This is a genomic window from Streptomyces sp. NPDC002825 (genome assembly GCF_040295385.1).
GTDB lineage: Bacteria > Actinomycetota > Actinomycetes > Streptomycetales > Streptomycetaceae > Streptomyces.
On record NZ_JBEOVH010000002.1, the window covers coordinates 389,518 to 447,188 of the forward strand.

47 protein-coding genes and 4 pseudogenes (1 of these 51 running past the window's edge) are annotated in these 57,671 nt (G+C 72.0%); 38 read left to right on the top strand and 13 right to left on the bottom strand.

The features are described from left to right. Nucleotides 1-233: 233 nt before the first annotated feature. Together ABT041_RS04220 and ABT041_RS04225 are read left to right on the top strand one after the other, a co-directional pair. A complete protein-coding gene (locus tag ABT041_RS04220) occupies nucleotides 234-503 on the top strand; it encodes a hypothetical protein (protein WP_351178649.1) in 270 nt (89 codons plus the stop codon). Between the two features lie 162 nt (nucleotides 504-665). Continuing rightward, entirely contained in the window at nucleotides 666-1,853 is a 1,188-nt protein-coding gene (locus ABT041_RS04225; protein WP_351178652.1) for a thiolase family protein, read from the top strand. A 67-nt stretch (nucleotides 1,854-1,920) separates the two neighbouring features. Here ABT041_RS04225 and trxA read toward each other — a convergent pair whose 3' ends face one another. After that, nucleotides 1,921-2,286, bottom strand: a complete 366-nt coding sequence (trxA, locus tag ABT041_RS04230) for a thioredoxin (RefSeq protein WP_041132548.1) — start codon at nucleotides 2,284-2,286, stop codon at nucleotides 1,921-1,923. A gap of 114 nt (nucleotides 2,287-2,400) precedes the next feature. Here trxA and ABT041_RS04235 point away from each other — a divergent pair, with 114 nt between their 5' ends. Beyond that, nucleotides 2,401-3,843: a dihydrolipoyl dehydrogenase family protein gene (locus tag ABT041_RS04235; protein WP_351178655.1), complete on the top strand. Its 1,443-nt coding sequence runs from the start codon at nucleotides 2,401-2,403 to the stop codon at nucleotides 3,841-3,843. 189 nt (nucleotides 3,844-4,032) lie between these two features. On the opposite strand, the gene ABT041_RS04240 is transcribed toward ABT041_RS04235, so the two are convergent. Then, a complete protein-coding gene (locus tag ABT041_RS04240; RefSeq protein ID WP_351178658.1) occupies nucleotides 4,033-4,659 on the bottom strand; it encodes a TetR/AcrR family transcriptional regulator in 627 nt (208 codons plus the stop codon). A gap of 390 nt (nucleotides 4,660-5,049) precedes the next feature. On the opposite strand from ABT041_RS04240, the gene ABT041_RS04245 reads away from it, so the two are divergent. From ABT041_RS04245 to ABT041_RS04260, 4 genes are all read left to right on the top strand, one after another. After that, a complete protein-coding gene (locus ABT041_RS04245) occupies nucleotides 5,050-6,255 on the top strand; it encodes a M4 family metallopeptidase (protein ID WP_351178661.1) in 1,206 nt (401 codons plus the stop codon). Next, nucleotides 6,252-6,563, top strand: a complete 312-nt coding sequence (locus tag ABT041_RS04250; RefSeq protein ID WP_351178664.1) for a protealysin inhibitor emfourin — start codon at nucleotides 6,252-6,254, stop codon at nucleotides 6,561-6,563. Before ABT041_RS04245 ends, ABT041_RS04250 begins: the two co-directional genes overlap by 4 nt. A gap of 210 nt (nucleotides 6,564-6,773) precedes the next feature. Then, complete coding sequence (locus tag ABT041_RS04255) at nucleotides 6,774-8,177, top strand: purine-cytosine permease family protein (protein ID WP_351178667.1); 1,404 nt, start codon at nucleotides 6,774-6,776, stop codon at nucleotides 8,175-8,177. 30 nt (nucleotides 8,178-8,207) lie between these two features. Continuing rightward, a complete protein-coding gene (locus ABT041_RS04260; protein ID WP_351178670.1) occupies nucleotides 8,208-9,884 on the top strand; it encodes an amidohydrolase in 1,677 nt (558 codons plus the stop codon). Nucleotides 9,885-9,935: 51 nt separating this feature from the next. Here the strand turns inward: ABT041_RS04260 and ABT041_RS04265 are convergent, their stop codons facing one another. The 5 genes from ABT041_RS04265 to ABT041_RS04285 all read right to left on the bottom strand — a co-directional run bounded on the left by ABT041_RS04265 (nucleotide 9,936) and on the right by ABT041_RS04285 (nucleotide 13,560). After that, on the bottom strand, nucleotides 9,936-10,634 hold the full coding sequence (locus ABT041_RS04265; RefSeq protein ID WP_351178673.1) for an HAD family hydrolase: 699 nt from the start codon (nucleotides 10,632-10,634) through the stop codon (nucleotides 9,936-9,938). A 23-nt stretch (nucleotides 10,635-10,657) separates the two neighbouring features. Continuing rightward, nucleotides 10,658-11,545 (bottom strand): F510_1955 family glycosylhydrolase, encoded by an 888-nt coding sequence (locus ABT041_RS04270; RefSeq protein WP_351178676.1) that lies wholly within the window; start codon nucleotides 11,543-11,545, stop codon nucleotides 10,658-10,660. Between the two features lie 253 nt (nucleotides 11,546-11,798). After that, nucleotides 11,799-12,455 (bottom strand): DUF305 domain-containing protein, encoded by a 657-nt coding sequence (locus ABT041_RS04275; RefSeq protein ID WP_351178679.1) that lies wholly within the window; start codon nucleotides 12,453-12,455, stop codon nucleotides 11,799-11,801. A gap of 102 nt (nucleotides 12,456-12,557) precedes the next feature. Beyond that, nucleotides 12,558-13,163, bottom strand: coding sequence for a hypothetical protein (locus tag ABT041_RS04280; protein ID WP_351178682.1), 606 nt, complete (start codon nucleotides 13,161-13,163; stop codon nucleotides 12,558-12,560). Nucleotides 13,164-13,215: 52 nt separating this feature from the next. Further along, complete coding sequence (locus ABT041_RS04285; protein ID WP_351178685.1) at nucleotides 13,216-13,560, bottom strand: tetratricopeptide repeat protein; 345 nt, start codon at nucleotides 13,558-13,560, stop codon at nucleotides 13,216-13,218. 104 nt (nucleotides 13,561-13,664) lie between these two features. On the opposite strand from ABT041_RS04285, the gene ABT041_RS04290 reads away from it, so the two are divergent. Continuing rightward, nucleotides 13,665-14,630: a pirin family protein gene (locus tag ABT041_RS04290; protein WP_351178688.1), complete on the top strand. Its 966-nt coding sequence runs from the start codon at nucleotides 13,665-13,667 to the stop codon at nucleotides 14,628-14,630. 407 nt (nucleotides 14,631-15,037) lie between these two features. On the opposite strand, the gene ABT041_RS04300 is transcribed toward ABT041_RS04290, so the two are convergent. Then, nucleotides 15,038-15,409, bottom strand: coding sequence for a hypothetical protein (locus tag ABT041_RS04300; protein ID WP_351178691.1), 372 nt, complete (start codon nucleotides 15,407-15,409; stop codon nucleotides 15,038-15,040). 112 nt (nucleotides 15,410-15,521) lie between these two features. Here ABT041_RS04300 and ABT041_RS04305 point away from each other — a divergent pair. After that, nucleotides 15,522-16,481 (top strand): annotated as a pseudogene (locus ABT041_RS04305) (IS630 family transposase); the annotation flags it as partial. Between the two features lie 128 nt (nucleotides 16,482-16,609). Here the strand turns inward: ABT041_RS04305 and ABT041_RS04310 are convergent. The 4 genes and pseudogenes from ABT041_RS04310 to ABT041_RS38990 form a co-directional block, all read right to left on the bottom strand. Then, complete coding sequence (locus tag ABT041_RS04310; RefSeq protein ID WP_351178694.1) at nucleotides 16,610-17,182, bottom strand: S1 RNA-binding domain-containing protein; 573 nt, start codon at nucleotides 17,180-17,182, stop codon at nucleotides 16,610-16,612. A gap of 46 nt (nucleotides 17,183-17,228) precedes the next feature. Continuing rightward, a pseudogene (locus ABT041_RS04315) lies at nucleotides 17,229-18,348 on the bottom strand (IS630 family transposase). A gap of 152 nt (nucleotides 18,349-18,500) precedes the next feature. Continuing rightward, nucleotides 18,501-18,773 (bottom strand): annotated as a pseudogene (locus tag ABT041_RS04320) (GNAT family N-acetyltransferase); the annotation flags it as partial. Between the two features lie 442 nt (nucleotides 18,774-19,215). After that, nucleotides 19,216-19,834: pseudogene (locus ABT041_RS38990) on the bottom strand (IS5 family transposase); the annotation flags it as partial. Between the two features lie 1,368 nt (nucleotides 19,835-21,202). Here ABT041_RS38990 and ABT041_RS04330 point away from each other — a divergent pair. The 3 genes from ABT041_RS04330 (at nucleotide 21,203) to ABT041_RS04340 (ending at nucleotide 25,497) form a co-directional block, all read left to right on the top strand. Continuing rightward, entirely contained in the window at nucleotides 21,203-22,621 is a 1,419-nt protein-coding gene (locus ABT041_RS04330) for a non-reducing end alpha-L-arabinofuranosidase family hydrolase (protein WP_351178697.1), read from the top strand. Nucleotides 22,622-22,717: 96 nt separating this feature from the next. Next, a complete protein-coding gene (locus tag ABT041_RS04335; RefSeq protein WP_351178700.1) occupies nucleotides 22,718-24,364 on the top strand; it encodes a glycoside hydrolase family 27 protein in 1,647 nt (548 codons plus the stop codon). Nucleotides 24,365-24,390: 26 nt separating this feature from the next. Beyond that, nucleotides 24,391-25,497, top strand: coding sequence for a ricin-type beta-trefoil lectin domain protein (locus ABT041_RS04340; protein WP_351178702.1), 1,107 nt, complete (start codon nucleotides 24,391-24,393; stop codon nucleotides 25,495-25,497). A gap of 151 nt (nucleotides 25,498-25,648) precedes the next feature. On the opposite strand, the gene ABT041_RS04345 is transcribed toward ABT041_RS04340, so the two are convergent. Then, entirely contained in the window at nucleotides 25,649-26,530 is an 882-nt protein-coding gene (locus tag ABT041_RS04345) for a winged helix-turn-helix transcriptional regulator (RefSeq protein WP_351178704.1), read from the bottom strand. Between the two features lie 139 nt (nucleotides 26,531-26,669). Between ABT041_RS04345 and ABT041_RS04350 the strand changes: the two genes are divergently transcribed. The 26 genes from ABT041_RS04350 to ABT041_RS04475 all read left to right on the top strand — a co-directional run. After that, nucleotides 26,670-27,926, top strand: a complete 1,257-nt coding sequence (locus ABT041_RS04350) for an MFS transporter (RefSeq protein ID WP_351178707.1) — start codon at nucleotides 26,670-26,672, stop codon at nucleotides 27,924-27,926. A 276-nt stretch (nucleotides 27,927-28,202) separates the two neighbouring features. Next, nucleotides 28,203-29,732: a Re/Si-specific NAD(P)(+) transhydrogenase subunit alpha gene (locus tag ABT041_RS04355; RefSeq protein ID WP_351178710.1), complete on the top strand. Its 1,530-nt coding sequence runs from the start codon at nucleotides 28,203-28,205 to the stop codon at nucleotides 29,730-29,732. A gap of 1 nt (nucleotide 29,733) precedes the next feature. Beyond that, on the top strand, nucleotides 29,734-31,152 hold the full coding sequence (gene pntB, locus ABT041_RS04360; RefSeq protein WP_351178713.1) for a Re/Si-specific NAD(P)(+) transhydrogenase subunit beta: 1,419 nt from the start codon (nucleotides 29,734-29,736) through the stop codon (nucleotides 31,150-31,152). Between the two features lie 130 nt (nucleotides 31,153-31,282). After that, nucleotides 31,283-31,945, top strand: coding sequence for a hydrolase (locus tag ABT041_RS04365; protein ID WP_351178716.1), 663 nt, complete (start codon nucleotides 31,283-31,285; stop codon nucleotides 31,943-31,945). 5 nt (nucleotides 31,946-31,950) lie between these two features. After that, nucleotides 31,951-32,457, top strand: coding sequence for a DoxX family membrane protein (locus ABT041_RS04370; protein WP_351178719.1), 507 nt, complete (start codon nucleotides 31,951-31,953; stop codon nucleotides 32,455-32,457). Between the two features lie 139 nt (nucleotides 32,458-32,596). Continuing rightward, nucleotides 32,597-33,175 carry a Dps family protein gene (locus tag ABT041_RS04375; protein WP_351178722.1) on the top strand — a complete coding sequence of 193 codons (579 nt, stop codon included), beginning with the start codon at nucleotides 32,597-32,599 and terminating at the stop codon, nucleotides 33,173-33,175. After that, nucleotides 33,175-34,599 carry a dihydrolipoyl dehydrogenase family protein gene (locus tag ABT041_RS04380; RefSeq protein ID WP_351178725.1) on the top strand — a complete coding sequence of 475 codons (1,425 nt, stop codon included), beginning with the start codon at nucleotides 33,175-33,177 and terminating at the stop codon, nucleotides 34,597-34,599. Before ABT041_RS04375 ends, ABT041_RS04380 begins: the two co-directional genes overlap by 1 nt. A gap of 250 nt (nucleotides 34,600-34,849) precedes the next feature. Beyond that, nucleotides 34,850-35,680: an alpha/beta fold hydrolase gene (locus tag ABT041_RS04385; protein ID WP_351178728.1), complete on the top strand. Its 831-nt coding sequence runs from the start codon at nucleotides 34,850-34,852 to the stop codon at nucleotides 35,678-35,680. 41 nt (nucleotides 35,681-35,721) lie between these two features. Next, nucleotides 35,722-36,675, top strand: a complete 954-nt coding sequence (locus tag ABT041_RS04390) for an alpha/beta hydrolase (RefSeq protein ID WP_351178731.1) — start codon at nucleotides 35,722-35,724, stop codon at nucleotides 36,673-36,675. Then, complete coding sequence (locus ABT041_RS04395) at nucleotides 36,672-38,570, top strand: amidohydrolase (RefSeq protein ID WP_351178734.1); 1,899 nt, start codon at nucleotides 36,672-36,674, stop codon at nucleotides 38,568-38,570. The genes ABT041_RS04390 and ABT041_RS04395 overlap by 4 nt, the downstream gene beginning before the upstream one ends. Before the next feature lie 14 nt (nucleotides 38,571-38,584). After that, on the top strand, nucleotides 38,585-39,313 hold the full coding sequence (locus tag ABT041_RS04400) for a GPR1/FUN34/YaaH family transporter (RefSeq protein WP_351178737.1): 729 nt from the start codon (nucleotides 38,585-38,587) through the stop codon (nucleotides 39,311-39,313). Between the two features lie 46 nt (nucleotides 39,314-39,359). Continuing rightward, entirely contained in the window at nucleotides 39,360-39,716 is a 357-nt protein-coding gene (locus ABT041_RS04405) for a GNAT family N-acetyltransferase (RefSeq protein ID WP_351178740.1), read from the top strand. A 46-nt stretch (nucleotides 39,717-39,762) separates the two neighbouring features. Further along, a complete protein-coding gene (locus ABT041_RS04410) occupies nucleotides 39,763-40,488 on the top strand; it encodes an alpha/beta fold hydrolase (protein WP_351178743.1) in 726 nt (241 codons plus the stop codon). A 104-nt stretch (nucleotides 40,489-40,592) separates the two neighbouring features. After that, a complete protein-coding gene (locus ABT041_RS04415; RefSeq protein ID WP_351178746.1) occupies nucleotides 40,593-41,924 on the top strand; it encodes an ABC transporter substrate-binding protein in 1,332 nt (443 codons plus the stop codon). Then, nucleotides 41,924-42,889 carry a carbohydrate ABC transporter permease gene (locus ABT041_RS04420; protein ID WP_351178749.1) on the top strand — a complete coding sequence of 322 codons (966 nt, stop codon included), beginning with the start codon at nucleotides 41,924-41,926 and terminating at the stop codon, nucleotides 42,887-42,889. Before ABT041_RS04415 ends, ABT041_RS04420 begins: the two co-directional genes overlap by 1 nt. Continuing rightward, nucleotides 42,886-43,773 carry a carbohydrate ABC transporter permease gene (locus ABT041_RS04425; protein ID WP_351178752.1) on the top strand — a complete coding sequence of 296 codons (888 nt, stop codon included), beginning with the start codon at nucleotides 42,886-42,888 and terminating at the stop codon, nucleotides 43,771-43,773. The genes ABT041_RS04420 and ABT041_RS04425 overlap by 4 nt, the downstream gene beginning before the upstream one ends. Then, nucleotides 43,770-46,526, top strand: a complete 2,757-nt coding sequence (locus ABT041_RS04430) for a helix-turn-helix transcriptional regulator (protein WP_351178755.1) — start codon at nucleotides 43,770-43,772, stop codon at nucleotides 46,524-46,526. Before ABT041_RS04425 ends, ABT041_RS04430 begins: the two co-directional genes overlap by 4 nt. Nucleotides 46,527-46,658: 132 nt before the next feature. Then, entirely contained in the window at nucleotides 46,659-47,495 is an 837-nt protein-coding gene (locus ABT041_RS04435; protein ID WP_351178758.1) for an alpha/beta fold hydrolase, read from the top strand. A 107-nt stretch (nucleotides 47,496-47,602) separates the two neighbouring features. Continuing rightward, nucleotides 47,603-48,688 carry an LLM class flavin-dependent oxidoreductase gene (locus ABT041_RS04440; protein ID WP_351178761.1) on the top strand — a complete coding sequence of 362 codons (1,086 nt, stop codon included), beginning with the start codon at nucleotides 47,603-47,605 and terminating at the stop codon, nucleotides 48,686-48,688. Then, nucleotides 48,685-49,299: an FMN reductase gene (locus tag ABT041_RS04445; protein ID WP_351178764.1), complete on the top strand. Its 615-nt coding sequence runs from the start codon at nucleotides 48,685-48,687 to the stop codon at nucleotides 49,297-49,299. The genes ABT041_RS04440 and ABT041_RS04445 overlap by 4 nt, the downstream gene beginning before the upstream one ends. A 105-nt stretch (nucleotides 49,300-49,404) precedes the next feature. Further along, nucleotides 49,405-52,236: an ATP-binding protein gene (locus ABT041_RS04450; protein ID WP_351178767.1), complete on the top strand. Its 2,832-nt coding sequence runs from the start codon at nucleotides 49,405-49,407 to the stop codon at nucleotides 52,234-52,236. A 135-nt stretch (nucleotides 52,237-52,371) separates the two neighbouring features. Continuing rightward, the gene (locus ABT041_RS04455) at nucleotides 52,372-53,619 is read left to right on the top strand and encodes a PucR family transcriptional regulator (protein ID WP_351178770.1); all 1,248 of its coding nucleotides are present in this window, start codon (nucleotides 52,372-52,374) and stop codon (nucleotides 53,617-53,619) included. Between the two features lie 150 nt (nucleotides 53,620-53,769). Continuing rightward, nucleotides 53,770-54,621: an alpha/beta fold hydrolase gene (locus tag ABT041_RS04460; RefSeq protein ID WP_351178773.1), complete on the top strand. Its 852-nt coding sequence runs from the start codon at nucleotides 53,770-53,772 to the stop codon at nucleotides 54,619-54,621. 40 nt (nucleotides 54,622-54,661) lie between these two features. Beyond that, entirely contained in the window at nucleotides 54,662-55,567 is a 906-nt protein-coding gene (locus tag ABT041_RS04465; protein ID WP_351178776.1) for a helix-turn-helix domain-containing protein, read from the top strand. A 44-nt stretch (nucleotides 55,568-55,611) separates the two neighbouring features. Continuing rightward, nucleotides 55,612-56,325 carry an alpha/beta fold hydrolase gene (locus tag ABT041_RS04470; RefSeq protein ID WP_351178779.1) on the top strand — a complete coding sequence of 238 codons (714 nt, stop codon included), beginning with the start codon at nucleotides 55,612-55,614 and terminating at the stop codon, nucleotides 56,323-56,325. A 29-nt stretch (nucleotides 56,326-56,354) separates the two neighbouring features. Further along, nucleotides 56,355-57,671 carry the 5' portion of an ATP-binding protein gene (locus ABT041_RS04475; protein ID WP_351178782.1) on the top strand. The gene runs 942 nt beyond the window's last position, so the window shows 1,317 of its 2,259 coding nt (coding positions 1-1,317); it begins with the start codon at nucleotides 56,355-56,357; its stop codon lies beyond the right edge, outside the window.

Sequence of the window (57,671 nt, forward strand, 5' to 3'; positions counted from 1 at the left end):
CTGAGGCGGCGGGGCGCCTGGGGTCCGGCGGGAGTCGAGCTGAGGCGGCGGGGCGCCTGGGGTCCGGCGGGAGTCGAGCTGAGGCGGCGGGGCGCCTGGGGTCCGGCGGGAGTCCAGTGGAGACGCAGTGCCCCGGCTCCGGCGTGGGTGCGGCCGAACGCCTGGCCGCCCGCCCCGGCCCGAGGGCCCGGCCCGGGCGGGCGAGCCTCCGGTCGAGCGCTTAGCTTCGGTGCATGAGCAACGTTCCGAAGCGGTTCGAGATCCTGCTGGTGCCCGAGCACGTCGAGGACCGCGGCGGTGCCACCGTCGCGGACAGCGCCGTCCGCTCGGCCGTCGTCGAGGCCTCCGGACGCCATGGTGAGACGGGCTATCCGATCTACGAGGGACACGGCATCCGCGCCGACATCGACCCCGAGACGCTGACGGTCGAGGCGCTGCTCGTCGACGGCCGCGAGCTCGACTACGGCCTCACGGCCCTGGTCCGCCCCACGGCGACCCGCTGACCCTCCCGTCCCTCCTCCCGTCCCCCCCGGTGTCCCGAAGGGGCCCGTTGACACAGCGGGCCGTCGGACAGAGACTCTGCGCGCGCAATGCGGCGAAGATTGTTTCACCAGGCGAACAGCGTCGTCGTTCCGAAGGTACGAAGGTCACGTGGGAGAGAACCGATGAGCATCCGCGACGTCTACATCGTCGACGCCGTCCGCACCCCGATCGGGAAGTTCGGGGGCGCCCTCGCCCCCGTCCGACCCGACGACCTCGCGGCCCACGTGGTCCGCGCGCTCGTCGACCGCTCGCCCGCGCTCGACCCCGCGCGCGTGGACGACGTCTACTTCGGCGACGCCAACGGCGCCGGCGAGGACAACCGCGACGTCGCGCGCATGGCCGTCCTCCTCGCCGGACTGCCCGTCACCGTCCCCGGCGTCACCGTCAACCGCCTCTGCGGCTCCGGCCTCGAAGCCGTCATCCAGGCCGCCCGCGCGATCGCCATCGGTGACGCCTCCGTCGCGATCGCGGGCGGCGTCGAGTCGATGTCCCGCGCCCCCTGGGTGCTGCAGAAGCCCGAGCGGGCCTTCCCCGCCGGCCACCAGCAGCTCCACTCCACGACCCTCGGCTGGCGCATGACGAACCCGAGGATGCCCGCCGAGTGGGCCGTCGCCCTGGGCGAGGGCGCCGAGCTCATCGCCGACAAGCACGGCATCACCCGCGAGCAGCAGGACGCCTTCGCCCTCGCCAGCCACCGCAAGGCTGCCGAGGCCTGGGCGAAGGGCCTCTACGACGACGAGGTCGTCCCGTACCCCGGAGTGGACCTCACCCGCGACGAGTGCATCCGCGACAACACGTCCATGGAGGCCCTCGCCAAGCTCAAGCCCGCCTTCCGCCCCGAGGGCGGCACCGTCACCCCGGGCAACTCCTCGCCGCTCAACGACGGCGCCGCCGCCCTGCTCCTCGTCGACGAGGACGGGCTGCGCGAGACCGGCCGCGAACCCCTCGCCCGGATCCGTACCTCCGCCGTCACCGGCATCGAGCCCCAGCTCTTCGGCCTCGGCCCCGTCGCGGCGGTCCGGCGCGCCCTGGAGAAGGCCGGACGCTCCTTCGCCGACCTCACGACCTTCGAGCTCAACGAGGCCTTCGCGGCGCAGTCGCTCGGCTGCCTCGCGGAATGGCCGGAACTCGACCCCGAAATCGTGAATCCTCGCGGTGGAGCGGTCGCGATCGGCCACCCGCTGGGCGCGTCCGGCGCACGCCTGGCCGGCTCGGTGGCCCACCAGCTCGCGGCGGCCGGCTCCGGCACGGGCCTCGCGGCCCTCTGCATCGGCGTCGGGCAGGGCCTCGCTCTGGTCCTGGAGCGCTGACGGCCCGCGGTCAGCGACAGCACGCGAGAGGGGTACGGAGAGCTTCCCGTACCCCTCTCGCGGTGCGTCACTTCGCCTGCGCGTCCTCGATGGACTTGCGGACCTCGTCCATGTCCAGCTTGCGGGCCTGCCCGATCACGTCCTCCAGGGCGTTCTCCGGCAGCGCGCCCGGCTGCGCGAACACGGCCACGTTGTCACGGACGATCATCAGCGTCGGGATCGAGCGGATCTCGAACGCCGCGGCCAGCTCCTGCTGCGCCTCGGTGTCGACCTTCGCGAAGACGAGATCCTGGTGCCGCTCGGACGCCGCCTCGAAGACCGGGCCGAACTGACGGCAGGGACCGCACCACGAAGCCCAGAAATCGATGAGCACGAACTCGTTCCCGCTCACGATCTCGTCGAAGTTGTCCTTGGTGAGCTCTACGGTGCTCATGCTGCCTACCTTTCGGGTCCTCTGGCGTGGTCCTCACGGTCCCCTGGGGACTCGCCCGGCACAACGGCGTATCGAGCCGCGCTATTCCGCACCGCTGCCACCAGACTGGGACCCATGACACGAACGGTGGAAGACGAGCACAGCTACGACGTCGTCGTGATCGGCGCGGGCCCGGTCGGGGAGAACGTCGTCGACCGGGTGCGGGCCGGCGGGCTCACCGCGGCGATCGTCGAGAGCGAGCTGATCGGCGGCGAGTGCTCGTACTGGGCGTGCATGCCCAGCAAGGCCCTGCTCCGCCCCGCGATCGCCCGCTCGGACGCCCGGAAGGTCGCGGGACTGCGCGAGTCGGTCTACGGTCCACTGGACGCGATGGAGGTCTTCGCCCACCGGGACAAGGTCGTCGGCCACTGGAAGGACGAGGGCCAGATCGACTGGCTCGACTCGATCGGCGTACGGGTCTTCCGCGGCCACGGCAGGCTCCACGGGCCCCGCCGGGTCGAGGTCACGGGCCCCGAGGGCGAGCGTCACGTGCTGACCGCCCGGCACGCGGTCGCCGTCTGCACCGGCACCCGCGCCCTCCTCCCCGAACTGCCCGGACTGCCCGCGGCGCACCCCTGGACCAGCCGCGAGGCGACCAGCTCCGACCGGGTGCCCGAGCGGCTCGTCGTGGTCGGCGGGGGAGTGGTGGGCGTGGAGATGGCCACCGCCTGGCAGGCCCTCGGCGCGAAGGTCACCCTGCTGGTACGGGGCGGGGGGCTGCTGCCGCGCATGGAGCCGTTCCTCGGCGAGCACGTGGCGGCGGCGCTCACCACACGCGGCGCCGACGTCCGTACCGGCGTCTCGGTGACCGCGGTGGTACGCGACGGGGGCACCGGCCCGGTCACCGTGGTCCTGGAGGGCGGCGACCACGTCGAGGGCGACGAGGTGCTCTTCGCGACCGGCCGCAAGCCGCGCACCGAGGACATCGGTCTGGAGACGGTCGGTCTGGAGCCGGGGTCCTGGCTCCACGTCGACGACAGCCTCCGGGTCGACGGGAGCGACTGGCTCTACGCCGTCGGCGACGTCAACCACCGGGCGCTCATGACCCATCAGGGCAAGTACCAGGCCCGGATCGCGGGCGCCGCGATCGCCGCCCGCGCGCACGGCGGCGACTCCGTGGACACCGGGCGGTGGGGCGCGCACGCGGCCACCGCCGATCACGCGGCCGTGCCGCAGGTGGTGTTCAGCGACCCCGAGGCGGCCTCCGTCGGGCTCACGCTCGCCGAGGCGCAGCGCGCCGGATACCGGGCGCGGGCCGTGGACCTCGACATGCGGTCCGTGGCCGGGGCGAATCTCTACGCCCAGGGATACCAGGGGCACGCGCGGATGGTCGTCGACCTCGACCGGGAGGTGGTCCTCGGCGCCGCCTTCGTCGGTCCAGGCATCGGGGAGCTCCTCCACTCGGCGACGGTCGCCGTGGCGGGCGAGGTGCCGATCGCCCGCCTGTGGCACGCGGTCCCGGCGTACCCGACGCTGAGCGAGGCGTGGCTGCGGCTCCTGGAGGCCTACCGGGGCTGAGGCCCGCCGCCCTGCCGGGGCATAGGCTCGCCGCGCTACCGGGTTGAGGCCCGCCGCGCTACCGGGCTGAGGCCCGCCGCCCTGCCGGGGCGTAGGCTCGCCGCGCTGCCGGGTTGAGGCCCGCGCCCGACCGGGCTGAGGCCCCCGCCACCCTGCCGGGGGCGCGCCGTCACCTCGGTTGAGGCACCGTCACTCCCCGCCGCCCACACCGGAGTCGAGAGGGACGAGGGCGCGCGCCGCCGAGCGCGCGGTCTCCAGGGCGGGCCGGGGATCGCGGCCCGGCTCCTGGCCGAGGACCACCCTGGTGCTCAACCCGTCCAGGAGGGCCAGGAGTTCGGAGGCGCGGGCGCCGGCGTCCAGCGGGGCGAAGCGCCCGCGCGCCACGCCCGCCGCGAGCAGGGTCTCCAGGTCCTCCTGCCAGCCCGCGTCCAGTTCGGCCTGCGCCTCGCGGAGTGCCGCGTTGCCGGGGGTGCGGGCCCAGAGCTCGATCCACAGGGTCCAGCGCGGATCGCGCGGGCCGCGCGGGAGGTAGAGCCGGAGGAAGAGGTCGAGCTTGCGCTCGGCCGTGATCCGGCGGGCGAGCAGCGCACGCCGCTCCTCGGCGAGCGCGGCCTCGCTCCAGCGGAGCGCGGCGAGCAGCAGCAGGTCCTTGCTGCCGAAGTAGTACAGGATGTGGCCGCCGCTGGTGCCCAGCCGCTCGGCGAGCGCCGACATGGTGAGGGAGGCGAGGCCGTCCTCGGCGATCGCCGCCATGGCCTCCTCCAGCATCCGCTCCTGCGTGACGTGTCCGTCCCGCCGTCGTGCCGCGCCTGCCACCGCCGCCGCCCCGTCCTGCCGTTCCGCTTCCGTTGGGGTCGAGCTTAGACGTCACCGTACGTGTCGGCGTCCGCCGGTGTCCGGCCCTGACCGGCCCGGCCGAACACCGTCCGCATTTCCTGGCGTCTGATGGCCGTCTTGGGCAGTTCTCATTCCTCGTGTTGCGTTTGCCGGTCGGTGTGGACGGCAGGAGACTGGTGACATCAGCGTGACTGCGCCGCTGCAAGTTGAACGTCGAAAAACTGTCCTCGGGTTGATGGTTGAAGCCGACGTCGACATTCTCGTCTCCCTTCTTCCGCGGTCCGCGGTCAGCGGTGATCCGAGAACAGTCGAGAGCGCAGTCGAAACGAGTAGATCTCGACGTCGGTCCTCTCTCTCAGGAGGTGTCCCATGAGTGGGACCCGACCGATCAACTGCATCGTCCCTCCGTACATTCTCGAGAAGCTCCTGCAGAGCGAAGACAGTGAGGTACGGCAGGCAGCTCTGGACACCCTGCTGATCACTGCTCGCCTGCGCGGTGAGCGAGGGCTCCGGGCGTTCTCAACCGGCGCGGCCGCCCCCGGTAACGGCCGGCGTACCATCTTCGACTGCGAGCAGGCGGAATTCCTCTCCGACGCCGTCCTGGCCAGGACCGAAGACGGCCCGGAGTCTGCGGACCCGTCCGTCAACAGGGCGTTCGAAGCGCTCGGCGTCACGCGCGATTTCTACAGGGAAGTGTTCCGGCGCAATTCGATCGACGGCCGGGGGATGCGCCTGGACGGGTTCGTCCACTACGGCTTCGAGGTCAACAACGCGTTCTGGGACGGCCGGGAGATGCTCTTCGGGGACGGCGACGGAAAGGAGTTCACCGACCTCACCAGATCCCCCGAGGTGATCTACCACGAGTTGGCGCACGGAGTCACCGATTACACCTCGGGATTCGAGTACCACAATCAGCCGGGTGCGCTGAACGAGTCGATGTCGGACGTGTTCGGGTCGCTGGTCAAGCAGTGGTCTCTGGACCAGACGGCCGACGAGGCGGACTGGCTGATCGGGGCTGACGTGTGGACTCCGGGAATCGCCGGCGACGCCATGCGATCGATGAAGGACCCGGGGCATGCGTACAACAATCCGCAGTTCGGCAAGGACCCCCAGCCCGACCGCATGAGCAGGTTCATCCACCTGCCCGACACCAGGAAGGGGGACTACGGCGGGGTGCACTACAACTCCGGCATTCCGAACAAGGCGTTCTACCTGACGGCCGTGAGCATCGGAGGATCCGCCTGGAAGGCTGCCGGAACCATCTGGTACGAGTCGCTCAAGGCCTCCAGCGCCGAGGACCAGTTCCAGGACTTCGCCGGCACCACCTTCCAGAAGGCCGGGGAACTGTTCGGCACGGGCAGCACCGAGCAGTCGGCCGTGCTGTCGGCGTGGCAGGAGGTGGAGGTCGAGATCAGGAGTGTCCCGACCGGAGTCGCCCGGGTGCGGAGCTTCGCGGTCGACGGGCTCGGTGGCACGCCCCGGGAGGAGGCGGCCCTCAGCAGGCAGATCGGAGCGCTGAGCGACAAGGTCACGGGGCTGGTCAAGGACATGGCCGAGCTGAAGGCCTACAGGTGAAGGTGACCCTGGAGGCGTACGGCGGGCTGGCGGCGGTGCTCGACTCCCGCCGCCGGCCGGAGGTGCTGGACACGGATGCCCTGCCCGAGAACGCCGCAGGGGAGCTGGCCCGGCTGGTGGCGGCGGCCGTCTCGATGCCCGTGGAGGGCGACGACGGCCGAGCCAGGGACGCGATGAGCTACACGATCACGGTGGAGGACGGCGACCGTGCGACCGTCCTGGAGCAGTCGGACGGCGCCATGACGCCTGCGTTCGCGTCCTTGCTCACCTGGCTCAAGAAGCACTTCGCCGGGCAGACGCAGCAGTGAGGTTCCGGCAGGCGCGGCGACGGAGTTCCGGCGGGCGCAGCAGTGACGTCCGCTCCGCACGACTGAATCTGTCGTCCCTGTCCGGCCCCGGCGCCCCCGAGCCCCGTCTCCTCAACCGTGACCGCCGTAGGTCTTGACGTGCCCTGAACCCATCGCACATCTTGAATGCCGTTCTAAGACTTAGAACGGCATTCAAGACAGGAGTGCGGTGTGCTCGAACACGAGACGGCGCCCGTGACCACGGGCCGGCCGGCGACCGACGAGGTCTTCCAGGTCGAGGAGCACGGCATCGACCCCATCCCCGACGCCGAACGGCACGGCGGAGCCAAGGACGTCTTCTGGCTCTGGTTCGGCTCGAACCTCACCTTCACCTACGTCATCAACGGCGCCCTCGCCGTCGCCTTCGGGCTCTCCTTCTGGCAGGCCACCGCCGTCGTCGTGCTGGGCGGCCTCTCCTTCCTCGCCATCGGCGCGGCCGGACTCAGCGGCGTGCGCACCGGCACCGCGACCCTCGTCATCTCCCGCGCGGCCTTCGGACGTCGCGGGAACTGGCCCGCCGGACTGCTGAACTGGATCGTCAGCATCGGCTACACCATCGTCAACACCGTCGTGGGCACCCTCGCCCTCGAAGCCTTCTTCAGCGACCTCGGCTGGAACGGCGGACACGCGGCCCGCGCGCTCGCCCTCGCCGTCACCCTCGCGCTGACCTTCGCCGTCGCCCTCTGGGGCCACGCCACCGTCCAGTTCGCCGAACGCTGGATGGCGTACGTCCTCGCCGCCGGCTTCGCCGCCCTCCTCGTGCTCGTCCTGCCCGGCGCCGACACCTCCGCCCCCGCCGCCGCGCCCGGCGCCTCCGGCTGGAGCCTCGCCTTCGTCGTCATGCTGGCGGGCCCCTTCTCGTACCTCCCCATGCCCGCCGACTACACCCGCTACCTGCCCCGCACCACCAGCCTCAAGGCCGTCACCTGGAGCGGCGCCCTCGGCGGCTTCGTCTCCTCCGTCGCCCTCGGCGTCGCCGGCGTGGCCGCCGCGACCCAGGCCGACATGACCGACGCCGTCGCGGGCACCGAGAGCCTCCTCCCCGGCTGGTTCCAGCCCCTCTTCCTGGCCCTGGTGCTCGGCGGCTCCGTCACCAACTCGATCATCACGCTCTACTCGTCGAGCCTGAACCTCCAGGTCCTCGGCATCCCCTGGAGCCGGGCCCGGGCCATCGTCATCAGCGCGGCCGTCACCGCCGTCGGCTCCCTCGGCGCCCTCTTCCTCACCGACTTCACCACCTCCCTCCTCTCCTTCCTCTCCCTCCTGATCATCGTCTTCGCCCCCTGGGGCGGCGTCTTCCTCGCCGACATGGTGCTCCGCCGCTGCACCTACGACACCGATGCTCTGCACGCCCCCGAGAGGGGCGCCTACTGGTACCGCTCCGGCTGGCACCCCGCCGGCATGACCGCACTCCTCGCCGGACTCGTCTTCTCCGCGCTCACCTGCGACTCCGAGCTGTGGACCGGCCCCCTCGTCGCCCCGCTCGGCGGCGCGGACCTCACGCTCCTCGGCTCGGTCGTCTCCGCCCTGGTGTACGTGCTCCTCGCCCGCCGCACCGTCGCCCCCGTTCAGTAAGCACCCCCGTACGACACGGAGTTCCGCCCCATGAACCGCACCGCCCCCGCCGACCTCGTCCTCACCGGGGCCCGCATCCACACCGTCGACCCTGCGCTCCCGGAGGCCCAGGCCCTCGCCGTCCGCGCCGGCCGCATCGTCTGGGTCGGCTCCGACACAGAAGCGGCCGCGTGGACGGGCGCCGGCACCCGGACCATCGACGCGGGCGGGCGGCTCGTCCTGCCCGGCTTCGTCGACGCCCACAACCACGTCCGCCTCGGCTCCGACGACGCCTGCGTCCAGCTCGCCGGCGCCCGCACCCTCGACGAGATCCACGCACGCATCCGCACCTGGCACGCGGCGCACCCGGACGCCGACTGGATCGAGGCCGAGGCCTTCGACTACTCCGCGATCCCCGACGGCCGGATGCCCACCGCCGCCGACCTCGACCCGGCCACCGGAGACACCCCCGCGCTCGTCCTCAGCTACGACGTCCACACCGCCTGGCTCAACACCGCCGCCCTCCGCCGGCTCGGCGTCGACCGTGACCACACCGAGCTGCCCTTCGGGCGGGCCGTCACCGACCCGGCCACCGGCGAGCCCACCGGATTCGTCAAGGACTTCGCGATCAAGGGCCTCTCGCGCGAGGGCCACCGCGCCCTGCGCGAGCTCGGCCTCCCCTGGGCCTCCACCGACCGGCAGTACGGTCGGCTCGCCAAGAGCCTGGACGACGCCATCGGCTACGGCATCACCACCGTCGTCGAACCGCAGAACTCCCTCGACGACCTCGCCCTCTTCGAGCGCGCCCGCGCAGAGGGCCGACTGCGCTCACGGATCGTCGCCGCGCTCTTCCACCCGCGCGGCACCAGCGAGGCGGACCTGGACGCCTTCGACGCGGCGGCCGCCGCGTACGCCGACGACCGCCTCCGCGTCGGCCCGCTCAAGCTGTACATCGACGACGTCGTCGAACCCCGCACCGCCGCCCTCCTGGAGCCGTACGCCGGCTGCTCCCACCACCGGGGCGACACCTTCTACCCGCCCGAGGAGTTCGCCGAGCTGCTCACCCGGCTCGACGAGCGCGGCTTCCAGTGCTTCGTCCACGCGACCGGCGACCGGGGCATCCGCACCGTCCTCGACGCCGTCGAGCGGGCCCGCGCCGTCAACGGGCCGCGCGACGCCCGCCACCAGGTCGTCCACGTCGAGTGCCTCGACCCGGCCGACACCCCGCGCTTCGCCGAGCTCGGCGTCGTCGCCTGCATGCAGCCGCGGCACGCCGCCCCCGACATCGCGGGACCCGGCCAGGACTGGGCCGAGAACGTCGGCCCCGAGCGCTGGCACAAGGCCTGGCCGCTGCGCAGCCTGCACCGGGCAGGCGCGGTCCTCGCCCTCTCCAGCGACTGGAACGTCGCCGAGATGGACCCGATGGTCGGCATCCACGCCGCCGTCACCCGCCGCCCGCCGGGTGGTGGCGAGGCCTGGACGGCGGGCGAGACGATCGACGTCGCGACCGCCGTCGAGGGCTACACGATGGGCTCCGCCCACGCGAACTTCCTGGAGCACGAGCGGGGCTCGCTGACGGTGGGCAAGCTGGCCGACTTCGTCGTCCTCTCCCGCGACATCCTGCGCATCGCCCCGGAGGAGATCCCGGGAACGGTGGCGGAGACGGTCGTGGTGGGCGGCGAGGTGGTCGTGGACCGCACGGGCGCGGCCCGTCGGCCGGAGGTGTGACGGGTCCACCGACGCCCAGCGGGGGGACGTGCACCGGGACCCCGGCCGCCCTCAGCCGGCGATCCGCTCCAGGACCGGGGCCAGGGCGGACGGTCGCCGGTCCACGGGCAGCGGGTCGACGAAGTGCACCGCGCACCCGAGTGCCCGCGCACCTCCGTCGGCGACCCGGTTGTCGCCGACCATGAGCACCTCGGCCGGCGCGAGCCCGAGCAGCGCGCAGGCGGCCCGGAAGATCGCGGGATCGGGCTTCAGGGCCCCCACCTCGTACGACAGCACATATCCGTCCACCAGCGCGTCGAGCCCGTGGGTGCGGAACACCGGCCGCAGGTCCCAGCCGATGTTGCTCACCACGGCCACCGGGACGCCACGGTCGCGCAGCGCGCCCAGCGTGGCCGCGGTGTCCGGGTACGGGCGCCACGCCGCCGGGCTCATGTGCCGCTCGTACAGAGCCTCCACGAGCTCCGGGTCGGTGAGCCCGGCCTCCCGGGTGAGGGCGGTGTAGACGGTGCGGTGGTGGGCCGGCGTCAGGTCCCGCTCCTCCCAGAGCGGCGTAAGACGGTCGGGCATCGATTCGGGATCGGGACCGCCGGGCTGCGCCCCGTACCGCGTGAGTCGCCGCACGAGGTCGTCGAACGCCTCGGTGCCGGGTGCGGGGCCCTGCCGTGACGCGAGGACGCCGCCGAGCCATTCCTCCACCGGCTCGATCCGCAGCAGGGTGCCCGAGAAGTCGAACATCACTCCATTGATCATTGCGGGATCGTAGACCGCCCGCGTCAGTGCTCGTCGTTCCCGGACTCCACCGTCATGCGCCGTACGAAGGTGCGGCCCGCGTCGCCCGACTCGTACACGCCGTCCTGGGTGGCGACGAGCAGCCGGCGGGCGTCCACGGCGGTGAGGGCCTGCGGGGCGCCGCCGGGCACCGGGGTGACCCGGGTCCAGGTGGTGCCGCCGTCCGTCCCGCGGAAGAGGACGCCGTCCGGGTCGATGCCGAAGAGGGCGTCGGGGGCCGCCCACGACACGTACGCGAGGACCCGCTCGGAGGCCGGTGCGAAGGTCCGGCCGCCGTCCGTGGAGCGGAGGATGCCGTTCTCCGTGGTGGCGAGGACGGTGCCGGGGGCGGCGGGGGAGACGGCGATGTCGAGGGCGCGCAGCGCGGCGCGGTCCTCCCAGGTCACGCCGTCGGCGCTGACCCGCAGCAGGCCGTTCGCGCTGTCGTAGCCGTAGACGGTGGCGTCGGGAGCGGTGTCGAGCGCGTGGAAGTCGACCTTCCCCGCGAGAGACTTCTCCCGCCAGGTGCGGCCGGAGTCCGTCGACGTGATGAGCCCGAGGTCTGCGGGTCCGTCGCCGCCCGGCGCCGGGTGACCGCTGGCCAGGAAGTCGCCCTTCGTGGTGACGGTGAACCCCATGAAGTCGTCGCGACGGTCACCGACCAGGACCGGACGGCCGTCGGCGTCCGGGCTGTGGAGGCCCTCGTGGGTCGCGACGTAGAGGGTGTCGCCGCGCAGCCCGAGGCCGTGGACGTGACCGAGCGCCGCCGCCCCGGCTCCGTCGGCCGGGGCCGGGTCCTCGGCGGAACAGGCGGTCAGGGTGAGGGCGAGCGCGGCGGCGGTGAGGGCGGCGCCGAGGGTCGTGGCACGGCGGCCGGGGAGGTACGTCTTCATCGTTCTTTCGCCAGGAGTGCGGGAGGGTTCGCCGGGGGTGAGGGAGGAGCCGGGATACGGCGGGACGCGGGCACGGGCTACGCGGGCACGACGGGGGCGGCGGGCGCGGCGGGCGCGGCGGGCCGGAGGTACGGCGGGACGCGGGTACGACGGGGGCCGGTGGCACGGCGGGCGCGGGCGCGGTGGCGGGGGCGGCCCGTCCCGGGGAGGGAGGGGCCGCCCGTACGCACGCGTGCGCGTGGGCCGGTCCGGATCAGAGCCGGTCGAGGATCTTCTTCAGCTGGGCGACCTCGGCGGACTGGGTCCGTACGACGTCGTCGGCGAGCTTCTTCGCCGTGGCGTTGCTGCCGCTCTGCTGCTCGTCCTTCGCCATGGCGACGGCGCCCTCGTGGTGCGCGATCATCAGCTCGGCGAACTTGCGGTCGAAGGCCTCGCCCTTGGTCGCGGCCAGGTCCTTCATGTCCTGGTCGGACATCATCCCGCCCATGCCGTGGCCGCCGTGGCCCGCGGACTCGGGCTTCCCCCAGCCCTTCAGCCAGGCCTTCATCTTCTGGATCTCCGGGTCCTGGGCCTGCTCGATCGCGGTGACCAGCTTCTTGACCTCGGAGTCCTCGGCCCGGCCGTCCGCGAGCTTCGCCATCTCCAGGGCCTGCTCGTGGTGCGGGATCATCATCTGGGCGAACATGACGTCCGCGTCGTTGAAGTCGCCGGGGGCCGAGTCCGCGCCGGGGGCGGCGGAAGCGGAAGCCGTCGCGGAGGACGAGGCGGACATGCCGCCGTGGTCCATCCCGCTCATGCCGTCGTCGGTGCCGCAGGCGGTGAGGAGCAGTCCGGCCGCGGCGAGGGCCCCGGCGAGGGCGAGCTTGCGGGTGGTGCGGTTGCGGTTCGTGCGGTTCGTGAAGGCACGCATGGTGATACCTCGTGTGTGTGCTGTGTCTACGTACAGGCGGATGGGGAAGACCGGAGGTGCGTGCGGGCAGCGCGAGGCGACCCGGGGCGCGACGGGTTCGGTCTAGATCCGCAGGACGGACAGCCGGGCGAGGTCCGGAGGGCGCGGGGGAGGGGCGTGCGGCCCGACCGCGCGGACGAGCCGCGCGAGGAGAAGGGTGAGCCACTCGGGGCGGCGTCCGAGTGCGGCCCGGAAGAGCCGGGCGAGCAGCCAGGCGCCGAGGACGGCGACACAGAGCGTGGTCATGTCCATCCCCGCACCCGGCTGGTGCCGGGCGTCGGAGCTGTCGCCGTGCGGCGCGGCGACGGCCGGGGCGGTGGGGTGCGGGGAGACGGACGTGTGCATGCCGGCGGCGGCCTCGGCGCGACCCATGGCGTGCATGCGGCCATCAAAGCGCTCGGCGCGACCCACGGCGTGCATGCCGCCATCGGAGCCCCCGACGTGGCCCACGGCGTGCATGCCGCCATCGAAGTCCCCGGCCCGACCCACGGCGTGCATGCCGGCGTCGGAGCTTTCGCCGCGACTCGCCGCGTGCATGCCGCCGCCGGAGCCCTCGGGGTGGCCGACCGCGTGCATCAGGAACACCCCGAGCGCGAGCACGACGACGAGCAGGAGGTGCCCGATGGCACCTCCTGCTCGTCTGCGGCGTTCCGCTCGGTATACGCGCACGATTCAGGGCCTCCTGGCCCCGACGATACCGTGCGGGGGTATCAACCGCGCATCAGGAGAGGGTCTCGCCCGACATCGCCGCCGCCATCCGCAGGTGCGGCGCGGCCTCGTCCCGGCGGCCCTGGCGTTCCAGGGTGCGCCCGAGCATCAGCCGGGCGTAGTGCTCGACCGGGTCGCGCTCCAGGACGGCGCGCAGCTCGGTCTCGGCGCGGGAGAGCTGCGCGGAGTGGTAGTAGGCACGGGCGAGGAGGAGCCGCTGCGCCGTCTGCTCCGGGTGCTCGGCGACGAGGCCGTTCAGGATGCGGATGGCGGTTGCGTACTCCTTCGCCTCGAAGAACAGCTGCGCGCGGTCCCAGCGTTCCCCGGCCGTTCCGAACTCGTAGTACGTGTCGCTCACTTGCTCTCCCTTTCCGGGGCTCCGGATCTGCCACCCTGGGGGGTGGCCGTTCACGTCAACACCGCTTGTTAGTTGAACATTCCACCAAGGATGGGTTGAGCGTCATGAGCAATCTCGATCGTCAGGCCACGCTGACCGTGTGCGGCGGCCGCGGCTTCGTCGTCGCCGAACCCGTACGGGAGCTCCTCAGCCCCCGGCGCGTCCAGCTCGGCGAGTCGACCGAGGTCCGCAGACTGCTCCCGAACCTCGGCCGCCGCATGGTCGGGGCCTGGGCCTTCGTCGACCACTACGGCCCCGACGACATCGCCGACGAGCCCGGCATGCAGGTCCCTCCCCACCCGCACATGGGGCTGCAGACCGTCAGCTGGCTCCACGAGGGCGAGGTGCTGCACCGCGACTCCACGGGCAGCCTGCAGACGATCCGCCCGCGCGAACTGGGCCTCATGACCTCCGGCCGGGCGATCTCCCACTCGGAGGAGAGCCCCCGGCCGCACGCCCGCTTCCTGCACGGCGCGCAGCTCTGGGTCGCACTGCCCGACGCGCACCGGCACGTCGAGCCGCACTTCCAGCACCATGCCGATCTGCCCCGGGTCACCGCGCCCGGCCTCACCGCCACCGTGATCCTCGGAGCGCTCGACGGAGCCGCCTCGCCGGGCACCACGTACACCCCGATCGTCGGCGCGGACCTCGCCCTCACCGCCGGCACGGAGACCCGCCTGCCCCTGGAGCCCGACTTCGAGTACGCGGTCCTGGCGATGTCCGGCGAGGCGCGGGTCGACGGCGTGCCCGTCCTGCCCGGCTCGATGCTCTACCTGGGCTGCGGCCGCACGGACCTCCCCCTGCACGCCCTCTCGGACGCGGGCCTGATGCTCCTCGGCGGCGAGCCCTTCGAGGAGGAGCTCGTCATGTGGTGGAACTTCGTGGGCCGCACGGACGAGGAGATCCGGAAGGCCCGGGAGGACTGGATGACGAGCGACCGCTTCGGCGAGGTGAAGGGGTACGACGGGGGCAGGCTGGACGCGCCGGAGGTGCCGGCGACCCAGCTGAAGGCGCGGGGGCGGGTGCGCTGACAACTGTGGGAGGGGGTATCGCCTCCCTCCCGCAGTCCGAGATCATGGCCCGCCTGCGGGTGCCCCGGCCGGTCGGCCGACTCCGGATCACACCGGAGGTGGTCCTGGCCGACAAGGCCTATTCGTCCCGCGCAATCCGAGGCCATCTCCGCCGACGCGGCATCCGGGCCGTGATCCCGCAGCCCTCCGACCAGGCCGCGAACCGCAAACGACGCGGCCGGCTCGGCGGCCGTCCGTCGGCCTTCGACGCAACGCCTACAAGCAGCGGAACACCGTCGAGCGGTGCATCAACAGGCTCAAGCAGCGGCGCGGCCTGGCGACCCGTTACGACAAGACTGGCTCTATCCACCTCGCCGGACTCCACCGCCATCTTCATCTGGTCAGCCAGATGACTCCAGCCGGACTGCCTAAACCCATCCCTGGTCGAGGTACACCGTCCACGTGTCTCCCACTGCCTTGTGCAGTTCAACCAGGGCCGCAACGTCGGCGATGGCTGCTGGGGCGTCGGACAGTCGCAACGGGGAGTCCGGGACGCTGTTGCGGGTGTAGACCGGCAGCTCGCCGTTGCAGTCGAAGGCGTGAAGCGATGGGTAAGCATCGTTGAACCATGCGGGGCAGTTCTCCTCGGCCCATGCAGCCGCGGCGTCAACACGATCCACATGCACCAGTAGATGCTCAGGAGCAGGCCCGCCACTGAACTGCACGAGGAAGCCATGAGCGTCCACTGCCCACCAATCCCACATGAATCCAGGTCGGGGGTGCCGCAGGGTTGTCGTCATGTCATCACCGTATCCAGGCCGGACAAGACCGTTGAAGGTGATCCGAAGGAAACGGCCTAGCGACCTGAGTCAGAGATTCGCTGTTCGTTGGGCATGAGTCGTCGGGGTCCGATTGATTCCGAGGTTGTCGGTCACTGATGCCCAGCGGGTGGTGCTGGAGGGCTGGTTACGTCGCCGCATGACGGCCCAGGCCTTGGCTCAGCGGTCGCGCTCCGGACACGGTCCGCACCCGGCGGCCTCGCTTCCTCGAGCAGGGCCTGGACGGCTTGTGCGACGACCCGCGGCCGGGTGTTCCGCGGAAGATCACCGATGCCGACGTCGAGCGGGTCATCGTCAAGACGCTCGAGGAGACACCGAAGAACGCGACCCACTGGTCGACCAGATCGATGGCCGCGGCCACGGGAATGTCGCAGTCCACGGTCTCGCGGGCCTTCGCACTGGCCCCGCACGGACGCAGACGTTCAAGCTGTCCACCGACCCGCTGTTCATCGACAAGGTCCGCGACGTCGTCGGTCTCTACCTCGACCCGCCGGAGAAGGCCCTGGTGCTCTGCGTGGACGAGAAGTCGCAGATCCAGGCCCTGGACCGGTCCCAGCCGGTGCTGCCGATCGTGCCCGGTGTTCCCGAACGCCGCAGTCACGACTACGTCCGGGACGGCACCACCACCCTGTTCGCCGCCATCGAGGTCGCCATCGCCAAGGTCATCGGCTCCGTCCACCGCCGCCACCGGGCGGCGGAGTTCAAGAAGTTCCTCGCGAAGCTGGACAAGGAGGTCTCGGCTGATCTGCAGGTTCATCTGGTCCTGGACCACTACGCGACCCACAGGACGCCCGACATCAAGCGGTGGCTGCTGGGTCACCCTCGGCTCCACCTGCACTTCACGCCGACCAGCGCGTCCTGGCTGAACCTGGTCGAGCGGTGGTTGGCCGAGCTGACCCAGAAGAAGCTCAAGCGGGGGGTGTCCACCGCTTGGTCCAGGCCCTCGAACGCGACAAACGAGCACCCCAGACCGCTCGTCTCGACGAAGACAGCCGACGAGATCCTCGACAAAGTCGCGGCTTACTGCCGACGAATCTCTGACTCAAATCACCAGTGCTGTGACCGCAAAGGTTCACCGGCCTGGGGCGCGTGTGTCTTCCTTTGGCTGAGCAGACGTTCAGGAGTACTCGCGCAAGGGAGCCGTGGCAGGAACGCAGCGCGTCACACGCCGGCGGATGAGCTTTGTCGTCGGGAGAGGGTTAGCCTGCGTCGCTCTCGGTCGATCTCGGTGACGACCACCGTGATCGCGTCGCCGACCTGGACGACATCTGCTGGAGTCTCCACCGGTGTCCAGGCGAGCTCGCGCAGGTGAACCAGTCCCTCGATCCCGTCGGCAACCTGGACGAAGACGCCGAACGGGATCAGCTTGGTGACCTGGCCAGGCAGTTTCTGCCCCACCGCGATGGTGTCGGCGAATACCTGAAAGGGGTCCGGCTGTGTGGCTTTCAAGGACAGCCTGGCCTCCAGGTTCCATGTGTCGAACTGGAGGAACTCGCATGAGACGCGCTGTCCGACCTGCACGACGTCGGTGGCTGCCTCGAAGCGTCGCCAGGACAGTTCAGCGAAGGAGATGAACCCGACGCCGGGGAAGACCGGATGGTCGGGTCCTTCGTCCAGCGCCACGAACACACCAAACCGTTCGATCGCTGTGACGGTGCCGGAAAGGAGCTCGCCGCGGTGCAGTGACTCCAGGAATGCCCAGAGTTCTGGGTTCTCAGACGACCCACCCATCATGGTCCCAGCCTTTCACGAGGAGCTGCGCACTGGGTAGGACGTGCGCTCAGGCTGCGGTCTTGAGGGGACGTCCGCCCCAGCGGATGCCTTTCTCGCTGCGGATGCGGGCCCGTTCCTTGCGTTCGGGGGCCAGGGCGTCGCTGTGGCGGGCGTTGGCGTTGCGCCAGCGCAGGTAGGCGTGCAGGGCCCGTGTCTGGACGGTGTGGTTGGAGTGGTGGGAGATGGCGATATTAAACTGCCGTAGCGGTCCAAGTGGGCCTCGATCGGGTTCGTCCACGAGGCGTAGGTCGGCGTGAAACACAGCTCGACCCTGTGTTTCCTCGCCCAGCGGCGAATGTCGCCGCCCTTGTGGGCGGACAGGTTGTCCAGGATCACGTAGATCGGGGCGCCGTCCGGGCGGGCGGCGCGGATCGACTTCAGCGCGGCCAGCGTGTGAGCGGCACCCTTTCTGCGGCGGTTGACGCCCCGCAGGGTGTCGTCGCCGACCGAGTAGCAGCCGTGGAAGTACCGCACGCCGTGGGTGCGGTGGTGGGTGGCGGGCAGCCGGTCGGGACGACTCTGCTCGGCCCAGCCCGAGCCCGCGGTGGGGCGGATCCCGAGCGGGCCGAACTCGTCGAAGGCGAAGACCCGGTCGGGGAGACGGTCCAGGACCTCCTCGATCCGGTCCGGTTTCGCCTCGCGGTCGGGGTCCGGAGATTCCTTCCACGTCTTGGTGCGCTGGAAGGCCACGTCGCGGCGGGCGAGCAGGCAGCGTAACGCCTCGCGGCCGATCCGGATCACGCGGCCGTGGACTTTGCGCAGGTAGGCGACGGGCTTGCGCAGGACCAGCGGGTGAAGGGCTGGCCGAGTTTGGTCGGGCGGGTGATGGCCGTCTGGATGACGAAGTCCTCGTCGTCAGGGCTGAGCTGGCGGGGACGGCCTCCCGCCCACCGAGGGGTCAGGCAGGCCAGGCCGATCTCGTCGAAGCGGTGGATCACGTCCCGGACGGTGTCCTCGTCGGCCTGCACCAGCTGGGCGATCACTGGCACCCGGTTCCCTCCGGCCGAGGCCAGCAGCATCATCGCGCGCCGGTAGCGCACCGAGTTGGTGCTGCCCCGGCGCACGATCTGCCGCAGTTCCTGCCCTTCCGGGTCAGTCAGTCTGCGGACACAGAGAGGCTCGGCCACCGCACCTCCAGCAGTCGGAACGGACGTCACTCCCGTCCAACCGCCGCGATCACCAAGCCGGCCAACCTATGTGGTCAGAGCACGGGGGCGTGTATCGAAAGCACGGACAGGCCGGGCGGGGTGATGTCCCGGTCCGGCCCGTCCGCTCTCTGCTAAAGGTCGAGCTGATACTGGTGTGTCGTGTGCGTGGGTGTGTAGCCGAGACTGTCGTTGACCCGTCGCATGTGCGCGTTGCTGTCGGCGGTGTCGGTCAGGAGGTCACCGAGGTCCGGATAGTCCCTGTGGGCCTGTCGGATCGACTCGGCCTTCATCCATCGGCCGAGGCCGTGACCTCGGTGCTCGGGCAGCACCCCCGTGCCGTAGTGCTGGCCGTCACCTGAGCCGTTGCCGGGGATGACGAGTTCGGTGAAGGCGGCAATCGAGCCGCAGAGTTGAGCTCGGCCCCCTCTTGACCGACCCCTGACCTGACGGCGAAACGCCGCGGCTTGCCGGGGCGTTTTCTCAGTTCAGCGCAAGCCGTCTGTGTCGTCGTGCTGTTCGCCGACTGGGAGTGGCCGACGGTCCTCCGCCGGGTCATCGCTGTAGATGGCCGCGGAGACCGCCCTGTTGTAGGCATCGTCGAGGCCGTTACCGCTTGCGCCGAGTATGTTCTCCCAGTCAATTCCCATACCTACGAGCCTACCCGTAGTGTTCGAGGAACCGAGCGATGTAGGCGTTGAGCTCGTCCGCCTGGGCAAAGATCGCAGCTTCCTCTCCTGGAATGTGGGCGGCGCGGCCAGCCTCGTCATCGGCGAGGTGTTCTGCCTCGGGAGGTTGTGGACGGCTGGGCAGTTGAGTCCTATGGGCCGGTACAGTCGCGTGCATTTGCCACACGTTGATCGCCGCGACCAGGACTGTCGCTTCGTAGCGGACAGCGAGCTTGTCGTACCGCGTGGCGACAGCTCGGTTCCTCTTGAGGCGGTTGATCCCACACTCGACCGCGTGGCGCTCGCGGTAGTCGCCGGGTCGAAGCGCGGCGGTCGGCCGCCGCGGGAACCGAGCCTTCGGCGGTTGCGGGCCTGGTCGGCCTTGTCCGGGATGGTGCAGCGAATCCCGCGGCGGCGCAGGTAGCCGCGGTTCCTGCGGGAGGTGTACGCCGCACGCGGTTGGGGCGGACGCGTGGCCGTCCCGGACCGATGCGGGGCACGCGGACCTTGTCAAACGCGAGTTCGAACTGCGGCGAGTCGCGGCGGTGCCCGGCCGTGATCACGATCGACATGGGTTTCTGACCCTGCTCGACGGCCAGGTGCAACTTGGTGGTGAAACCGCCGCGTGAGCGACCCAGTCCGTGGTCCTCGGGTTCGGTGAAGCCACCGCCTGGCGGTTCCTTCTGCAGGTCACCCTGCCTGCGGGCCCCAGTCGCATGCTGATGAGCACGACAGACCGTGGAGTCGACGCTCAGGTCCCACGTGATCCTCCCCTTCGCGTCGGCCAAGGACTGCAGCCGCGGGTACCACCGTTCGCCTCGTCGACCGCCACTCGTCATCGAGGCGGCGTGAGCCCGGTTCGATTGTCGAGCGGAGGTAGATCCGGGTCGTGCCCGGTGCGTACTCGTGAGAGAACGCCTTCACGCAGTAGGCGAGGTGCTCGGCGTCGGGCGAATCCATTGTCGGGGCAGAACCCGCCCATCAGCATCCCGTCGATGAGCGTCTCGTGCTCCGGAAGCCGGAGGTCCGTGAATCCGGCCGCTGGGCGGTAGTTCGCCGGTTCGGGGTGCAGGTTGCGGATCAGGCGGGCACCCTTGGGCATCAGCGGAGCCATGTATGCCGTCGCTTCGCGGGCTCAGCAGCCCGGTGTCGTACCGCTCGCCGACCTTGTAAGCGGCCCGCCGGTCCGCGGCGTTCTCCGGGACGCGCAGGCCGATCTGCTCACTTCCTGGTTCGCAGGTCGCGCCACAGGGCCTTCCTGGGGCTGTGCCAGGCCGGCTGCGGCTGGACTCGACATCCGGACGGGGGGTGGCGAGGTGCCGGCCTCGCTCCCCGTTGGCCGAATTCATGATGGTGTCTCCGTAACCGGAGTCGGGCTCCACGCCGGCGGCCGACCTTCCTCGGGTGCGAGCCCGATTGCCGCTGTGACCGCCGTCCACTTCCTCCGCACGTCATGGTGGACGCCTACCACGAACGCCTTCCGCCGCGGGGTGGCCCGGGGCCTCGGTCGGTCCCACGCTTCCCGCACCTCGAATAACCGAAATACCGAACAGGTCGAATTGCCGAACACGGTGGCGCTGAACGGAAACGGCACGCCTTAATCAGGTCAACTTGTGTGAGGGCCCGGAATTTCTGTTATCCGGGCCGGGCCTGACGCGCCGCAGATGTAACTCGTCGGAAGCGTTGACGTAACCTCGGCTCGAAATCTATCTTCTGCTCGCAGTGTCGCACGCTGTTCGTGATTTCGAACAATCAGGCCCCTCGTCGCAGTGGCTCGACCGCGCGGAACGGCCCGGGCCCGGAGGATGCATGGAACGGAACCGAAAGAACGCTGCTCGCCCCGGTGGGCCTCCTTTACTCGTCCCCCCGGGTATTCGCGTCCTTCAGAAATGCCGCCTCCGGCGCCGCGCCTTCGGCAAGCCGGGCCGCGCCGGCACGACGACCGCATTCACCAGCAATGAGTCGAGCACGTGTGCATACGACTCGCCGGACGCCGACCGCTGTTTCGCGGTACGGCCCAGGCCCAGTCGGGCAACGGCGGGAGTTTGACGACAGGGCCTCGTCCGGCGGCGGCCGGAAAGCAGGCACCGCATGCCACTGCACCCCTTCAGGCGTCCGGCTCCGGGCCAGGCGCTCGAACCGCCTACTCAAGGAAGTGAGAGGTCACCATGCGCAGACGCCGACTCCACCACGTACACCCGTCCTTGGTGCTCGCCGCCATGTTTGCGGCCCTGGTCTCGCTGGCGGCGATACTCGTCGCCGGCCCGGCCGAGGCGGCCACCAGCGGCGCCTTGCGCGGTGTCGGTTCTGGCCGGTGTCTCGACGTGCCGGGTGCCGTCCAGACCGACGGCACGAACCTGCAGGTCTGGGACTGTCACGGCGGGACCAACCAGCAGTGGACGCTGACGGACGACAACCGGCTGACCGTATACGGCAACAAGTGTCTCGATGTTCCCGGCCACGCCACCACGGCCGGTACCCGGCCGGTGATCTGGTCCTGCAACGGCGGTACGAACCAGCAGTGGCGGGTCAACGCCGACGGCACGGTCGTCGCCGTGGAGTCCGGGCTGTGTCTGGACGTTTCGGGTGCCGGTACGGCCAACGGCACGGCGGTGCAGCTCTGGGCGTGCAGCGGCGGCAGCAACCAGAAGTGGACCGGCCTCGGCTCGTCCAACTCGTGCGCTCTCCCGTCGACGTACCAGTGGAGCTCGACCGGCCCGCTGGCGCAACCGGCCAACGGGTGGGCCGCCCTGAAGGACTTCACCACCACCACGTACAACGGCAAGCGCCTGGTCTACGCGACGTACTCCGACGGCAACTGGCACTCGATGGGCTTCGCCCCCTTCACCAACTGGTCGGACATGGCCACCGCCACCCAGACCGGCATGAGCCAGGGCGCGGTAGCTCCGAAGCTGTTCTACTTCGCGCCCAAGAACATCTGGGTGCTGACCTCGAACGGGTGGGGCACCCAGTGGCCCTTCGTCTACCGCACCTCCAGCGACCCCACCAACCCCAACGGCTGGTCGGCGGCGCAGCCGCTGTTCACCGGCAGCCTCTCCGACGGGAGCGCGATCGACCCGACCATGATCGCCGACGGCCAGAACATGTACCTGTTCTTCGCCGGTGACAACGGCAAGATCTACAAGTCGGCCATGCCGATCGGGAACTTCCCGGCCAGCTTCGGCTCGTCGTACACGACCGTCATGACCGACACGGTGAAGAACCTGTTCGAGGCGCCGGAGGTCTACAAGGTCCAGGGCCAGAACCAGTACCTCATGATCGTCGAGGCTCGGGGGGCGAGCGAGCAGCGCTTCTTCCGTTCGTTCACGGCCTCCAGCCTGGACGGTCCGTGGACGCCGCAGGCGGCCACCGAGTCGAACCCCTTCGCCGGCAAAGCCAACAGCCGTGCCGACTGGACCAACGACATCAGTCACGGCGACCTGGTCCGCAACAACCCCGACCAGACCATGACCATCGACCCCTGCAACCTGCAGCTCCTCTACCAGGGCCTGGACCCCAACACACCGTCGGGCACCCCCTACATCCAACTGCCCTACCGGCCGGGCCTGCTCACGCTGCAGCGCTGACCCGCGTGCTGGTGATCAGCAGCACGTGACCCCCACCGCCGATCCGGCCCGGACAGCGCCATCCGCCTTCCGGGCCGGCCAGGAAGGAAACCCCTCATGGTTCCCCTGCCCCGACGCCTACTGCGTCTCCTCACGGCCACCGCGTTGACGCTCACCGCGTGCGTCACCGCCTCCGCCCACTCGACCTCCGAGGCCGCGCCGGGCAGCCCGGCGCTCACCCCGCCCATGGGCTGGAACAGCTGGAACAGCTTCGGATGCGGGATCACCGAGGCACAGGTCCGCCAGGCCGCCGACACGATGGTGTCCTCGGGCATGAAGGACGCGGGCTACCAGTACGTCGTCGTCGACGACTGCTGGTTCGACCCGCAGCGCGACGCGGCGGGCAACCTCCGGGCCAACCCGACGACGTTCCCGAGCGGCATGAAGGCGCTCGGGGACTACATCCACGGCAAGGGCCTGAAGTTCGGCATCTACCAGGCGCCGGGCGAGCGCACCTGCGCACAGGGCGTGGGCACCTACCCCGGCTCCACCGGCAGCAAGGGCCACGAGGCCCAGGACGCCGCCGCCTTCGCCTCCTGGGGCGTGGACTACCTCAAGTACGACTGGTGCTCGGGCAGCGGCACCCTCGGTGAACAGGTCGAACGGTTCACGATCATGCGCGACGCCCTGCGCGCCACCGGCCGCCCGATCGTCTACAGCATCAACCCCAACAGCTTCCACGCCCCCACCGGCGCCACGTACAACTGGGGCGAGGTCGCCGACCTCTGGCGCACGACCGAGGACCTGCTCGACATCTGGCAGAACACCAACACCAACAGCTACCCGATGGGCGTCGGCAACGTTCTGGACATCACCGCGCCGCTGGCCGCGCAGTCGGGTCCGGGGCACTGGAACGACCCCGACATGCTGGTCGTCGGCCGGCCCGGCCTGTCGCTGACCGAGTCCCGCACCCACTTCGCCCTCTGGGCGCTGCTGGGCGCCCCGCTCATGGCCGGCAACGACATCCGCACCATGTCCGCCGACGTGAGCTCCATCCTGCGCAACCCCCGCCTGGTGGCGGTGAACCAGGACCCGCTGGGCGCGGGCGGACGCAGGGTGCGCGACGACGGCGGCACCGAGGTGTTCGCCAAGCCCCTGGCCGACGGCTCGGTCGCCGTGGGCCTGCTCAACAGGGGAGGGAGCGCGACGACCATCACCACCACGGCCGCTCAGGTCGGCCTCACCGGGCAGTCGTTCGCCCTCACCGACCTGTGGACCGGCGGCACGTCGAGCACCTCCGGCCAGATCTTCGCGAGCGTGCCCGCGCACGGCGTCGCCGTGTTCAGGGTGACCGGAGGGAGCCCGCAGGCCGCGACCACCGGACGCCTGCGCGGTACCGGATCGGGCCGCTGTCTGGACGTCGACCGCGCCTCCACCGCCGCCGGGACGCAGACGCTGATCTGGGACTGCCACACCGCCGCCAACCAGCTCTGGACCACGTGGGCCGGAGGCGAGATCCGCGTCTACGGCGACAAGTGCCTGGACGCCTCCGGCCAGGGCACCGCCAACGGCACACCGGTCGTCATCTGGCCCTGCAACGACCAGAACAACCAGAAGTGGACCGCGCAGGCCGACGGGTCGATCCGCAACGTCCACGCCGGTCTGTGCCTCGACGTGAACGGGGCCGGCACCGCCAACGGAACCCCTGTCGTCCTGTGGACCTGCAACGGCCAGAGCAACCAGAAGTGGACCACGCTCCCGTGACACGCGACCCCAAGGAAGGGAACCCCATGAAGAAACCCTGGATCCGCCCGCTGACCGCGCTCGTCGCCGCCGTGCTCGGAGTGACGGCGGCAGGAGCGGCCCCCGCCTCCGCCGCCTCCGACACACCTCTGCGGGTCATGCCGTTGGGCGACTCGATCACCTGGGGCGTGGGAAGCAGCACGGGCAACGGCTACCGGAGCCCGCTGTGGGACAGGCTCGCGGCGGACGGCCATCCGCTGGACTTCGTCGGCACGGTACGGGGCGGTTCGATGTCCGACCCCGACAACGAAGGCCACTCCGGATACCGCATCGACCAGATCGCCGCCCTCGCCGACGCCGCGCTGACCCGCTACCGGCCCAACGTCGTGACACTGCACATCGGCACCAACGACCTCCAAGGGGCCTCCGAGGTCAACACCGCCATCACCCGGCTGAAGTCGCTGGTCAACCAGATCACCACCGACGTGCCCGACGCAACCGTCCTCGTCGCCTCCCTGGTCGTGTCCACCAGCAGCTCCGAGGAGCAGCACCGGGGCGCGTACAACCAGGCCGTCCGCGACATCGTCACCGCCGCGCAGGCCGCGGGCAAACACGTCGCGTTCGTCGACATGAGCGGTCTGACCACGGCCGACCTGGCCGACCCCCTGCATCCCAACGACTCCGGCTACCGGAAGATGGCCGACGCCTTCCACCGGGGCGTCCAGGCCGCGGACGGTGCGGGCTGGCTGAGGAACCCCGCCCCCGCCCCCGCGCGCGTGCAGTCCGGCATCGCCGGCAAGTGCATGGACGTCAACGGCGCCGCCACCGCCGACGGGACCGCCGTCCAGACGTGGAGCTGCGGCGACGGTGCCAACCAGTACTGGTCCGCCTACACCGACGGCACCCTGCGCTCCCTCGGCAAGTGCCTCGACGCCGCCGGCGCCGGTACCGCCAACGGGACCAAGGTGCAGCTCTGGGCCTGCCACGGCGGCGCCAACCAGGTCTGGCAGCCCTACAACGGCGGCTACCGCAACCCCGCCTCCGGCCGCTGCCTCGACGTCCCCGGCTCCTCCACCGCCGACGGCACGCAGCTCCAGCTGTGGGACTGCCACGGCGGCGCCAACCAGAAGTGGACCGCCCTGACCGCCGGATGACGGCCGCTCCCGGGATCCGAAGCCCCGCCGGCCTCGGATCCCGGGAGAGCTCCGGCGCCAGGCGCGTCACAGTCCGCGGCTGTTCCGGCTCCTCGGAGGGGCCGCCGCCCCTGGGTGGGGAGGGGGCGGGCAGAGACCCGCGGGGGTGTCGTCAGTCCTCGGCGCCCAGGCGCCGCACCTCCGTCAGTGCCTCCTCCACCGCCCCCGGGATGTCCGTCACCGGGAAGCGCGCGTGGCGCACCACGCGGTCGCGGTCCACCACCAGCACGGCGCGCTTCAGCCGCAGCAGCTGTCCGGCGCGGAAGGTGGGCAGGCGCAGGGCGGCGGCGAGGCGCAGGTCGACGTCCGAGAGGAGCGTGAAGGGGATGCCCTCCTCGACCGCGAACACCCGCTGTTCGTCCGGGCGTTGGGTGCTCACGCCGCGCACCTCCGCGCCCGCCGCGCGGAAGTCCTCGTACGCGTCCCGGAAGAGCCGGTTCTCCAGCGTGCAGCCGACGGTGCCGGGAATGCCCGACCAGCCGTCCGGCAGGGGGCCGGGGGACCCGGTCGCCGGATAGCAGAACAGGACGGTGGCCACCTCGCCGGTCACCGGGTCCACCGGCTCGCCGTCCCGGTGGCCCGGCAGCTCCAGGCGCGGCAGCCGCTCGCCCGCCAGGCCCGCGACGCGCCGCGCCTCCGCGCCCGTCTCGTCGGCGGTGCCGCTGAGCGAGCCGTCGCCGAAGACCCAGCGGTCCGCCCAGTCCTGCATCGACAGCAGCACCGGCAGCAGCCCCCGGCCGCTCTCCGTCAGCCGGTACTCGTGCCGCACCGGTCTGTCCTGGTACGGGACCTTCTCCAGGATCCCCGTCTCCACCAGGTGCGCCAGGCGCTCGGTGAGCACCTTCCGGGAGATGCCCAGCTCCTCCTGGAGCGCGTCGAACCGGTGGTGTCCGCGCGCGGTCTCCCGGATCAGGAGCAGGCTCCACCAGTCGCCGACCACTGCCGCCGCATGCGCGATCGCGCACGCCGCGTCCCGCTCGGGCACCGACCTCATCACAGCGTCTCCACTCCTCCGCGCACGGCGGCCGCTCATCGGGACCATCTTGCGCCATGAGGTCGGTTCCCGATAGAAACCCACTCGGAGCGAGTGAGTTCCCAAAAGAGACTAATGAGACCCAGGGGGTGGGCGCCGTATGGGCGGAACACGAGCGATCCCGGAGCACGACCGACGCGACGACGAGCACGAGACCTCACCGCCGGGCGTCTTCTGGCGCTACTGGGCCGCCGCCACCGTCAGCGGCGCGGGCACCGCCGTCACCACCCTCGCCCTGCCCCTCGTCGCCCTCACCGTCCTCGACGCCACCGCCTTCGAGGTCGCCCTGCTCGCCGCCGCCGGACAGGTCTCCTGGCTGCTGCTCAGCCTCCCGGCGGGCGTCGTCGCGCAGCGCGTACCGCTGCGCCGGCTCCAGGTCGCGCTCGACCTCGTACGGTTCGCGGCGCTCGGATCGCTGCCGCTCGCCTGGTGGTTCGGCACGCTCACGTATCCGCACCTGCTGTTCGCGGCGCTCGTCACCGGCGCGGCGACGGTGCTGTTCGACATCGGCAACTCGACGTTCCTGCCCGCCGTCGTCCCGGCCCGGCAGCTGGCCGCCCGCAACAGCGTCATGTCCGGCACGCACGCCGTCACCGACACCGGCGGGCCCTCCCTCGGCGGCGTCCTGATCGGCGCCACCGGCCCGGTCGGCGCGCTCGTCGTGGACGCCGCCAGCTACCTGGCCTCGGCCGTGCTGCTGCGCACCCTCCCGGAAAGCCGCCCCGCGCCCCGCACCGGCGGGAGCGTGCTCCGGCTCATGAGCGAGGGCTGGCGGTACGTCACCGGGCACCCGGTCATGCGGCCCTGCATGATATGGGCGACCGCCGCCAACTTCCTCAACGCGGCCCTCGTCGCCCTCACCCCCCTCTACCTGGTCCGCGAGGCCGGCCTCGATTCCGTACAGCTCGGACTCGTCCTCGCCATGGACGGGGTCGGCGCGCTCGCCGGCGCCGCCGTCGCGGTCCGGGTGACCACACGCCTCGGCACCGCATGGGGCATCATCGCGGCCGACCTGGCCGGCGGCACGCTGCTCCTGCTCGCCCCGCTGACCACGTCGGCGGGGGACGCGTACTGGTTCGCCCTGGGAAACGCCGGCTTCGCCTTCGGCACCGTCATCGGCTCGATCACCACCCGCACCTACCGGCAGACCCAGTCGCCCCCGGAGCTGCTGTCCCGCGTGATGGCCACGGTCCGCTTCGTCTCCTGGGGCGCGCTGCCACTCGGTGCGCTGACCGCCGGCCTCCTCGCCACCTGGGCCGGCGCCCACACCGCCCTCTGGACGGTCTGCGCCGGCGCCTTCCTGCCCCCGCTCTACCTCTTCTCCACCGGGGTGGGCCGCCACCGCGACCTCGTCTGACCCCCGGATCCACGGGACCGGCGGACTCGCCCCGGCCCGCGTCCCCTGCTCCAGATCCCTTCGCGGATCCTGCCCCGTCGCCTCCCTCTCGGACGACACGCGGCGGACGTGCGCGAACGGGCCGAAGAACTCCTCCTTCGCGGCCTCGTTTCCCGGGAGGATGTCGACGAGGACGGTCGGCTCCGCATAGGGTGCCGTCCCGCCTGCCGCAGCCGGCCCTCCAGGCCCGCCATCCTCGACTCATCCGTTGACGGACACAGCGAACGGAGAACAACCGTGATTGTCGGAGTCCTCAAAGAGGCGCGGGCGGGTGAGCACCGCGTCTCGGCCACGCCGGCCACCGTCGAACAGATCCGCAAACTGGGGTACGACGTCGTCGTCGACTCCGGCGCGGGCGCCGCGGCCGGGTTCACCGACAGCGCCTACGAGGCCGCCGGAGCGACCCTCGGCCACGCGGCGGCCGCGGACGTGGTGCTGGGGGTGAACGCCCCGAGCCCGTCCCAGCTGGACGGGGTACGGCCCGAGGCGACGGTGGTCGCCCTGTTCGCGCCCGCCTTCGACCCGGCGATGGTGGAAGACCTGGGCAGGCGGCCGTTCACCGCGCTGTCGATGGACGCCGTGCCGCGCATCAGCCGGGCGCAGTCGATGGACGTCCTGTCGTCGATGGCGAACATCGCGGGCTACCGGGCCGTGGTGGAGGCCGCGCACGAGTTCGGGCGCTTCTTCACCGGTCAGGTGACGGCGGCCGGCAAGGTGCCCCCGGCGAAGGTGCTCGTCGCGGGCGCCGGAGTCGCCGGTCTCGCGGCGATCGGCACGGCCGGCTCGCTCGGCGCGATCGTACGGGCGACCGACCCGCGCCCCGAGGTGGCGGACCAGGTCCGCTCGCTGGGCGGCGAGTACCTGTCGATCGAGTCCCCCGAGGCGGAGGTCTCCAAGACCGGGTACGCCAAGGAGATGGGCGAGGACTACAAGGCGCGCGAGGCCGAGCTGTACGCCGCCCAGTGCCGTGACGTCGACATCGTCATCACCACCGCCCTGATCCCGGGGCGCCCCGCGCCGACCCTCGTCACCGCGGACATGGTGGCGAGCATGAAGCCGGGCTCGGTGATCGTCGACATGGCGGCCGCCAACGGCGGCAACGTCGTCGGCACCGTGAAGGGCGAGAAGACCGTCACCGAGAACGGCGTGACGATCCTCGGCTACACCGACCTCGCCGGGCGGCTGCCGGCGCAGGCCTCGCAGCTGTACGGCACGAACCTGGTGAACCTGCTGAAGCTGATGACGCCGGACAAGGACGGCCGGCTGGTCCTGGACTGGGACGACCCGGTGCAGCGCTCGATCACGGTCGTACGGGAGGGCGAGTCGGCATGGCCGCCCCCGCCCGTACAGGTCTCGGCCGCCCCGGCCCCGGCCCCCGCCGAGCCCGCCGCGGCGGTGGAGTCGCCGGTGAGGAAGCCGATGACGGCGGGGCGGAAGTTCGGCGGCGTGGCGCTGGCCGCGCTGCTGCTGTTCCTCGCCGCGGGGTTCGCCCCGGCGGCGCTGCTGCCCCACCTGACGGTCTTCGTCCTCGCCATCGTGATCGGCTACTACGTGATCGGACACGTCCACCACGCGCTGCACACCCCGCTCATGTCGGTGACGAACGCGATCTCGGGAATCATCGTGGTCGGCGCGCTCCTGCAGATCGGGCACGGCAGCACCGCGGTCACGGTGCTCTCGGCCGTCGCGATCCTGCTGGCCAGTATCAACGTCTTCGGCGGCTTCGCGGTGACGCGTCGCATGCTCGCCATGTTCAACAGGAGCTGACATGACTGCGACCCTCGCCGCGCAGGCCGCCTACCTCGTCGCCGCGCTGCTGTTCATCCTGGCGCTGGCCGGACTCTCCAAGCACGAGTCGGCCCGGCTCGGCAACGCCTTCGGCATGCTGGGCATGGGCGTCGCGCTCGTCGCGACGGTCGTCCTCGCCGTCGACGGCGACATCAGCACCGCGGGCCTGGGCCTGATGCTCCTCGCGATGCTGGCCGGCGGACTGATCGGCCTCCAGCGCGCCCGCGGCGTCGAGATGACCGGCATGCCCGAACTCATCGCGCTGCTGCACTCCTTCGTCGGACTCGCGGCCGTCCTGGTCAGCTGGAACGGCTACCTCGACGTCGAGCACCTGCCCGGCGGCCACGAGGCCAGGGACCTGGAGACGCTCGGCACGCTCGGCATCCACCACGCCGAGGTGATCATCGGCGTGTTCATCGGCGCGGTCACCTTCACCGGCTCCGTCGTCGCCAACCTCAAGCTCTCCGCGAAGATCGACTCCAAGCCGCTGATGCTGCCGGGCAAGAACGCCCTCAACCTCGGTGCGCTGGGCCTGTTCGCCGCCCTGACCGTGTGGTTCGTCATCGCCCCGGCCCTGTGGCTGCTGATCACCGTCACCGCCCTTGCGCTGGCACTCGGCTGGCACCTGGTCGCCTCGATCGGCGGCGGCGACATGCCGGTCGTGGTCTCCATGCTCAACAGCTACTCCGGCTGGGCCGCGGCGGCCTCCGGCTTCCTGCTCGGCAACGACCTGCTGATCGTCACCGGCGCCCTGGTCGGCTCCTCCGGCGCCTACCTCTCCTACATCATGTGCAAGGCCATGAACCGCTCCTTCGTCTCCGTCATCGCGGGCGGCTTCGGCATCGAGGCCCCCTCCGGCGCGGACGTCGACTACGGCGAGCACAACGAGATCACCGCCGAGAGCGCCGCCGAACTCCTCGCCGCCGCCCGCTCCGTGGTCATCACACCCGGCTACGGCATGGCCGTCGCCCAGGCGCAGTACCCGGTCGCCGAGCTCACCGCCAAGCTGCGCGCGAAGGGCGTCGACGTGCGTTTCGGCATCCACCCGGTCGCCGGCCGCCTGCCCGGCCACATGAACGTCCTCCTGGCCGAGGCCAAGGTGCCGTACGACATCGTCCTCGAAATGGACGAGATTAACGCGGACTTCGCCGACACCGACGTCGTCCTGGTCATCGGCGCCAACGACACGGTCAACCCGGCCGGCGCCGAGGACCCGTCCAGCCCGCTCGCCGGCATGCCGGTCCTCACGGTCTGGGAGGCGAACCAGGTCATCGTCTTCAAGCGCTCGATGGCCTCCGGCTACGCGGGCGTCCAGAACCCGCTCTTCTTCCGCGACAACACGGCCATGCTCTTCGGCGACGCGAAGGCGAGGGTCGAGGACATCGTCGGCGCGCTCTGACGTTGTGCGCTGTCGTGCCAAATCCTGGGCGCAGGGGGTCAACCCGGGCGGCCTGGTCGCTCGTAGCTTCGAGGAGTGCCGAGCCGCGGAAGCGGCGGGCACGTTAGCGACAGCTTCGAAAGGACCCCTCATGTTCGACGTCGACAAGGTGCAGGCCGCTCCGAGCAAGGACCTGCTCACGCCCGACAACTCGGTCATGCTCTTCGTGGACCACCAGCCGCAGATGTTCTTCGGCACCGGCAGCGGCGACCGTGCCGCGATCATCAACAGCACCGTGGGTCTCGCCAAGGCGGCCAAGGCCTTCGACGTCCCGGCCGTCCTGACCACGGTCGCCGCCGAGTCCTTCTCGGGCCCCCTGCTGCCGCAGCTCGCCGAGGTGTTCCCGAAGAACGAGATCATCGACCGCACCACCATGAACGCCTGGGAGGACGAGGCGCTCGTGGCGGCGGTCAAGGCGACCGGCCGCAAGAAGATCATCCTGTCGGGTCTGTGGACCGAGGTCTGCCTGGTGCTGCCCGCGCTCTCGGCGCTCGAGCAGGGCTACGAGGTGTACGTCGTGACCGACGCCTCCGGCGGCGTCAGCCCGGCCGCCCACGAGCACGCCCTGCAGCGGATGATCGCCGCCGGCGCCGTCCCGGTGACCTGGGTCCAGGTGCTCCTGGAGCTGCAGCGCGACTGGGCGCGTCAGGAGACGTACGGCGCCGTCATGGAGATCGTCAAGGCCCACGCGGGCGCGTACGGCCTGGGTGTCGTGTACGCGCAGAGCGTCATCGGCGCGCACGCGGCCGGCTGACCCCGGTGGACACCGGCATTCTGATCCTGCGTCTGCTGGTGGGACTGCTCGTCGCCGGCCACGGTGTGCAGAAGATCAGCACACACCTGGGCGGCAGGGGACTCGAGGGCGGCACCGAGGAGTTCCGTGCCGACGGCTTCCGCGGCGGAGCCCTCACCGCCCTCACGGCGGGCGGCGGCCAGATCGGCTCGGGCCTGCTGCTCGCCGCCGGCCTCCTGACCCCGCTCGCCGCGACCGGCACCATCGGGGTCATGACCGTCGCGCTCACCGTGAAGTGGCGCCACGGGCTCTGGGTGCAGAACGACGGATACGAGTACCCGCTCGTCCTCATCGGCACCGCCGCCGCCCTCGCCGCCACCGGCCCCGGCGCCTGGTCCCTCGACGCGGCCCTCGGACTCACGCCGTACCCGCTGTGGTGGGCCGCCCTCGCGCTCGCGGCCGGACTCGGCAGCGGACTCCTCACCCGGCTCGTGCTGCACCGGCTCCCCGCCCCGGCGAACGCCGAGCGCTGAGCGCGAGCCGCGCAGACCGGTCCGGTCGTCCGCAGCTCCCCGGCCGGACGGCCGGGCCGCGCAGACCGGGTCCGGTCGTCCGCATCCCCCGACCGGGCGGCCGGGCCCCTCCCACCCCTCTCCCGAACAGGAGCACCCGATGGACACCCTCACGACCCCGCACGGCGGCGGCCAGCCGCTGCTGCACCAGAAGGGCGCCGAGACCCAGGCGTTCGGCACGCTCAAGCAGCTGCCGATCGGCCTCGGCCACGACACCCGCATGTACGGCTGCCAGCGGCTGAACCGCGTGCTCGCCGACACGCAGATCCTCTACTCCCTCTACAAGAAGCACCACTGGCTCATGCGCGGAGCGACCTTCTACTCGCTCCACCTGATGCTGGACAAGCACGCTGACGCCCAACTGGCCATCGTGGACGCGCTGGCCGAGCGGGTCCAGAGCCTCGGCGGCGTCGCCGTCGGAGACCCGCGCCACGTCGCCGAGCTGACGACGGTCCCCCGCCCGCCGGACGGCGTCGAGCCGGTGCCCGTCATGCTGTCGCGGCTCCTCGACGCGCACGAGCGGATCCTGATCGACGCCCGGGACGCCGCCGCCCGGCTCTCCGCGGAGGGCGACGAGGGCAGCGCCGACCTGCTGGTCTCCGAGGTCATCCGTACCGGCGAGGCGCAGGTCTGGTTCCTGGCCGAGCACCTGGTGGACACCCCTCTGGTGCGCGGCTGATGGACACGTACGACGTCGTCGTGGTCGGCGGCGGACCGGGCGGTGAGGTCGTCGCCGACCGGCTCGTGCGGTCCGGCCTGACCGCCGTCGTCGTCGAGGCGGACGCGGTCGGCGGCGAGTGCTCCTACCGGGCCTGCGTGCCGAGCAAGGCGCTGCTGCGACCCGGCGCCGCCCGGGCGGAGGCCCGAGCGGTCGACGGGGCCCGGCAGACGGTCACGGCGGCACTCGACCCGGCGCCCGTGCTGGCCCGCCGCGACCGCTTCACCGGGCGCGGCGACGACACCGGTCAGGCCGACTGGCTCGACGGTGCGGGCATCGCGCTCGTACGGGGGCACGGACGGCTCGCCGGTGAGCGCCGGGTGGCGGTGACGGGGGCCGACGGCACCGTCCGCACCCTGCGGGCCCGGCGGGCGGTCGTGGTCTCCACCGGCACCGAACCCGCCCTTCCGCCGGTCGAGGGGATCGACCGGATCGGGGTGTGGACCAACCGGCAGGCCACCACGGCCGACGCGGTGCCCGAACGGCTCGTCGTCATCGGCGGGGGAGTGGTGGCCTGCGAGATGGCCACCGCGTGGCGCTCGCTCGGCTCCTCCGTCACCCTGCTCGTCCGCGACCAGGCGCTGCTCACCGGCTGGGAGCCGTGTGCCGGCGAGGAGGTCACCCGGGGGCTGAGCGATCTGGGCGTCACGATCCGCTTCGGGGTGTCGGCCGTACGGGTCGCCCGTGACGACGACACCCGCACCGTGACCGTGCACGCCGACGACGGCACCGCCCTCGACTGCGACGAGGTCCTCACCGCCGTCGGGCGGCGACCGCGCACCGCGGACCTCGGCCTGGACTCGGTCGGTCTGCCGGCCGGCGCATGGCTTCCGGTCGACGACACCTGCCGGGTCACCGGGGTCGACGGCGACTGGCTCTACGCCGTCGGCGACGTGAACCACCGGGCGCCGCTGACCCACATGGCCAAGTACCAGGCCCGCGCCTGCGCGGCGGCGATCGCCGAGCGGGCCGCGGGGCGCCCCGCCGACACCGGCGCCCGGCAGCCGTGGAGCGCGGAGGCCGACCGTCACGCCGTCCCGCAGGCCGTCTTCACCCGCCCCGAGGTCGCGAGCGTCGGGCTCACCGAACGCGCGGCACGCGAAGCGGGTCTCGCGGTACGGGCGGTGGAGTACCGCATCGACGACGTCGCCGGCGCCGCGCTCCACGCGGACGACTACCGCGGCCTCGCCAAGCTCGTCGTCGACGAGACCCGGGGAGTCGTCGTCGGCTGCACGCTCACCGGCCCGATGGCGACCGAACTCATCCACACCGCCACCGTGGCCATCGTGGGCGAGGTCCCCCTGGACCGCCTGTGGCACGCCGTGCCCGCCTTCCCGACGGTGAGCGAGGTCTGGCTCCGTCTCCTGGAGGCGTACGGCCTCTGAGGCGGGATCCGGTCCGTCCGCTCCCCTCCGGGAGGCGTACGGCTCCGAGGCCGGACCCCGCCCGGCCGGCCGCCTGCTCCTGGAGGCGTACGTCCTACGGCCTCCGAGGCCGGACCCGCCCGACCCCGCACCCGTCCGGCCCGATCGCCGCACACCCTCCCGCCCGCCGCACCCGCCCGGCCCGATCGCCGCACACCCTCCCGACCGCCCGAGCGCACCCGAACGCTCACCTCCCGACAAGGAAACCCCCATGCATCCCACGAGGCGCTCCCTCGCCCTCGGCCTCGCCCTGCCCGCGACGCTCGCCGCCCTCGTCGGCGCCGGACCCGCGAGCCGCCCGACCACCGCCGCGGGTGACGACCGGCACGAGCCCAAGCCCACCATCGTCCTGGTCCACGGAGCGTTCGCGGACGCCTCCAGTTGGAGCGGCACCATCCGGCGGCTGCAGCACGCCGGCTACCCCGTCCTGGCCCCCGCCAACCCGCTGCGCGGCCTCGCCGACGACACCGCCTACCTGCGCAGCGTGCTGGCCGCCGTCGACGGACCCGTCGTCCTGGTCGGCCACTCCTACGGCGGCGCCGTCATCAGCGGCGCCGCGGTGGGCGACAGCCGGGTGAAGGCCCTCGTCTACATCGCCGCCTTCACCCCGGACCAGGGCGAGAGCGCGGCCGAGCTCGCCGCCAGGTTCCCCGGCTCCACCCTCGGCGACACCGTGAACCCGCGGTCGTACCCGCTGCCCGGCGGCGGCACCGGCACCGAGCTCGTCATCGAACGGACGAAGTTCCACGCCCAGTTCGCCGCCGACGTCCCCACCGCCGACGCGGCCGTCATGGCCGTGAGCCAGCGCCCGGTCGCCACCACCGCCCTGGAGGAGAAGGCCGGCGAGGCGGCCTGGAGGACGATCCCGTCCTGGGCGCTGATCGCCACCGCCGACAAGAACATCCCGCCGGCCGCCCAGCAGTGGATGGCCCGTCGTGCCGGCTCGCACGTCACCGAAGTGGACGCGTCGCACGCCGTGGCCGTCTCCCGTCCGGCCGTGGTCACCCATGTGATCCTCGCCGCCGCGCGGGCGACCCGCTGAACCCCGAGCCCCCTCCCGTACATCCCGAAGGAGAACCCCACATGACGAACCGTCCGGTCCTCGAACCCGCCGCCCAGGCGTTCGCCGACGCCACCGCCCAGCCGCCGTACCTCTACCAGATCCCCGTCGCCGAAGGCCGCAAGGCCGTGGACGACGTCCAGAGCGGCGAAGGCGTTCCCCTGCCGGAGGTCGACGAGGAGTGGATCACCGTCCACGGCGGTCCGACCGGCGACGTCCGCGCCCGCATCGTCCGCCCCCGCGGCGCCACCGGCCCGCTTCCCGTCATCCTGTACATCCACGGCGCCGGCTGGGTCTTCGGCAACGCGCACACCCACGACCGGCTGGTCCGCGAACTGGCCGTCGGCACGCGGGCGGCCGTGGTCTTCCCCGAGTACGACCTCTCGCCCGAGGCGCGCTACCCCGTGGCGATCGAGCAGAACTACAGCGTCGCCCAGTGGGTCGCCCGCGAGGGCCACCACAAGGACCTCGACGGCACGCGGATCGCCGTCGCGGGCGACTCGGTCGGCGGCAACATGAGCGCGGCGCTCACCCTCATGGCCAAGCAGCGCGGTGACGTGAGGCTCGTCCAGCAGGTCCTCTTCTACCCGGTCACGGACGCGAGCTTCGACACCGACTCGTACCGTCGGTTCGCCGAGGGCTACTTCCTGCGCCTCGACGCCATGAAGTGGTTCTGGGACCAGTACACGACGGACGAGGCCGAGCGCGCGCAGATCACCGCCTCGCCGCTGCGCGCTTCCACCGAGCAGCTCACCGGCCTCCCGCCGGCCCTGGTCGTCACCGCCGAGGCCGACGTCCTGCGCGACGAGGGCGAGGCGTACGCGGCGAAGCTCCGTGCCGCCGGGGTGCCCGTCACCGCCCTGCGCGTCCAGGGCGTCATCCACGACTTCGTGATGCTGAACGCGCTGCGCGAGACCCAGGGCGCGGAGCTCGCCATCGGTGTCGCCACCGACGTCCTGCGGAAGGCCCTCGCATGACCACGACCGGGCCTTCGACGAGCATGCCGGTGGCGGGCCTCGTCCCCGCCCCGCGGCGGGAACTCGAGCACGCCGATCTCCTCGTCCGCAACGCCAAGGTGTTCACGGGTGACCCCGACCGGCCCGAGGCCCGCGCCGTCGCGATCCGCGACGGCCGGGTCGCGGCCCTCGGCGACGACCACGACCTCGCCCACCTCGTCGGGCCGGGCACCAAGGTCGTCGACGCTCTCGGCCGCCGCGTGATCCCCGGACTCAACGACTCGCACCTGCACGTCATCCGGGGCGGCCTCAACTACGTCCTGGAGCTGCGCTGGGACGGCGTACGCAGCCTCCGCCAGGCGCTGGCGATGCTGCGCGAGCAGGCCGGCCGCACGCCCAAGGGGCAGTGGATCCGGGTCGTCGGCGGCTGGACCGCCGAACAGTTCGCCGAGCGCCGGATGCCGACCGTCGCCGAGCTGAACGCCGCCGCCCCCGACACCCCCGTCTTCGTCCTGCACCTGTACCAGTCGGCGTTGATGAACCGGGCCGCCGTCAAGGCCGCCGGTTTCACCCGGGAGACCCCCGACCCGCGCGGCGGGCAGATCGTCCGCGGCCGGGACGGCGAACCCAACGGCGTGCTGCTCGCCGCGCCGAGCGCGCTCATCCTCTACTCGACCCTGGCGAAGGCCCCCGCCCTCGACGAGGCCGACAAGCGGACGTCGACGCGGCACTTCCTGCGCGAGCTGAACCGCTTCGGACTGACCTCGGCGGTCGACGCCGCCGGCGGGTTCCAGAACTTCCCCGACAACTACGCGACCGTCGTCGACCTCGCCAGGTCGGGGGAGCTGAGCCTCCGGATCGCCTACCACCTCTTCCCGCAGACGGCCGGGCAGGAGCTCGCCGACCTCAAGCGCTGGACCGAGATGGTCAAGCCGGGGGACGGGGACGAGTGGCTCAGGCTCAACGGCGCGGGCGAGAACCTGACCTGGGCCGCCGCCGACTTCGAGAACTTCTCCGAACCGCGGCCCGAACTCGGAGCCTATGAGCCCGAGTTCGAGCAGGCCGTCCGGCTCCTGCTCGAGAACGGCTGGGGGTTCAGGCTCCACGCGACCTACGACGAGACGATCCGGCGCGACCTGGCCGTCTTCGAGAAGCTCGCCGCGGAGGGACTCTTCCCCGGCGGCAACCGCTGGCTCTTCGACCACGCGGAGACGGTCTCGGCCGGCAGCCTCGACCGGATCGCCGCCCTCGGCGGCGCCGTCTCGGTCCAGAACCGGATGTCCTTCCAGGGCGCCGCGTTCCTCGACCGCTACGGCGCCGAGGCGGCCGCCCACACCCCGCCGGTCCGGGCCATGCTCGACCGCGGCCTGACCGTCGCCGCCGGCACCGACGCGACCCGCGTCTCCTCGTACAACCCGTGGGTAGCCCTCCACTGGCTGGTCACCGGGCGCACCGTCGGCGGCACCGCGCTCTACCCGGCCGGGAACCTGATCGACCGGGAGACCGCCCTCGGCCTCTACACCCGGGGCGGAGCGCGTCTCACCGGCGAGCAGGACGTCAAGGGCACCCTGCGGGAGGGCTGCTACGGCGACCTCGCGCTCCTCTCCGACGACTTCCTCACCGTGCCCGAGGAGGTCATCCCCGACATCGAGTCCGTCCTCACCGTCGTCGGCGGCCGGATCGTCTACGCGACCGCGGAGTACGAGGGACTCGACGAGTCCGTCCCGCCGGTGAGCCCCGCATGGAGCCCGGTCGCCCGCTTCGGCGGCTACCAGTCGGGCCAGGGGGGCGCCCACCAGGCATCGCTCGTGGCCGAGGCCGTCGCCGAGTCCGAGCAGCACCGCCGGTGGCGCGTCGCGCGCGGCTCCGTCCCCGAGACCACGCCGTCCTTCGTCGACCCCTGCTTCGACCACTGAAAGAGAGCCATCCGATGACTGCCGCCTCCCCGGCCGCCGACGGCGACGAGCAGGAACCCGCCGCGCCCCCGGGGCGCCGTTTCGAGCCGGACCTCCGGTCGATGACCCGGATCAACCTGCGCCCCATCGCCTCGCCCATGCCGCTCGGCTTCTTCACGATCGCCATCGCGTCCGTGATGACGGGCTGTCTCCAGCTCGGGATCTTCGGCGAGGAGGCGCGCACCGCCGTCGCCTTCACCGTGCTGCCGGCCTTCGTCCTCCAACTCCTGGTCAGCTTCCTGGCCTTCGGCGCCCGTGACGTGATCGCGGCCACGCTGATGGCGGTGTTCGCCGGCAGCTGGCTGCCGTACTCGCTGATCATGCTCAGCGGCGCGGCCGACGGCCTGAAGGTCCTCGGCGTCTTCAACCTGGCGCTCCTCTGCTTCGGTGCGCTGATGACCGCCGTGACCGGGCCCAAGCGGGCGCTGTGGCTCGTCCTCGCCGTCTCCCTGCCCCGCTGGGCGGCCACCGGCCTCGCGGGCGTCACCGGCGCCGAATGGCTGACGCGCACGTCCGGGGTGCTCGGGTTCGTGGTGGCGCTGGTCGCGATGTACACGGCGTTCGCCCTGATGCTCGAGGACATGCGCAGCGAGCAGGTCCTGCCGCTCGGCCGCAGCGGCCCCGCCCACCTCGCCGTGGAAGGCGACCTCGCCGTCCAGCTCCGCAACCTGGAACGCCAGGCGGGCGTGCGCCGCACCCTCTGACGCCGGCCACCGGCCCCCGTAACACCGCGACCCGACAGGAGCATTCATGGATCCCCAGGTCATCGACCGGCCCGAGAAGTCCCGGTACGAGATCCTCGCCGAGACCGACACCGGCGCCGAATCCGACACCGGCGGCAGCGGCGACGGCGACCGCACCGAGACCGCCGGCTTCGCCGAGTACCACCTCTCCGAGGGCGAGATCGCCTTCATCCACACCGAGATCGATCCCCGCTTCGGCGGCCGGGGTCTCGGCGGGCTGCTCGCCCGCGGCGCCCTGGACGACGCCCGGGCCCGTGGGCTGCGCGTCCTGCCGTACTGCCCCTTCATCCGCGGCTGGATCGGCAAGCACCCCGAGTACGCCGACCTGGTGCCCGAGGCGCGCCGCGCGCGCTTCGGGCTGTGAACCGGCCCCGGCCACCCTCCCCAGCCACTCACCGAGGAGTCCCCTCATGTCCCGACATGCCCGCCCCACCGTCGTCCTGGTCCACGGCGCCTTCGCCGATGCCTCCAGCTTCGCCCGCGTCATCCCCGAACTGACTGCCGCCGGCCTGGACGTGCTGGCTCCGGCGGTGCCCAACCGCAGCCTCGTCGACGACGCCGCGTACATCGCCTCCGTGGTCCGTGCCGTCGAGGGCCCCGTGGTCCTGGTGGGGCACTCCTACGGCGGCGCCGTCATCACCCTCGCCGGTGCGGAGGAGAACGTCCGCGCCCTGGTGTACCTCGCGGGATACGCGCTGAAGGAGGGCGAGAGCCTGGGCGAGCTGCAGGGCGGCTTCCCCGACTCCGGTCTCGCCGACGCGCTCGTCCACACCCCGTTCCCGGTGCCCGGCTCCACCGAGACCGGCACCGACGTCTCGGTGGCGGTCGACCGGTTCCCCGCCCTGTTCGCGGCGGACGTCGACCCCGACCTCGCCGCGGTGCTCGCCGTCTCCCAGCGCCCCCTGGCCGCACGGGCCTTCTCGGAGGCGGCACCGGTGGCCGCGTGGCGGACCAAGCCCTCCTGGGGCCTGGTCGCGTCCTCCGACCACACGATCAACCCCGATGTGGAGCGGTTCGGGTACGAGCGGGCCGGCATGACCACCGTCGAGGTCGACTCCTCCCACCTGGTCATGCTCTCCCAGCCCAAGGCCGTGGCGGAGCTGATCCTGGAGGCGGCCCGGTCCACGGGGCACTGACCCGGCGCCTGGACATCGAACGATTGGTCTATGTCGTTCGAACCCGGTAGCTTTCCGAAACGTCCGCCGAGATCACGCGGCGGGCGATCGGAGGAAGCACACCCATGAGGTTCGGCGCGAGGCTCGCGCTCGCCGTCATCACCCTCGCCGTCACCGCCACCGCCTGCGGCACCCCGCAGGACAGCGGTTCGCGCTCGCACACCACCGCGGACTGCGCACCGTACGGCCGCTACGGCAAGCACCCCGGCACCGTGGTCACCGTGTACGCGGAGAACCGGGACCGGGAAGCGGATCTGTTCGAAGAGACGTGGGCGGACTTCGCCGACTGCACGGGAATCGACGTCCGGTACGAGGGCGACGGGGAGTTCGAGGCGCAGATCCAGCTCAGGGTCGACGGCGGGAGCGCCCCTGACGTGGCGTTCTTCCCCCAGCCCGGCCTCATGGAGCGCTTCGCGCGGGCGGGGAAGCTGAAGCCCGTGAGCGCCGGCGTCGCCGCTCTCGCGCGGCAGGGCTGGTCGGCGGACTGGAACAGCTACGCGACCGTGGACGGCACCCTCTACGGCACACCGCTCGTCGCGAACGTGAAGTCGTTCGTCTGGTACTCCCCGAAGTTCTTCCGCGACAGGGGACTGAGCGTCCCCCGCACGTGGACCGAGCTGATGGCCGTGACCGAGAAGGTCGCGGCGTCGGGCGTCAAGCCGTGGTGCGCGGGCATCGAGTCCGCCGAGGCGACCGGCTGGCCCGTGACGGACTGGATCGAGGACGTCCTGCTTCGCCAGCAGGGCACGGACGTCTACGACCAGTGGGTGGCCCACGAGATCCCGTTCGACGACCCGCGGGTGATCAAGGCCATGGACACCGTGGGGTCCGTCCTCAAGAACGACCGGTACGCCAACGGCGGTTTCGGTCCGGCGAGGTCGATGGCGTCGATCTCCTTCCAGGAGGCCGGCGCCCCGGTCGTCTCCGGCGACTGCGCGATGCACCGTCAGGCCTCGTTCTACGCGGACATGTGGCCGAAGGGCACCGAGATCGGACCGGACAAGGACGTCTACGCCTTCCTCCTGCCGGGTGCCGACCCGGCCAGCCGCCCCGTCCTGGGCGGTGGGGTGTTCACCGCGGCGTTCGCCGACCGCCCCGAGGTGCGGGCGTTCCAGGAGTACCTGGCCTCCGCCGACTTCGCGAACGCGCGGATGAGGAAGGGACCGTTCGTCTCGGCGAACCAGGGCGTGGATCCGGCGAACGCCGCGACCCCGGTCGACAGGCTCTCGATCCAGCTGCTCCAGGACCCCAGGACCCAGTTCAGGTTCGACGGTTCGGACCTGATGCCGGCGTCGGTCGGCGCCGGGACGTTCTGGAAGGGAGCCGTCGACTGGATCGGCGGCGCGAGCACCCGGCAGGTCGCCGGCTCCATCGAGCGGTCCTGGCCGAGAAAGTGATGTCGTTCGACGCCGTCGCCCAGCAGCCCAAGCTGCTGTACCTGCTCCAGGGCGTCGCCGCCTTCGCGGCGGTCGTCTCCCTGATCCTGCTCGCCCTGCACCGCCGGCCGGTACGCAGGAGGGCCGCGGCCCTGATCCTGCTGGCCCCCGCGCTGCTGCTGCTCACGATCGGTCTTCTCCTGCCCGGTCTGCGCACCCTCGCGCTGTCGTTCACCGGCAGCGGGGGAGAGACGTGGGTGGGCCTCGACAACTACGCGTGGATGTTCACCGACCCCCATGCGCGGGTGGCGCTGCGCAACACCCTGGCATGGGTCGTGCTCGTGCCGCTGACGTCCACCGCGGTCGGTCTGCTCTACGCCGCGGCCGTCGCACGGTCGCGGTTCAGGACGTTCGCGCTGTCCCTGGTCCTGACGCCGATGGCGATCTCCTTCGTCGGCGCGGGCATCGTCTGGAAGTTCGTCTACGCCTACCGTCCCGCGGAAGCAGAGCAGATCGGACTGCTGAACCGGCTCGTCGTCGCGTTCGGCGGCGAACCGCGGCAATGGCTCGTCGACTCCCCCTGGAACGTCCTGTTCCTCATCGTGGCGATGGTGTGGACCCAGACGGGCTTCGCGGCCGTCCTGCTGGCCGCCGCGATCAGAGCCGTACCCCCGGAGCTGACCGAGGCCGCCCGGCTCGACGGCGCGTCCCCCGGGCAGGTCCTCCGGCGGATCACCCTGCCGTCGATCAGGCCCATGCTGCTCGTCGTCCTCCTCGCCCAGGCGATCGGCACCTTCAAGGCCTTCGACATCGTCAGGACCATGACCGGCGGACAGTTCGACACGGACGTCCTCGCACACGCCATGTACGACCAGGCCTTCCGCTACGGCGAGACGGGCCGCGGCGCGGCGCTCGCCGTGCTCCTCTTCCTCCTCCTCACCCCCTTCGTCGCCCACCAGCTCCGGGCGCGGCGGAGGACGCGGTGAACGGCGTCCGGGAGCGTCTGTCCTCCCGCGCCTTCACAGCGGTCGCCGTGGTGATCGCGGTCCTCTGGACGACACCGACCCTCGGTCTCCTGCTCTCCTCGTTCCGCCCCGAGGAGGAGATCAAGACCACGGGCTGGTGGACCGTCCTCGGTACGCCGAGGCTCACGCTCGACAACTACGGCGAGGTGCTGTCCGGCGGAGGGAACGGATCGGGGCGGCTCGCGGAGCACTTCGTCAACTCCGTCGTCATCACCGTTCCCTCGGTGCTGTTCCCGCTCGTCCTGGCCTTCTTCGCGGCGTACGCCCTGGCCTGGATCGACTTCAGGGGGCGCGACGCGCTCGTCGTCGGCATCTTCGCGCTCCAGGTCGTGCCGCTCCAGATGGCGCTCGTCCCGCTCCTGAAGCTCTTCTCCCAGGGCTGGCTGTTCCTGCCCGCGTGGCACCTCACCGGTCCCGCACGGTTCGGCCAGGTCTGGTTCGCCCACACCGCCTTCGCGCTGCCGTTCGCGGTGTTCCTGCTGCACAACTTCCTGGCCGGGCTGCCCCGGGACCTGATCGAGGCCGCCCGCGTCGACGGCGCCTCGCACGGGACACTGCTGCTCCGGATCGTGCTGCCGTCGGCCCGCCCGGCCTTGGTCAGCTTCGCCGTCATCCAGTTCGTCTGGGTCTGGAACGACCTCCTCGTGGCACTCACCCTCTCGGGCGGAACGGCCGAGACCGCGCCCATGACGGTCAGGCTGGCGAGCCTGGCCGGGACCTACGGCAACGACTGGCAGCGGCTCACCGCGGGAGCCTTCGTGGCCGCCGTCGTCCCGCTGCTCGTCTTCTTCTCCCTCCGGAAGCACTTCGCACGGGGACTGCTCGCCGGATCGGTCAAGGGATGAGCCCCGACCGCCCCGACGGGCGAGGCACGGCGACGGAACTGAGCCGACCCGGGCTCCGTGGCCGCGAGGCCGAACTGGAGCGGCTGCGCGCCCTGGTCGCGGCGGTGCGCGACGGTGAGGGAGGCGCCGTCGCGCTGCTTCTCGGCGAGCCCGGGATCGGGAAGACCGCGCTGCTGCGGGAGACCGTCTCGCTCGCGCGGGCCCAGGGATTCGTCGTCAGCCACGGACGCGCCGAGGAACTGCACGAACTGGCACCGCTGGCCTCCCTGGCCTCGGGGCTCCTGCACGGTGACCCGCCGCTGCTCTCCGGCACGGACTTCGCGGACCTCGCCGGCCACCACGACCAGCGCATCTGGCTCGTCGAACGACTGGCCCAGCTGATCGAGGAACGCTCGGCCGGCACACCCGTACTGATCGCGGTCGACGACGTCCAATGGGCCGACCCGCTGAGCCGTTTCGCCCTGAGCGTCATGCCGGCACGGCTGCTCAGCTCCCCCGTCCTCTGGCTGCTCACCAGCAGGGAGGATCCGGAGCTGTACGGGCAGGGGCCGCTGACGACGACCCTCCCCCTGCGGCCGCTGTCCCAGACGGCCCTGGCCGAGCTGGCCCGCGACGTCCTCGGCGGGGACGTGCCGACGCGGGTCGAGGAGTTCCTCGACGGAGCGGGCGGCAACCCCTTCCTCGCGGCCGAGATGCTCTCGGGCATCGCGGCGAAGGGCGCGGACGGACCGGAACCGCCCGAGCGGCTGGTCCTCGGCGTACGCGGCCGGCTGGCCGACCTCCGGCCGGACACCCTGCACTTCCTGCGGATCGGCTCGGTCCTCGGCCGCGCGTTCTCGCTCGCCGACGCCGCCGCCCTGTGCGGCCGGCCCGCCTCCGCACTGAGCGCCGAAGTGGACGAGGCGATCGCCGCCGCGCTCCTCGACGACGACGGCGATCGCCTCCTGTTCCGCCACGACCTGCTCCGCCAGGCGGTGTACGCCGACCTCGCCCCCTCCGTACGCCGCGCACTGCACCGGGAGGCCGCCGGCCGGCTCGTCGCGGCGGGCCGGAGCTCCGGCGACGCGGTCCCGCATCTGCTGAAGAGTGCCGAACCCGGCGACACGGAGGCGATCGGACTGCTCCGCACCGCCGCCGATGACGTGCTCGACGTGATGCCCGACCTCGCCGCCGACCTGGCCGTCCGCGCCCTGGAACTCGTACCGCCCCGTGCGCCCCTGGCGTACGACGTGGGGGAGCGGGCCGTCGTCGCGCTGACCCGCGCGGGCCGGTACGCGCAGGCACGGGACACCGGCGACGCGCTGCTCGCCCGGCAGCCGCCCCTGGACGTCTTCGCCCGTCTGCAGTCCGTGCTCGGCGACGCGCTCTGGCACCTCGACGACGTCCACGAGCTGGCCCGCCGTACGACGACGGCGCTGGCAGCCGTCACCGACCCGGCGATCCGCGCCCGGCTGACCGCCCGGCAGGCTCTGGCCCGGTCCCGCGGCAGCGACCTCGACGTCGCTCGTGAGACCGGGGAACGGGCGCTCGCCGAGGCGGAGCGGGCCGGTGACCGGGAGGCCCGCGTCCTCGCGCTGTGGGGTCTCGGCGAGATCGCCCTCAACGCGGGCGACTGCGCCGCCGCCGTCGAACACCACACGGCGCTCAGCGTGTTCGACGCCGCCTTCCTGCCCGAGGAGGCCGTCGCCCTGATCCACATGGACGACTTCGACGCCGTACGGCGACTGCTCCGGACCGCGGGCGACGCTCCGCTGCGCCCAGCCATGCTGAGCTGGGCCCAGGGAACCCTGAACCTGGGGCTCGGGCGGCTCGACGACGCGGACGCCGACTTCGTCACCGCCGAGCGTCTCGAAGCGGACCTCCAGGTACCCAACAACCTGGTCAACATCCGCGTCAACCGCGGTCTCCTCGCGATGCTGCGCGGTGACCGCAGGGCCGCGGGTGAACACCTGGATGTGGTGAGGGCGACCCTGGCCGACCGGCCGAACAAGGGAAACCACGCCGCGCACCGATACTTCGAGGCCGTCGTCGCCGACGCCGACGGCGACCACACGGCAGCGGCCGAGTTCCTCCGGCCGGTGCAGCGCGACCACCCCTTCCTCCGGTGGCGGCTCCTGCGCCCCCATGTCGTCCAGGCCGTACGGATCGCCCTGCGCGGCGGGGACCGGAAGCTGGCCGAGGACCTCGCCGCCCAGGCCGCCGCACACGCCCTGCGCAACCCCGCCGTGCCGACCGCCCAGGGGACGGCCGCCCACACGGCCGCCCTGGTGAACGCCGACCAGGGACTCCTGGGGCGGGCGGTGGACATCCTCCTGGACGGCCCCCGGCCGCTGTCCCTCGCGGCAGCCTCCGCCGACCTCGGGCGCGCGCTGCTGGCCTCCGGCGACCCCGCCGCGGCACCCGCCCTGACCAGGGCGCACGACCTCTACGCCCAGGCCGGGGCCGACGCCGAGGCCGAACGGGTCCGGGCCGAAACGGAACGGGCCACGAGCCGCCCCGGCCGGCGCACCCGCCGCCTCAGGCCGCGTACCGACCAGGGCTGGGAAGCGCTCACGGCCTCGGAACGGAAGGTGGCCCGGCTGATCGCCGCGGGCCACACCAACCGGTCGGCCGCGGAGGCCCTCGTCGTCTCCCCGCACACGGTCAACACCCATCTGGCGTCGATCTTCCGCAAGCTCGCGGTGCGCTCCAGGGTCCACCTGGCCCGGATCGTCCTCGCGGAGGACGACGCCGGAACGGCCACCGCCGACTGAGCGAACCCTGCGCCCGCGTGCAAGGTGTGGTGCGCGGTACGGCAACAGGAGACGCGGGGACGGTCCTAGCGTGAAGGGCACACCGCGCCGCTCCGACGCGCGGAACCGTCCACCCGAAACGAGGAAACCCCCATGCCGTACATCACCGTGGGCCAGGAGAACACCACCCCCATCGAGCTGTACTTCGAGGACCAGGGGGCCGGGCAGCCCGTCGTCCTCATCCACGGCTTCCCGCTCGACGGCCACTCCTGGGAGCGCCAGAGCGCCGCGCTCCTCGACGCCGGATACCGGGTGATCACGTACGACCGCCGCGGCTTCGGGCAGTCCTCGCAGCCGACCACCGGCTACGACTACGACACCTTCGCCGCCGACCTGAACACCGTGATGGAGACCCTCGACCTGAAGGACGCCGTCCTCGTGGGCTTCTCCATGGGCACCGGCGAGGTCGCCCGCTATGTGGCCTCGTACGGCTCCGGCCGGGTCGCCAAGGTCGCCTTCCTGGCCTCCCTCGAGCCCTGCCTGCTCAAGAGCGACGACAACCCGGAGGGCGTCGCCCCGAAGGAGTTCTTCGACGGCGTCGTCGCCGCCGTCAAGGCCGACCGGTACGCCTACTACACGGCCTTCTTCAACGACTTCTACAACCTCGACGAGAACCTGGGCACCCGCATCAGCGAGGAAGCCGTCCGCAACAGCTGGGACACCGCGGCCCGCGGCGGCTCCTTCGCCGCCTCCGCCGCTCCGGCCACCTGGTACACGGACTTCCGCGCCGACATCCCCGCCGTCGACGTGCCGGCCCTGATCCTGCACGGCACCGCCGACCGCATCCTCCCCGCCGAGGGCACCGCGCGCCCGTTCCACAAGGCGCTCCCGTCGGCCGACTACGTCGAGATCGCGGGCGCCCCGCACGGTCTGCTGTGGACCCACGCCGAGGAGGTCAACACCGCGCTCCTCGCCTTCCTGGCGAAGTGACGCCCCACCGTTGACCCGCCGGGGTGACGCCGGATCCTCCGGCGTCCCCCCGGCCCCGCGGTTCCCCGGAGCGGGAACCGGAACGAGCCCAGGAGAGCAGGCACCCCATGCAGTTCGGCATCTTCACCGTCGGGGACGTGACCCCCGACCCCACCACCGGTCGCACCCCGACCGAACGCGAGCGGATCAAGGCGATGGTCGCCATCGCGCTCAAGGCGGAGGAGGTCGGGCTCGACGTCTTCGCGACCGGCGAGCACCACAACCCGCCGTTCGTGCCGTCCTCCCCGACGACCCTCCTCGGGCACATTGCCGCCCGCACGGAGAACCTGATCCTGTCCACGTCCACGACGCTGATCACCACCAACGACCCGGTGAAGATCGCCGAGGACTACGCGATGCTCCAGCACCTGGCCGACGGCCGGGTCGACCTCATGCTGGGCCGCGGCAACACCGGTCCCGTGTACCCGTGGTTCGGACAGGACATCCGCCAGGGCATCAACCTCGCCAAGGAGAACTACGCGCTGCTGCGCCGGCTGTGGCGCGAGGACGTCGTGGACTGGGAGGGCACGTTCCGCACGCCGCTCCAGGCCTTCACCTCGACACCGCGGCCCCTGGACGGCGTCCCGCCCTTCGTCTGGCACGGCTCGATCAGGTCCCCCGAGATCGCGGAGCAGGCCGCCTTCTACGGCGACGGCTTCTTCCACAACAACATCTTCTGGCCCGCCGACCACACCAGGCGCATGGTGCAGCTCTACCGGCGCCGGTTCGCGCACCACGGCCACGGCACCCCCGAGCAGGCGATCGTCGGCCTGGGCGGCCAGGTCTTCATGCGGAAGAACTCCCAGGACGCGATACGGGAGTTCCGTCCCTACTTCGACAACGCGCCGGTGTACGGCCACGGCCCGTCGCTCGAGGACTTCACCGAGCAGACCCCGCTGACCGTGGGCTCGCCCCAGCAGGTCATCGAGCGGACCCTGTCGTTCCGGGAGACCGTCGGCGACTACCAGCGCCAGCTGTTCCTGATGGACCACGCGGGCCTGCCCCTGAAGACCGTCCTCGAACAGCTCGACCTCCTCGGCGAGGAGGTCGTGCCCGTCCTGCGGAGGGAGTTCGCCAAGGGACGACCGGCCGACGTGCCGGAGGCCCCCGTGCACGCGTCGCTCCGAGCCGTCGGGGAGGTGTCCGCCGCATGAGGCTGACCGTGGTCTCCGCCGGGCTGAGCACCCCCTCCTCCACCCGCCTGCTCGCGGACCGGCTGACCGAATCGGCCCGCGACGAACTCGCCGCCCGGGGGCACGAGACGTCGACCGAGGTCGTGGAGCTGCGCGAACTCGCCGGCGACATCGCCAACCACCTCGTGACCGGTTTCCCGCCCCCGCGACTGAGCGCCGCGATCGACGCGGTGACGGCCGCCGACGGCCTGATCGTCGTGACCCCCGTGTTCGCGGCCTCCTACAGCGGGCTCTTCAAGTCCTTCTTCGACGTGATCGACCCGGACGCCCTCACCGGGAAGCCGGTCCTGACCGCGGCCACGGGCGGAACCGCCCGCCACTCCCTGGTCCTGGAGCACGCCGTCCGCCCGCTCTTCGCCTATCTCCGCGCCGTCGTCGTCCCCACCGCCGTGTTCGCGGCATCCGAGGACTGGGGCTCGGGCGGAGACGAGTACACCGACGGCCTGCCCGGCCGGATCCGCCGCGCGGGCGTCGAGCTCGCCACGCTCATGGCGGCGCGCCCGGTCGGGGAAGAGCCCGAGGACGACGTCACCGTCCTCGAACGGCAACTCGCCGACCTGCGCTTCGACTGAGAAGGGCCCCCGCCCCGGCCGAGTACGGGCCGGTTCACATGGTTCATACTGTTCCGCCGTACCGCACGAGAACCGAGGCCGTCCCGTGCGGCCCAGGCCGGCGGAATGAGCGTGAACCGAGTGACGACAAGGACCGCGCCCGAGGAGCCCGACGGCGCCCGGACACCGCTGCGGGGCAGGGACGCCGAACTGGCGTTCATCGAGGAGCGGCTCGACGCGCTCGGCCGGGGCCGGGGCGGGATCGTCCGCGTGGAGGGCCCCGCCGGAATCGGCAGGTCCAGGATCCTCGCCGAGGCCGCGGCGGCCGCGAGGCGGCGCGGGACACGGGTCTTCGAGGGGGCGGCGGACCCCGACGACCAGTTCATACCGCTCGGTCCGCTCCTGGAAGGCGTACTCTCCGGCGAGGAACCGCTGTCGGGCGCCCAACGTCTCCGGGACCTCGCCACGACACCCGGCCAGCGGTTCTGGCTGCTTCAGGAGCTGGGGGACCGTCTGCGGGAGGCGGCTCGGAACGGACCCCTGCTCGTCGTCCTCGACGACCTCCAGTGGTGCGACGACCTGACCCTCCTCACCTTCCACACCCTCGCGGCGGGACTCTCGTCGCACCCGATCCTGTGGCTGGTCGCCGTGCGCGGCGGCAGCGTGCCGTCCGGGGTGCGCACCACCCTGGACAGGATCCGTCAGGCGGGCGCGCACGAGCTGGCCATCGCAGCCCTGGAGGACCGTGCGACCGCCCGGATCACCGAGGACGTCCTCGGCGCCCCGCCCGACCCGGACGTCCTCCGCCTCGCCCGCCGCGCCGAGGGCGTGCCCCAGCTGTTGGTCGAGCTGCTCGGCTCGCTGCGCGAGGAGGCGGTGACGATCGAGAACGGCATGGCCAGGCTGCCGGCCGGACCTCCCGCCCCCCGGCAACTCCCCTCTGTCGCGCGCCGCCTCGACCAGCTGTCCGACGAGGCGCGGGAGCTGGTGCAGACGGCGGCCGCCGTGGGCGGCACGGTCACCGTCGCGCTGCTCGCCGAACTGCTCGGCAGGTCCTCGGCAGCGCTCATCACCGCCGTACGGGAATCCCTCGACGCCGATCTGCTGGCCGAGAGCGGCGATCGCCTCGCCTTCCGCCACGAACTGATCCGCGAGGCGGTGGAAGCCGGCCTCCCCCTGCCCCTGCGTCAGGCCCTGCGCCGACAGGCCGGCACGCTGCCGCCGGGGAGAGCACCGGCCGACGCGGCGGAGGGCGAGCGGCCGGCGTCGGGGGACGCCGCCGAGGCCGACCGGCTGCGCACCGAAGCGGCGGAACTCGCGGCCACCGCACCCGGACCCGCCGCGGAACGCAGCCTCAAGGCCCTGGAACTCACGGCCGCGGCCGCACCGGAGCGGCCGCGGATCATCGCCGAGACCATCCCGCTGCTCTGGCAGACGGGCCGGGCCGTCCAGGCGCGTGAGCTGGGAGCCTCCGCCCTGGCCGCCGGCGGTCCGGGACCCGAGGACGAGGCGCTCATACGCCTCGCCCTGGCACGCCTCGCCATCCCGTTCGACTTCTCCGAGGCCGTCCGGCAGGCCCGCGCCGGGGCGGCACTGCCCGGGATCTCCGTGGCCCTGCGGGGACGACTGCTCGCCATGCTCGCCGTCGGCCTGTCGATGTCGGGCGAGCACGCGGCGGCCGAACAGGTCGCCGCGGAGGCGTGGGAGACCGCGGCGGCAGCGGGCGACCGCACCGCCGAGGCCACCCTGACGACGGTCCGCTCGGCCGTCAGCTTCCACCGCATGGACCTGACCGAGGCGTTCCGGCAGGCCGAACGGTCCGCCGCGCTGGCCGACGCCCTGGGCATCAGCACCTCGCTGTGGGTTCCGGAGGCCCTGTGGCACGCCCTCCTGGCGAACACCACCGGACGCACCGCGCAAGCCCTCGCCGTCGCGGAGGAGGGCATCCGGATCACCGGGGAGCAGGGCCGGACGGCCGCCACCCGCATGTGGCTCATGACCCGCTCCCGCATCCTCCTGGAAGCCGGACGCCTGGCGGACGCCCGGGCCGACTGCGAAGCCGCGTCCGCGACCGACGATCCCGGCCCGGGCAACCTCGCCGACGTCACGCTCCGGTACGTGATGCTGCGCGTCGCCCTCCACACCGGCGACCGGCGGACCGCACGGGCGTACGCGGCGGAGGCGAGGCGCATGCGGAGCGACGGCGCACCCGTCGTCCGGCACTTCGGCTCCTGGATGCTGGCACTGACCGCCGACGCCGAAGGCCGGCCCGACCGTGCCATGGCCGAACTCGACGAGGTGATGACCTCGCCCGCCGAGGACCGACCCGCCTACGCCGGCCTGATCGACCCCGCCGACGCCCCCGTGCTCGTCCGTCTCGCACTGCGGGCGGGCGCGCTCGAACGGGCCGCCCAGACGGTCGCCCAGGCCGAGCGGCGAGCCGCACTCAATCCGGACCTCACCTTCCTCGCCGCCACCGCCGCGCACGCCCGGGGGCTCCTCGACAACGACCTCGCCCCTCTCGCACGCGCCGTCCGGCTCTACGAGGACTGCCCCAGGGTGCTGGCCCGGGCGTCGGCCCTGGAGGACGCCGGACGCAAGCTGGCGACCACCCGAAGGTCCGAAGCGGTGCCGTACTTCGAGACGGCCCTCGCCCTCTACGCACGCTCGGGCGCCGAACGGGACGTCGCGCGGGTGCGCCGGCGCCTGCGGGCCGCCGGTGTCCGCAAGCGGCCCTCGCCGGCCGGACTCGACAGCGCATGGCCCGAGCTGACGGCCGCGGAGACACGCGTCGTACGGCTCGTGGCCGGAGGGCTGACCAACCGGCAGGCGGCCGAGCGGCTCTCCCTCTCACCGCACACGGTCGGCTCGCACCTGCGCCGGGCCTTCACCAAGCTGGACGTCACCTCGCGCACGGACCTGACCCGGCTGGTCAGGCAGCGCGACAACGGAGAGTAGTCGCTTCGTATCCCCTGTGGGTGTCGGGGCAATGGACGATTCGTGCGATGTGCCGACGCCGTCGTTTCCTCAGACTGATCAAGAACCGCGGATTGGAGGACTCCGCGGGACAGTCGATCGAGAGAGGAACAACGCATGACCGTAAGGCTCCAGCGAGCCCGCCCCGGCAGCCCCGAGCTCCAGGCACTCGTCGACGAGCTCGCGGAGCGGCTCGGCCGGTCCGTCGCCGTCGACGACCCGCTGGTCCGCATGGTCTGCACGAGCCGCCACTTCGGCGACGAGGACCCGGTGCGCATCGGCACCCTGCTGCAGGGCCGCGCCGACAACGCGGCCATCCGCTACGTCCTCGCCCAGGGCGTCACCCAGTGGCCGAGACCCGGCTTCATCGACGGCCGTGACGACCTCGGACTGCTGCCCCGGTACGTCGTGCCGCTGCGCGAGCGCGGGCATCTCCTCGGGCTGCTCGTGGTGGTCGTCCCCGAGAAGACGCTGGGGGAGGAGGAGACCCGCGCCATCGCCCGGGCCGCGGACGCCATGTCGGCCCAGATGTACGGAGAGCAGATCGCCGCCGACACCCGGAAGACCGACGAGCGGGACCTCGCCCTCGCACTCGTCGGCGCCGACGTCGCCGCACGCACCACCGCCCGTCGGCGCGGCAAGGAGACGGGGCTGATCGGCGCGGCGGAGCACGTCCTGGTCACCGTCGTCCAGCTCAGCTGCGGGACGGAGCCCGTGCGCCAGTCCGAGTCGGCCCTGTGGGCGGCGCTCGAGGGGTACCGGCAGACGCGCTCCGCCCAGGGCCTCATCGCGATCGGCAGGGAGCGGGCGCTCCTGCTCCAGCTCCGCGACCGGCCGCCGCACCCGGACGAGGTCGCCGCCCAGTCCGCCCGCATCCTCGCCGAACTCCGCACCTTCCTCGACCCGTCGGCGGACCCCGTGATCGGTGTCGGCGGCCGGCACGCCCGCCTGGACGACGCGTGGACCTCGTACGAGCAGGCGCTCGTGGCGGCCCGCGCGGCACGCCGACTGTCCTCCCTGCACAGCATCGGCGACTGGGAACTCCTCGGGGAGCTCGCCGTCCTGCTCCAGCTCCCCGAGCACGCCCTGAACGCGTCGCTGGTCCCGAAACCGCTCCGTACCCTGAGCGAGGCCCACGGCGGCGACCGGCTCCGGGACACCCTGCGCCGCTTCCTCGAACACGCGGGCTCGATCCCCAAGACCGCGGAGACGCTGGGCATCCACCGCACCTCGCTGTACTACCGCCTGCGCCAGATCCAGGAGATCACCGGACTCGACCTCGACGACGGCGCCCACCGGCTCACCCTGCACCTCGGCCTCAGGGTCGGCGAACTCCTCGACGCGGGCACCGACGGGTCCGTATGACCCCGGACCCGCTTCGACACTCGCTTCGACAAAGCGAGAAGGATCCACGGCCCGATTCCTACAGCTCGCGGTGGTGCGGGCGACGGGCCCCATTCGACGATGTACGGGACGGGCGGGGACGACGTACCGCCTCTGACCAGGGGAGAGGTCATGGAACAACTGATCACGACCGACGGCGCACGGCTCGCGTACCAGGACACCGGCGGCGACGGCGTCCCGCTGGTGATGCTGCACGGCTGGGGGCAGACGCAGGCGATGTTCCGCCACCAGATCGAGGGACTCGCGCCCGCCCGCCGGGTCGTCACCGTCGACCTGCGCGGCCACGGCCTGTCGGACAAACCGCACCACGGCTACCGCATCGCCCGGCTCTCCCGCGACGTGCTCGAACTCGTCGACCACCTCGGCCTCGACCGGTTCGACGCCCTGGGCTGGTCCATGGGCGTCTCCGTGTGGTGGAGCTTCATCGACCAGTACGGGACCGGCCGCATCCGCCGCTTCGTCGCCGTCGACCAGCCTGCGGCGGTCGCCGCCGTGCCCTGGATGACCGAGCGGGAACAGCGGGACTCCGGCGCCATCTTCGACGTGTCGGGGCTGCTCTACCTGGGCGCCGCCCTCGCGGGTCCCGAGGGCGACAGCGTCCGCGCCGAATTCGTACGCGGCATGTTCTCCGGCGAACCCGACCCCGAGGTGCTGGCCTTCGTCGCCGAGGAGATCAGGTCGACACCCGCCCACGCGGCCGTGCCGCTGCTGTTCGACCACTGCGCGCAGGACTGGCGGGACGTGCTTCCCCGGATCGATGTGCCGACCCTCGTGATCGGCTGCGAGGGAAGCCATGTGCACCCCGATTCGCAGCGCTTCGTCGCCGAGCGGATTCCCGGCGCACGCCTGCACGTCTTCGCCTCCGACGTGGCGAGCTCGCACTTCCCCTTCCTGGAGAACCCGTCGGCCTTCAACGCCGTGGTGGAGAAGTTCCTGGCCGAGGAGCCGGCGAACCGGGCGTGAGCCCGCACCCGCCCGCAGCAACCTACGGCTAGGAACCACCATGCCCCTCACACTGACGTCCCGTCCGCCCGAACGGGTGCCCCGGCAGGCGCCCGCTCCGACCGCACCCTCCTCCCGCTCGGGGTGGCTGGTCCGGATGCTCTCCGAGCTGCCGGACACGGACGACAGCAACCACGTCTACCTCGGCGTCCACGTCCGCGGAGCCGTCACCGTCGTCCGTGAGCGCGCCAGGACCCTGCTGGAGCCGAACGACCTGGTCTTCTGCGACCCTGCCCGACGGCACCGGCTGCGGTTCGGCGAGGACTGCCAGATGATCTTCTTCCGGGTGCCCCGCTGCCATCTCGGCGTCTCGGAGGCGGAACTCGACCGGGTGCTCGGCGTCCCCGTGCGCGGCGGGGAGGGCATCGGGGCGCTCGCCTCCGACTTCCTGACCGCGCTCGCCGCCAAGGCGGAGTTCCGCCGGTCCACGATCGAGGACCGGCGGGCCCGCACGGCCGTCCACCTCCTCTCCGTCCTCGTCATGGAGCTCCTGGAAGCGGACACGGACGCGGACGACGACGCGTCCGGAGCCGGCAACGAGCTGCTGTCCCGTATCCACGCCCACATCGAAGACCACCTGATGGACCCGGACCTGTCGCCGGAGTCCATCGCACGCGCCCACCACATCTCCGTCCGGTACCTGCAGAAGCTGTTCCAGAACGACGGCAGCACGGTCAGCCAGTGGGTGCGGCAGCGCAGGCTCGAGTCCTGCCGGTTCGAGCTCGGCCGCTCCACCCGCAGAATCACGATGGCCGCTCTGGCACACCGCTGGGGCTTCCGCAGCCCCTCGCACTTCAGCCGCACGTTCCGCGGGGCCTACGGCATGAGCCCCAGCGAATGGCAGGCCCTGGCGACCTCGGCCCTCGCACCGATGGCCGCCGACGCCCAGGACGAGCGACGGCGCTGAGACGCGCACGCTCCGTCATGCCCGACACCGAGAAGAGAACTCGCATGCCCCACCCCACCGTCGTCCTCGTGCACGGCGCCTTCGCCGACGCGACCGGCTGGATCGGCGTCATCGCGGAACTGCGGCGCAGCGGTATCCGGGTCATCGCCCCGCCCAACCCGCTCCGGGGCCTGGCAGCGGACGCCGCCTACCTCGCCTCCGTCCTGACGCAGGTCGAGGGTCCGGCCGTACTCGTCGGCCACTCGTACGGCGGTGCGCTGATCACCGTGGCCGGCGCCGCGGAGAACGTCGTGGGGCTCGTCTACGTGGCCGCCTACGTGCCCCATGAGGGCGAGAGCCTCGGCCAGCTCCAGGGCAGCTTCCCCGAGCCTCCGCTGACGGGCAACCTCAAGAAGTGGACCTACCCGCTCCACGACGGCGGCCCCGCGGTCGAGGTCACCATCGACGAGACGGCGTTTCCCGCCGTCTTCGCGGCGGACGTGCCCGAGGACGTCGCCGGTGTCCTGGCGGCCGCCCAACGCCCCCTCGCCACCGCCGCGTTCACCGAGACCGTGGCCGTGGCGGCATGGCGGACGAAACCGTCCTGGGCCCTGGTGGCCGGAGCCGACCGCACGATCGGCCCCGAGGTCCAGCGCTTCGGCGCCACCCGGGCCGGCGCCGTCGTCGTCGAACTCCCCGACGCCTCCCACGCCGTCACCCTCTCCGAGCCCACCAGAGTCGCCGACCTGATCAGGACCGCGGTACGGGCGACCAGCTGACCGACCTGCCGAGACGGGAAAGGGGATTCGTGTACGGGAAGAAGTCCTTCGGCGCCGTTCTGCGCGGTCTGCGGCAGCGAGGCCGTCTGACGATGGAGGAGCTGGCCGAGGCGTCGGGCGTGAGTGTCCGGGCCATCGGCGACATGGAACGGGGACGCAGCCTGGTTCCGCAGCGGCGCACGGTGGTGGCGCTGGCGGAGGGGCTCGGACTCACGGACGAGGAGCGGGAGGCGCTGCTGGCCACGGCGCGGGCTGCCCGTCCGACGCGCGCGGTCGCGGTGACGGGAACGGTCGTGCCGCCGCGATCGGTGGGGGACTTCACCGGGCGCGAACCGGAGCTGGCCCTCCTGCGGGAAGCCGCGGAACGGACCCCGGCCGGCGGAGAGGCGTCGGTATGGGTCGTCTCGGGTCCTCCGGGGTGCGGGAAGACGACGCTGGCGCTGAAGGCGGCGGCGGATCTGGCGGAGAAGTTCCCCGACGGCTGTTTCGTGGTGGACCTGCACGGGGTGGACGGCCCCGTGGACACGGACGAGGCGCTGCTGAAGCTGCTGAAGGCTCTCGGCGTGTCGGACCGCCGGCTGGCGCAGGAGGACCAGCAGGGCCGCGCGGGGCTGCTGCGAGCGCTGTTGGGCGACCGCCGGTGCCTGGTGGTGCTGGACAACGCCCGCGACGAGGGGCAGGTGCGGGCGCTGCTGCCGGCGGGCGGGTGGAGTCTGGTCCTCGTCACCAGTCGGCGGCCCCTGACCGGCCTTGAGGACGTCGACCGCCTCCCGCTGTCGGAGATGGCGCAGGACGAGGCGGTCGACCTGCTGCGCCGGATCCTGGGCGAGGAGCGCGCGGACGCGGAGGCCGGGGCCGTGGCACGGGTGGCGGAGCTGTGCGGACGGCTGCCGCTGGCCCTGCGGGTGGCGGCGAACTGGCTGACGGTGCGTTCCGGATGGACCGTCGACCACCTGGTCCGGCGCCTTGCCGACGAAGAACGCCGCCTGGGCGCGCTCGCCGCCGGTGACGTACGGGTGGAGGCGGCCTTCGAGCTGTCGTACCGTCAGCTGACCGGCCAGGCCGCGCGGATGCTGCGGCTGCTGAGTCTCGTCCCGGGCCCGGACATGACCGCGGCCTACGGCGCCGCGCTGACCGCCACCGACGTCTTCGAGGCCGAGGACGTGATGGAGGAGCTGGTCGAGGCCGGGCTGCTGCAGGCCGCGTTCACCGGCCGCTACCAGCTGCACGATCTGCTGCGGCTGTTCGGCCGCGACCGGCTGTCCCGAGAGGAGGAACCCGGCGAGCGGCAGGCGGCGGACGACCGGCTGCGCACCTGGCTGTTGGAGACGGCCGTGGTCGCCGGC

Coding starts and splice junctions, on each gene's coding strand:
- ABT041_RS04220 (WP_351178649.1), top strand. CDS start 234: ATGAGCAACGTTCCGAAGCGGTTCGAGATCCTGCTGGTGCCCGAGCAC.
- ABT041_RS04225 (WP_351178652.1), top strand. CDS start 666: ATGAGCATCCGCGACGTCTACATCGTCGACGCCGTCCGCACCCCGATC.
- trxA (WP_041132548.1), bottom strand. CDS start 2,286: ATGAGCACCGTAGAGCTCACCAAGGACAACTTCGACGAGATCGTGAGC.
- ABT041_RS04235 (WP_351178655.1), top strand. CDS start 2,401: ATGACACGAACGGTGGAAGACGAGCACAGCTACGACGTCGTCGTGATC.
- ABT041_RS04245 (WP_351178661.1), top strand. CDS start 5,050: ATGAGTGGGACCCGACCGATCAACTGCATCGTCCCTCCGTACATTCTC.
- ABT041_RS04260 (WP_351178670.1), top strand. CDS start 8,208: ATGAACCGCACCGCCCCCGCCGACCTCGTCCTCACCGGGGCCCGCATC.
- ABT041_RS04265 (WP_351178673.1), bottom strand. CDS start 10,634: ATGATCAATGGAGTGATGTTCGACTTCTCGGGCACCCTGCTGCGGATC.
- ABT041_RS04270 (WP_351178676.1), bottom strand. CDS start 11,545: ATGAAGACGTACCTCCCCGGCCGCCGTGCCACGACCCTCGGCGCCGCC.
- ABT041_RS04275 (WP_351178679.1), bottom strand. CDS start 12,455: ATGCGTGCCTTCACGAACCGCACGAACCGCAACCGCACCACCCGCAAG.
- ABT041_RS04290 (WP_351178688.1), top strand. CDS start 13,665: ATGAGCAATCTCGATCGTCAGGCCACGCTGACCGTGTGCGGCGGCCGC.
- ABT041_RS04300 (WP_351178691.1), bottom strand. CDS start 15,409: ATGACGACAACCCTGCGGCACCCCCGACCTGGATTCATGTGGGATTGG.
- ABT041_RS04310 (WP_351178694.1), bottom strand. CDS start 17,182: ATGATGGGTGGGTCGTCTGAGAACCCAGAACTCTGGGCATTCCTGGAG.
- ABT041_RS04330 (WP_351178697.1), top strand. CDS start 21,203: ATGCGCAGACGCCGACTCCACCACGTACACCCGTCCTTGGTGCTCGCC.
- ABT041_RS04335 (WP_351178700.1), top strand. CDS start 22,718: ATGGTTCCCCTGCCCCGACGCCTACTGCGTCTCCTCACGGCCACCGCG.
- ABT041_RS04340 (WP_351178702.1), top strand. CDS start 24,391: ATGAAGAAACCCTGGATCCGCCCGCTGACCGCGCTCGTCGCCGCCGTG.
- ABT041_RS04345 (WP_351178704.1), bottom strand. CDS start 26,530: ATGAGGTCGGTGCCCGAGCGGGACGCGGCGTGCGCGATCGCGCATGCG.
- ABT041_RS04350 (WP_351178707.1), top strand. CDS start 26,670: ATGGGCGGAACACGAGCGATCCCGGAGCACGACCGACGCGACGACGAG.
- pntB (WP_351178713.1), top strand. CDS start 29,734: ATGACTGCGACCCTCGCCGCGCAGGCCGCCTACCTCGTCGCCGCGCTG.
- ABT041_RS04365 (WP_351178716.1), top strand. CDS start 31,283: ATGTTCGACGTCGACAAGGTGCAGGCCGCTCCGAGCAAGGACCTGCTC.
- ABT041_RS04375 (WP_351178722.1), top strand. CDS start 32,597: ATGGACACCCTCACGACCCCGCACGGCGGCGGCCAGCCGCTGCTGCAC.
- ABT041_RS04380 (WP_351178725.1), top strand. CDS start 33,175: ATGGACACGTACGACGTCGTCGTGGTCGGCGGCGGACCGGGCGGTGAG.
- ABT041_RS04385 (WP_351178728.1), top strand. CDS start 34,850: ATGCATCCCACGAGGCGCTCCCTCGCCCTCGGCCTCGCCCTGCCCGCG.
- ABT041_RS04390 (WP_351178731.1), top strand. CDS start 35,722: ATGACGAACCGTCCGGTCCTCGAACCCGCCGCCCAGGCGTTCGCCGAC.
- ABT041_RS04395 (WP_351178734.1), top strand. CDS start 36,672: ATGACCACGACCGGGCCTTCGACGAGCATGCCGGTGGCGGGCCTCGTC.
- ABT041_RS04400 (WP_351178737.1), top strand. CDS start 38,585: ATGACTGCCGCCTCCCCGGCCGCCGACGGCGACGAGCAGGAACCCGCC.
- ABT041_RS04405 (WP_351178740.1), top strand. CDS start 39,360: ATGGATCCCCAGGTCATCGACCGGCCCGAGAAGTCCCGGTACGAGATC.
- ABT041_RS04410 (WP_351178743.1), top strand. CDS start 39,763: ATGTCCCGACATGCCCGCCCCACCGTCGTCCTGGTCCACGGCGCCTTC.
- ABT041_RS04415 (WP_351178746.1), top strand. CDS start 40,593: ATGAGGTTCGGCGCGAGGCTCGCGCTCGCCGTCATCACCCTCGCCGTC.
- ABT041_RS04420 (WP_351178749.1), top strand. CDS start 41,924: ATGTCGTTCGACGCCGTCGCCCAGCAGCCCAAGCTGCTGTACCTGCTC.
- ABT041_RS04430 (WP_351178755.1), top strand. CDS start 43,770: ATGAGCCCCGACCGCCCCGACGGGCGAGGCACGGCGACGGAACTGAGC.
- ABT041_RS04435 (WP_351178758.1), top strand. CDS start 46,659: ATGCCGTACATCACCGTGGGCCAGGAGAACACCACCCCCATCGAGCTG.
- ABT041_RS04440 (WP_351178761.1), top strand. CDS start 47,603: ATGCAGTTCGGCATCTTCACCGTCGGGGACGTGACCCCCGACCCCACC.
- ABT041_RS04445 (WP_351178764.1), top strand. CDS start 48,685: ATGAGGCTGACCGTGGTCTCCGCCGGGCTGAGCACCCCCTCCTCCACC.
- ABT041_RS04450 (WP_351178767.1), top strand. CDS start 49,405: ATGAGCGTGAACCGAGTGACGACAAGGACCGCGCCCGAGGAGCCCGAC.
- ABT041_RS04455 (WP_351178770.1), top strand. CDS start 52,372: ATGACCGTAAGGCTCCAGCGAGCCCGCCCCGGCAGCCCCGAGCTCCAG.
- ABT041_RS04460 (WP_351178773.1), top strand. CDS start 53,770: ATGGAACAACTGATCACGACCGACGGCGCACGGCTCGCGTACCAGGAC.
- ABT041_RS04465 (WP_351178776.1), top strand. CDS start 54,662: ATGCCCCTCACACTGACGTCCCGTCCGCCCGAACGGGTGCCCCGGCAG.
- ABT041_RS04470 (WP_351178779.1), top strand. CDS start 55,612: ATGCCCCACCCCACCGTCGTCCTCGTGCACGGCGCCTTCGCCGACGCG.